This is a genomic window from Rhizobium sp. P43, from assembly GCF_056730705.1.
Window position 1 is genome coordinate 173731 of record NZ_CM161539.1, and the last position, 55841, is coordinate 229571.

Here is a 55841-nt window from a genome sequence, read left to right on the forward strand (position 1 = left end):
TTCATGCGAAGGCTCCCTCAAGGCGGGCCGCCTTCTCCACATGTTGACGGGTAACTTCGTTGTCTTCGGCCCGGCGCGCCTCGCGCTCCGCCGCCTCGCGCAGCCGTTTGGCCGCCGAAATGCGCACGAGCACAGGCTCGTTGCCGATGAATGTTTCGAGCGATGCCTGGGCATCCGACTGCCAGGCCATTTCGCTGCGCGGACGGGCTGTCGTCGCTTCGATCGCGTCGAGCTCGCCGGCACGCGGCAGGATGTCGAACAGCATGTCGAACAGCGCGTTGCAGACCTCCTGGATCAGCCAGGCCGCACCCGAATAGCCCATGACCGGTGTGCCGGGATGGCGCCGGACGATGGCGCCGGGATAGGAGAGTTGCACGAACTTGCCGCGCGCACCGCGCTCGGCCATGTACATGCGCTCGTTGAACGAGCCGAACATGATCATCGGCGGCTTCTTGGCGGTGAGATCCGCAACCTCGATATTGTCCGTCTTCGAGCCGGCCTTGCGCGGGATCGCGAAGTTGCAGGGCAGGCCCATTTCTTCCTCGAGGAAGTTGCGGATGCCGCGCACATAGGTCTCGTTGGCGACGATCGCGAAGCTTGCGGTCGCGAAGAAATCCTGGGTGACCGAGCGCCAGAGATCCCAGAGCGGTTTCAGCGTCGTGTGTTTTTCCTTGAGGATGAAGGGCTCCGGATCGAGACCCAGCATGCCGCCGAGTTCGCGCAGGAAGGCGGTCGTCGAATGGATGCCGATCGGCGCCTGCAGATAGGGGCGGTCGAGCGTTTCACACAGAAGCCGGCCGAACTCGCGATACAGGCAAATATTGGCATCCGCATCGGCAAGCTTGCGGACGTCTTCGAGATGGCTGCCGAGCGGGAAGACCATGTTGATCTCGGCGCCTAGACCTTCGACGAGACGACGGATCTCGGCGAGGTCAGACGGCATGTTGTAGGTGCCGTAGATCGGGCCGATGATGTTGACGCGGGGCTTGGCACCTTCGGGGCGTCGACGCGGTGCTGGCACCTTGCCGCCCTTTGGACCGAATTCGGTCCAGAGCCATTTCAGCGCGCGATCAGCGCTCTGCCACTGATCTTCGTCGATGGTACGCGGGAGGAAGCGGACGATGTTGGAACCTTCCGGTGTCACGCCACCGCCGATCATCTCGGCGATCGAGCCGGTGACGACAACAGCGGGCAGGTCCGGATCGAGCGCCAGACGGGCCCGCTTCATCGCGCCTTCCGTGCCGTGCTGGCCCAGTTCGTCTTCCGAGAGGCCGGATACGACGATCGGCAGTTCGTGCGGCGGCAGCGCGTCGGTGTAATGGAGGACCGAGGTGACAGGCAGGTTCTCGCAGCCCACCGGGCCGTCGATGATCACCTGGAGACCCTTGATCGCGGTAAAGGCATAGACGCTGCCCCAGTAACCGCCGGCTCTGTCGTGGTCGAGGATCAGCATCCGACACTCTCCCCATTGTCGACGGCGTTGCGCGACTGCTTGACCTTGGCGGCAAACTTCTTGCGATAGGCGCTGCGGTCTTCGGGCACGTTCTCCCAGATCCCCGCGCCATCGCCCGAGCCCACACCCTCGAAGAAGGCGTTCATGGCCAGGAAGCGGTCCTTGTTGCCGATGGCGGCATTGATCACTGCCGGCAGTGAGGCGACACCGGCCGGGCCCATTAGGGGACGGGCAGAGATCAGATTGGTGAAATAGAGGGCGGGTGTGGCGCTCTCCTTCGCCTTCTGCACGACAGGGGTCGTACCGATGGCGAGATCCGGCTTGAATTCCTGGAAGGCGGCGAGGTCCTGCTCCAGCGAGGCCCGGAAGCGCAGTTCGACGCCATGGGCCGCCAGCCAGTCGGCGTCCTCGCTGTTGTAGGGCGTCTTCGGACAGGCCGTCCCGACATAGCGCAGGTCTGCGCCGAGTTCGACCAGAAGGCGGGCAACGAGGAGTTCCGAGCCCTCATAGCCCGAGAGCGTGATGCGGCCGTTGATGCGGTGTTCGGCAAGGGCAGCCTTGATTGCGCCGCGCATGGCATTGCGGCTGATATTGGTTTTCTCCGCGGCGATGCCGCAGCTGTCGCCGATCGCCTTGAGCCAGGCATCCGTTCCGTCGACGCCCACGGGTGCTGAGCCAACGATCGGCCGACCTGCGGCCTGGAACTCACGGATGCTTGCCGTGTAGAAGGGGTGGATTGCTGCGACCACAGCGCAGTCGAGGGCGGAATAGAGTTCGCGCCATTCGCGGACAGGCACTGTCGGACCGGCTGCCAGCCCCATGGGCTCCAGCATGCCGCCGATGACGACCGGGTCAACCGGGAACATTTCGCCGAGCAGGGTGACCGTCGGTCTGTCCTTCAGACCACCACGCGGACGCTGGACCGGGCCTTCGCCGATCTCCTGGCGGGCATAGGCGAGCATGGCGCCCGAGAGCACATCCTTGGCTTCTGCATGGGTGGGGACCCCGAAACCGGGAACATCGATACCGACGATGCGCACGCCGTCGATCTCGCGCGGCAGCATCTTGAGCGGTACACCCGAGGCGGTGGGGACACAGAGATTGGTGACCACGACAGCATCGAACTTTTCCGGGTCCGCCATCTGATGCACTGCCTCGACGATGTCCTCGTAGAGTTTGCCGGTGACCAAGGTCTCCGAGCTGAAGGGCACATAGCCGACCGATCGCTTGGCGCCATAGAAGTGCGAGGTGAAGGTCAGGCCGTAGACGCAGCAGGCCGAGCCCGAGAGGATGGTGCCCACGCGGCGCATGCGAAGCCCGACGCGCAGCGAGCCGAAGGCGGGGCACATGGATTGCGGCTGATCATGCGGGCCCTTTGGATAGTCCGCCTCGAAGCGGTCCATCAATTCGCCCTGGCCGGCGGCGCGGGCCGCAGCCTTGGAGAGCTCGACGCCGCCATGGCAGCCGATGCCGTTTGTGTCCGCGACCGCCGCGTCGCCAAGGACGGCGGCATCGTTGCCGACGGGAGCAGTCCCGCTGGCATCGTCCAGCTCGAATTCCTTGCGCAGGTCATCCATTGTCTTCACCCGATCTCACACGTTGTCGTAGACGACTTCCAGCGATGGCCGTTTCAGCGCGCCGGTGGCGCACATGTCTTCCGGCAAGGCTGGCTGGAGCTTGTAGTCGGCACCTGTTTCGCTCGCATCGAAGAGGCCGAGCAGGCCGTCCTGGTCGAGCGGTCGGGGGAGGACCGGGGGAGCTTCGGCAAGATTGATCGACAGCGCTTCGAAGAGCGGACCCCATTGGCTGTCATGGGTCCCGATGATCTGGTAGTTCGCACTCTTGCGGCGGATGTCTTCATGCTGCGGGATCGAGGCCAGAACCGGGATGCCGACGGCTTCTGCAAAGGCCTGTGCTTCGCCCGTGCCGTCGTCCTTGTTGATGACCAGACCTGCGACGCCGACATTGCCGCCGAGATTGCGGAAGTATTTCACCGCTGAGCAGACATTGTTGGCGACATAGAGCGACTGCAGGTCGTTGGAACCGACAACAACCACCTTCTGACACATGTCGCGAGCGATCGGCAGGCCGAAGCCGCCGCAGACGACGTCGCCGAGGAAGTCTAAGAGGACGTAGTCGAAGTCCCAATCGTGGAAGCCGAGCTTCTCAAGGGTTTCGAAGCCGTGGATGATGCCGCGGCCACCACAGCCGCGGCCGACTTCCGGTCCGCCGAGTTCCATCGCGAAGACGCCGTCGCGCTTGAAACAGACGTCGGAGATCGAGACCTCCTGGCCGGCTTCCTTGCGGCGCGAGGCCGTCTGGATGATGGTCGGGCAGGCGCGCCCGCCGAAGAGCAGCGAGGTCGTGTCGCTCTTCGGATCGCAGCCGATCAGCAGGACTTTTTTGCCGAGCTGGGCCAGCATGTAGGAGAGATTGGCGAGCGTGAAGCTCTTGCCGATGCCGCCCTTGCCGTAGATCGCGATGATCTGCGTTTCCTTGGTGACCTTGCCAGTGGCCGGCGCATCGGGTTCGATGCCGGCTTCTTCGCGAAGGTTCTCCTGCAGGCGCTCCAGTCCGTCTTGTGCGAGGTCGAGGCTCATGCGGCATTCCTCCAGTCGATGATCATTTTCAGGCAGTCGGGATCGTTGAATGCCGTCCGGTAGGCGGAAGCCGCATCGGACGGCTGGGAATGGTGCGTGATCAGGCCACCGAGGGAGAGGCGTCCTGTCTCGACAAGGGCGAGGACCGCCTGAACATCGGCGGGTGTGAACTCGGCGGCGATGATGATCGACGCTTCCTTCATGAAGGCGGCCGGAAAGGCGAAATCGACACGCTCGCCATAGAAGCCGGCCAGAACGAGATCGCCGCGTCGGTTGAGCCGTCCGATTGCCTTGTCGACGACCGTTGCATCGCCGCTGGCATCGATGATGACGTCATGGCGCAGGTCGCGCTCGGCGTCTGGGGATGTGACCACATAGCCCTTTGCGCCGGCGCGGCGTGCGTCACGGGTTTCCCAGACCACGGGCGGCGGATTGCCGGTGGCAAGAATGATGCGGGCGATCAGGCGTCCGAGGACGCCGTGGCCGATGACGAGGGATGCGGCGCGGGCCGAGCGACAGACGGCGTGATGGGCGGTTGCGGCCAGAGCCAGCAGGGCTGCGTCTTCTATCTGGTCAAAATGGGTCTGTACCGTGCGGGCGCCGGGCACCACGAGCAGCGAAGCACTGGCACCGAACAGTCCGGCAGCATCCGTGTAGCAGTTTGCACCGGGGACGAAGACCTGGTCGCCGACCGAGCGGCCAGACGTGGGGCCAGCTTCGACCACGACACCCACGGTCTCGTAGCCCGGGACGAGCGGATAGCGCATGCCCGGAAAGGCCGGCATGGTGCCCTCGTAGAGCATCTTCTCGGTTCCGCTGGACACGCCGCTGAAGCGCGACTCGACCACCACATCCGATGCCTCGGGCGTATTGATCGCCAACTGCCTCACGGCAAGCGTTCCCGGTTTTTCGAAGACGATGGCTGCACTGCGCATTGGCGTGCCCTCCCCGGACACGGGATGCCTTCTGCTCCCAATGTCATCTTAAGATTACGCAACAAAGTGTCAATCTATATTTACACAAAGACGTCTCTAGAACGCGTGCAGTTCACCGTTCTGCCACCACCAGTGTCGCAAAAAGCGGGTTTGTGGTCGCAATTTGCCGAGAATTGCGAAATCCGGAGCGATTCAGCAGGTCGATAATTTCTTGTGCGGAACGACAGCGGCCGGAGCCCATCGCGGCGAAATAACTGGTGAAATAGAGAGACGCGAGATTTGCCCCCGCGCTCTCCCCAGCCATGGCTTCGGCCACCACCAGTCGCGTGCCTGAGGCCAGTGACTTCTGAAGATTGGAGAGGATTTGAAGGACCCGGTCGTCATCGTGGTCGCAGAGAATGCGAATCAGCGTCACACAGTCACTGGTGGCGGGGATCCGATCTGCGGCAAAGTCGCCGCCATGAATTCTGGTGCGACCCAGCAGTCCCTTGCTGTCGAGATGTCTACGCGCCAGTTCGGTGACCACCGGCAGATCAAAAAGTTCGAGCCCGAGGGTCGGATGTTTCTGGCCGACGGCAGAGAGAAACGCTCCTTCGCCGCCTCCGACATCGAGTACGGACCTGAAACGGCCGAAGTCGAAAGAGCCAAGAATGCAATCGGCGAGCATGGCTTGGCTTTCGCGCATCAATGCCGAATAGGGCGCGGCGTCCTCATCTTTGAGGGCAGCCGGATCGCTGTCCCGGACATAGGCCCAGTAGCGGCGCAGTTCCGTGTCACCGCGATCGCCGGACCAGAAGGCGCTGGCGTTGGCCAGATCGCGGTAGAGCATATCATGGTGACGGATCATCTCGCGCAGACCACGGTCGGCGGCTAGAACCGTCCCGGCATCGGTCAGCATCCAGAGGTCCGGGCCGACCGACATCACCAGATCGAGGCGTCGTGCCTGCTCCAGAAGGCGGCGAAGTTCATCCGGAGGAATGCTGCAACGGATCGCAAGTGCCGCACTCGGGAGTGCCCGGCCCGCAAGCGCCTCGAAGAGGCCGAGGCTCACACAGGCGGATAGGATCTGGCTGTGGATGAAGCCGGATGTCAGGCGGAAAAGATGGTTCGCCTTGCGGTTGGAAATGATCCGTATGAGGGGCAGGCGGGAGACAAGAGAGCGAAAGCCTGGCGATGCGATCTGGCGGTTTCGCCAGAGCCGCATCCTGATCTGGAGGCGTAGGAAAAGCCCGCGGTCCTTCCCCGGCTGCTCCGCAGTGCCCGTCAGGCGCGCTCTTGCCGGCAAGCCTTGTCCGCTGCCGGTGTCCATGATGTCACGCTGCGCTGGTTGCGAGCGTCTTCGGCATCAGCCGGGTCGCTTCGTTGCGGATCATCGACCGGAACGCATCGGCGCCGGGGCAATCGGGAACGCTGTCCACCGCCTCGGCCACAAGCCGTTTCAGGCGAACAAGGGCGGCTTCCAGACCGATGCTGGCGACGATGTTCGGTTTCCCGTTGCGCATGTCCTGCCCGGCGGGCTTGCCCGCTTCGGACTGACCAACGGCGTCATAGAGATCATCGGCCACCTGATAGGCGGCGCCCAGCGCGTCAGCGAGAACCAGCCAGTCGCGTGGGTTGCCCCCGGCTGCGATCGCGCCTGTCGAAACGGCACCGCTGAACAGCGAGGCGGTCTTGGCGCGATGATAGGCGGCGATGTTGATTTCCGGTTCGCTCTCCCAGGCCTGACCGGCGACGAGGCCGTAAGGCGTGCCGACGGCGTTGGCGATCGTGGCGATGAGCGGGGCAGTCAGCAGGGGGGTGCTTTGCGTTTCGCGGGCGACCGTCTCGAAGGCGGCGATGATCAAGCCATCGCCGACGAGCAGAGCGATCTCTTCGCCGAACTGCGCATGCACGCTCGGCGCGCCGCGACGGGTCATGGCGTTGTCGAAGCAGGGCATGTCGTCATGCACCAGCGAGGCGCAGTGCAAAAGCTCGATCGCGACGGCGGCGCTGTCGGCAGCAAGGGGTTCGCGGTCGCCACAAGCAGCGGCGACCGCGAGGCAGAGACGAGGCCTTATGCGCGCACCACCGGGGAACACTGCATGCCGCAAGGCTTTCGCCAGGATGGGCGGACATCCGTTGGCGGTCGCATAACGCATTGCACGCTGCATGCCGGCTTCTATGCGCTCGGGGAAATCCATAAGGCTCACCTCCAGAGAATGCGCAGTTGTAAAATGTTCACAACTCAATAATGTGTAAATTCAGATTGACACATTGATCCCGTAAGTCAACTGGCCATAGGAGAGGATCGTGCCCGTTTCGTCCGATGACGCCGTTGTGGTGATCGGTGCCGGCATGGCAGGACTTGCTGCGGCCATCAGGCTGGCCTCGGCAGGCTACCGCGTTGTCGTCTGCGAGGCGCAGGCGGAAGGCGGCGGGAAAATGCGCCGCGTCGAGGTCGCTGGCCAGGACTTCGATGCAGGTCCGACCGTGCTGACGATGAAATGGGTCTTCGAGGCGCTGTTTGCATCCGCCGGACGGCAGCTTGACGATGAGCTGACACTCCTTCCTTCCATGATCATCGCCCGGCATTACTGGCGTGGTGGCGCATGCCTCGATCTCCATGCAGACCAGACGGAAAGCATGCGTGCGATTGCCGATTTCGCCGGCCGACGGGAGGCGGATGGCTATCGGCGGTTTGCCGCTGACAGCCGACGGGTCTATGAGGTGCTCAAGGACAGCTTCATCGATGCGTCGCGCCCCAATCCCGTATCTCTGTCGCGGCGCATCGGTCGGCCTGGCGATCTCTTTGCGATCAAGCCTTTCGCTACGCTCTGGTCGGCGCTCGGAGGCTATTTTGCCGATATCAGGCTGCGCCAGCTCTTTGCACGATATGCGACCTATTGCGGTTCCTCGCCCTATCTGTCCCCGGCCACGCTGATGCTCGTCGCGCATGTCGAACAGGAGGGGGTGTGGACGATCAAGGGCGGCATTCGGGCACTCGCGGCGAGCCTGGAGAAGCTCGCGGTCTCGCTCGGCGTCGAGTTTCGCTATGGCGATGCCGTCACCGATATTGAAGTGGATCCATCCCGGCGGGCTGTCTCTGCGGTCCTGACCCGCTCCGGGCGACAGATCCCGGCCCGTCAGGTCATCTATAACGGTGATGTCGCGGCCCTGCCGCGGCTTTTGGGTCTCGCCTCCGGCAACCAGAAGGGTGAGGGGCAGCGCTCGCTCTCTGCCCTGGTTTCCTGCCGGCTGGCAGAGCCGCAGGGGGTGCCGCTTGCCCATCATAGCGTCTTCTTCTCCGATGATTACCAGGGTGAATTCGACGCGATCTTTTCGCGCGGCCAGCCACCGGCGGACCCGACGGTCTATCTCTGCGCCCAGGATCGCGATTCCGCCGGGCATCTTGGAGCCGAGGGCAATGGTCCGGAGCGGATCTACGCGCTCATGAACATGCCGGCCAATGCCGATCGACACCGTCTCGACGAAAGCGAGGTCAGCACATGTCTGAAGAGCATGGATACGAGGCTCGCGATGAACGGTCTCACCCTGTCGAACCACCCGGAGCCGCCGAACATCACGACGCCGGATCGCTTCGCAGGTCTCTATCCGGGGACGGGCGGGGCGCTTTACGGGGGGGCCTCACACGGGTGGATGGCGTCCTTCGCCCGACCGGGATCGCAGGGGCCGGTTCCGGGGCTTTATCTCGCGGGCGGCAGCGTGCATCCGGGACCGGGCCTGCCGATGGCGGCGATCTCGGGCCGGCTCGCGGCCGAAAGGTTGATGGCGGACCGGCCTTTGACCAGACGGTCCGGCCCGGTGGCTATCACTGGTGGTATGCCGACGGAACAAGCGACTGCGGGCGTTGCGCCTTCACCGTAATCGCCTTCATCGGTTCGGTCTTCTCGCCCTACTACCATTGGTCCGGAAGGCGCGATCCGGCCAATCACGTGGCCTTCAATGTCGCGCTCTACGGGCCGGACGGCCATGCCTGGGCAATGACCGAGCGCGGGCGTGGGGCTCTCAGCCGCGATCGCTCCAGACTGCAGATCGGCCGCTCTTCGATCCGCTTTGACGGCGCGGGTTTTGTCATCGCCTTCGACGAGACCTTTCTGCCGTGGCCGGGACAGCGATTGTGGCCCAAGCGTATGCGCGGGGAGATCAAGCTGACACCGGCGTTTTTGGGGGATCAGAGCTATGCGCTCGATCCGGAGGCGCGGCACATCTGGCAGCCCGTCGCGCCTGCCGGTCGGGTCAGCCTCACCTGTGACGATCTGGCTGGTGGTGGCTGGGTCGGGCAGGGCTATCACGACATGAACTTCGGCAGCCGGCCGCTGGAAGCCGACTTTGCCGGTTGGGACTGGGCGCGCGGCGAGACGACGGATGGCCGGCCGATCCTGCTCTACGATTCCGTTCTTTCCAGCGGCGTAAACAGCTGCTTCGGGCTGACCTATTCGGCGAGCGGAGAAGCTCTGGAGTTCGACCCGCCGAAACGGCAGGTTCTGAAGCGAGGCTTCTGGGGTGTTGGCGGCGGCATTGCCTGTGACGATAAAGCAAAGCCCGTTCTGCGTGCTCCTTACGAGGATACGCCCTTTTATCGCCGGTCGCTGGTCGAGACGGAGATCAGCGGTGACCGGGTAGCGATGATGCATGAGACGCTCGACTGTCGGCGGCTCGCCATGCCGATCGTCAGGCTGATGCTGCCCTTTCGCATGCCACGCAGGGGTTAGCCGGTTTTCACGTCGTCATCTTGTTGCAGCCGCCGGGCTTCCAGCTCCCGGGCTTCGGCCTTTGCCTTTTCCTTCTTCAGGTCGCGCATCTGCCAGACATAGAAGGCAATCGTCAGGCTGAAGACGAAGATCGCTTCGATGATGCCGAAATAGTGCTCAAGCAAGACTCGCCACCTTTTCTCGCGCCGCTTCACGGCGTCTGCGGGTCTCAAGTCGCGCATCGGCATGGAGGCGCAGAAGGATGTCGGTGACCCGCCCGACCGCCGTTTCAGGCTGGATATCGGTCGCGAGTGCGTTTCTTGCAAGACGGCTTTCCAGCCGCATGCCACTCAGCGTCACCAGGTCGCGGGCGGCGGGATCGGTCCCGGCATGCAGATCCCGCACGGATGTTGCCGTCCAGCGGTCGTCGTCCCGCCGGGCACGGATCAGCAGACCGAGCTTCGTGCCAAGCCCGGTCGTCGCCCGAAGGGTCACGCTGTCATAGCTATTGGCGGCAATGCCCGCACCGATCGCCTCATAGACAAGGGCTGCCGTGCGGATCGCGTGGCGGCATGGTTTCGGCAGGCTGCGAATGCCGGCATGGCCGAGCCGGTAATGTCGTGCTGCTTCCTCCAGCAGGCGCTTGACCACAAGGCCGAGTGCTGGAGTATGGCGCGGATCGCGCAGGAAGGCGTCGGCGTCGATGCCCTGTTCGGCGAGCCAGTCGAGCGGCAGATAGAGCCGGCCGTTGCGCGCATCTTCCCCGACATCGCGAGCGATGTTGGTGAGCTGCATGGCAATGCCGAGATCGGCTGCACGGGCGAGCGCCGCACGGTCGCTGACACCCATCACCGATGCCATCATCAGGCCGACACTTGCGGCGACACAGGTCGCGTAGGATTTCACGTCGTCGATCGTCTGGTGGCGGCGCCCCTCAAGGTCCATGGCGAAGCCGTCGAGCAGGGCGTCGACGACCGGCTTCGGTATTGCATGATAATGCACGACGCGGGCAAAGGCCCGGTCGCAGGCAAAAGCGGCGGGATCGCCCTGATAGATGCGGTCGAGGCGTTCGCGCAGGCGCAGCAGCGCCGGCATGCCGCTCTTGGGATCGTCGATCAGATCGTCGGAATGGCGGCAGAAGGCATAGAGCGCGCGGGCCGCCTGTCGGGTCTCGCTGGGCAGGAGAAGCGAGGCGAGATGAAAGGATTTCGAGCCGCGGCGGATGGCGGCCGAACAGGCCTTCTGGTCTTCGAAGTCGCCCGAAAAGCCGTAGTTGACCAGGATCGGCCGGCGGGCCAGCGGACGGGCGAGCAGGCCATCGACTGTTGTGCTGTCGGGAAGGGTCATGGACGCGTCTCCCGTGTCTGGCGATGCCAGGTCTCCGCCAGAACGCTGGCCGGATCCGGCACCAGATCGGCGACGATGCGGGCCGACGAGACGACGCCGGGCAGACCGGCACCCGGATGGGTGCCCGCTCCGCAGAGATAGAGGTTGTCGAGTTCCTCGCTCCTGTTGTGCGGGCGGAACCAGGCGCTCTGGAAGAGCTTGGGTTCCAGCGCAAAGGCGGCCCCCTGCCAGGAGAGCAGGCGATCCCTGAAATCGAGTGGTGTGGCAATGCGCGAGGTGACGATGTGGCGGGAGAGATCCGGCAGGACGGTTTCTTCCAGGCGCGTTTCGACCTTCCGGCGATAGGCTTCGGAGGCTTCTGTCCAGTCGGTTCCACTCTCAAGATTGGGGACGGGGCTCAGCACATAAAAGGCGTCGCAGCCGGGTGGCGCGAGCGATGGGTCGCTTGCCGTGGGGCGATGCAGATAGAGGCTGAAATCCTCGGCCAGCCGATGATTGCGGAAGATGTCGTCGAGCAGGCCGCGATAGCGCGGCCCGAACAGCATGGTGTGGTGCAACACGTCGTCATAGCGTCTGTTGGTGCCGAAGTACCAGACGAAGAGGCTCATGGAATAGTCGCCCCTGGCGAGCTTCGCATCGGTCCAGCGGCGGCGGGGATAGGCCTTCAGAAGCTTGCCATAGGTGCTCGCCGGATCGGCATTGGAGATGACGATGTCGGCGCCGATACGCTCGCCCGTTGCAAGACGCACGCCGGTTGCACGGCGTCCTTCCGTCTCGATCTCGGTCACCGTTTCCTGCAGTCTGATGCGGCCGCCGTTTCGGGTCACAAGCGAGGCGATGCCACGCACCAGGGCGTTGGTTCCGCCGATGGCATGATGCACGCCGTATTTGCCTTCGAGATGCGCAATCAGGCAGTAGAAGGAGGTGGCCGAGAAGGGATTGCCGCCGATCAGCAGCGGGTGAAAGGAAAAGAGCGTCCTCAGCTTGTCGCTTCGGAAGTGCTTTGAGACGACCGAATAGACCGAACGATAGCCGCCGAGCCGAACGAGGCCGGCCAGCGTCTTTGCGGTGAAAAGGAGGCTGTGGAAGGGCTTGTGCGCCAGCTGCTCGAAGGCGACTTCGTAGATGCGGCGGCTTTCGTCGAGGAAGCTGCGGTAGCCCGCGACATCCCGCGGTTCGATGCGATTGATCTGGGCCTCCATGTCGGCCCGGTCGCCGGAATAGTCGAACACGGTGCCATCGTCGAAACGCACGCGGTAGAAAGGCGTGTTCGGCCTCAGGTCCACGTCGTCGCTCAACTCGCTGCCGCAGTCGCGCCAGAGCTTTTCGAAGAGCCAGGGGGCGGTGACGATGGTCGGGCCGGCATCGAAGGTGAAGCCGTCCTGCCGATGCGCATAGGCGCGGCCACCCGGCTTGTCCAGCGGGTCGAGGATCGTGACGCGGTAGCCCTTGGCGCCGAGCAGGGCGCCGGTGGCAAGCCCGCCGACGCCGGCGCCGATAACCACCGCATGGGGTCGGTTGTCAGCGGGTTGTGACCTCTGTTTTGCAAAGCGGCCTGCGATGTTCATGCTGCATCCGCTCCATCGGGTCTCTTCTGTTCGCCGATCGCCTCGTCGAGCCAGCGGGCGACGTCGGCGGCACGGCATTCATGCAGCAGGTGACCGCCGCGTTCTGTCAGCACGAGGCGGCTTCCGGCCGCCTGCCGTGCCGCATGAACAGAGTTTTCAATCGGCACCATCGGATCATCCTTCGCCGCGACCAGCGTCATCGGGAAGGGCAGGCGCTTTAGCGTGGCGTCGAAACGCTGGAGATCCCAGGCCGCCATCATGCCGAGCGCGCCCCGGACATGGGCAGGTGAGGCAAGCAGCATGCGATAGATCGCCCGGCCCTCCGCATCGATATCCGAACCGGTTGCGCTCAGCAGATTACCGCCAAGCGGCGTCACACGCGACATCAGCGAGAACATCGATGCCGAAAAGGGATTGGCGAACAGGGCCTTGGCAAGCGGCGAGAAGAGCGCATTGCCCTTGATCGGCAGGAAGGCACCGTTGATGCCGATCACATGGCGGGGTACGGCGCTCGCATGGCTGGCGGCCAGCGTCACGGCAATCGCAGCACCGGCGGAATGACCCACCACGATGGCCGGGCAACGGTCTAGTTCGCGCAGCAGTTCCGTCAGGCTGCGGACCATGCCAGGCAGGGACAGATCGGATGTTTCCCGTTGGCGGGTAAAGCCATGGCCGGGCAGATCGGGCGCCACCACACGGAAGCGGCTGGCCAAAAGGGGCAGCAAATGTCGCCAGGAGTGGGAGGCGGCGCCCGTGCCATGCAGAAGCAGGATCAGCGGGGCATCCTCGGGTCCCGAAATCTGGACATGCCAGTGGCAGGAGGCCGTCGCGATGAAACGGCTCGCTGCGCGGTTCGGCCAGGTGCGGCCATCCGTTTCCCAATCCAGCCTGTCGCGACCGCTCATCATGCATGGGCCTCCTGCATGGAAAGATCGACCAGATGCGAAACGCGCGCCGAATCGGCCCGGCGCAGGACATGCAGATCGGCGCCCAGCAGACGCGAGAGGTTTGTCACGCTGTCGCGCGGGCGCCGGGCGATGTCGATGCAGATCGTCTTGAACTCGCGCATCCGGCAGTTTGCCGCCAGCCGCTCCAGTTCTTGCCCCGCAACCACGCGATCCGGCGTGCCATCAAGCGCGATATTGCCGCTGCCATCGGTCAGAAGAACGAGGATAGGCGTGCTGCCGCGCCGCTCGACCGAGATTGCCAGCTCGAGGCCGGCCTTGAGCCCGGCCACCAGTGGGGTCGGGCCGCCGCCCGGCAGGGCCGCCAGTTTGCGCTTGGCAGCCGTCAGCGAGCGGGTAGGAGCCAGAAGGAGTTCGGCACCGGTGCCGCGGAAGGCGACGAGCGCCACTTCGTCACGCCGGATATAGCAGCGGGCAAGCAGGCTTTCGATCGCGCCCTTCGTCTCGCCAAGCCGCTCCAGCGCGGTGGAGCCCGAGGCGTCGACGATGAAGATGGCCGTCGAGGGTGCCGCATGGCGCAGCCGGACATAGCGGAAATCATCACGGGTGATGAAGGCGCGCGGAGCGCCTGGCGGCCCGCTTTCGGTAGCGTTCAAGGCCGCGCGCTGGACGGCTCTGATGCGCTGGAAGGGTGCGGCTGCTCGCAACGTCGCGACGATATCGGGCCGTGCCTGCGGGTGCGGGGGGCTAAGGCCAATACCAAAAGGGCGACCGCGACGGGCATTCTTGCGCAGGCTGCCGGATTTGCCCGCCGAACCGGTATGACGCGTCGGGCGCTGCGATATCGTGAGCCAGGGATCGGCAGCCAGCGCACCGGATTGAACGGCTGTCAGCATTTCGGTCAGTGTGTCCAGTTGCGTCGGCTGCGTCTGCTCGGTCACGCTTTCCGGCTCGTTGATGTCGCCGGATGCCGGCTGATTGTCCGGCGCTTCGTCCGGTGACGGCGGAGGCGGTGGGTCGTCGGCATTGTGCTCTGCTGCTTCCGCCTGGGGGGCAAGACGCAGGCCGAGGCAAAGCCGAAGAGCAGTCAGCGCATCGGCTTCATCCACGTTTGCGCGGCCGTCGTGCAAGGCGAGCAGCCGTGCGGTACGCGCCAGATGCGCCAGGATGCGCGGGGAGCGATGGCCTGATAGCTCGGAGAGGGAGGCAAGACCCTTCAGCAGCCGGTCGTCGATGGTGACCTTGCGCCAGTTAGCGTCTTTGGTTGCAATCTGTAGCGGCTGCTTAGAGGCATCTTTCACGTGATGCCAGCCGATGCCGTCGAGATCGACCCGGAGCGCAAGCCGGTCGCCGAGTGTGCTGGAAAGTGCGGCTTCGTCATCGAGGGATTCGTCGATGGCGATCAGTAGGAAGCCGTTCCCCGACGGTTGATCCATGGCGCTTGCGACCATGGCGGCGAGTGCCGGGTCGAGACGCTCGGCCATCGGAACAAGCAGAATGCCGCCTTCCGCCGAGGTCAGCAGACCCTGCTGGCGCTGGAGGCTACCCTTGGCTGCGGTGGCCGCGATGTCGACCCCGCCAATCAGGTTGGCCACAGAGCTTCCGGGCGGCAGCCGTGTCCAGCGGATATCCGGACCGAGCCGGGCCTGAAGCCTTGAGAGGAAGAAGTCCCGCACACCGCCGGATCTCGCCTTCAGCCAGAGGCCGCCGATCGACGGCCCGCCGAGGGCGAGCAGTTCGATGCTGAGCAAGGCATCGGCCCATAATTCCGCGCCCCTCAGATCAAGTGCCTGTTCGAAGGCGTCGTGCGGGCCGAGCTCAGCCATGGCCGAGACCGGCGTCGAGGGTGGCGAGCGCGCGCTCCACCCTCGGTGTCGAGCCCGCATCGTCGAGCGGATCGCGCCGCAGGCGGTGGCAGAGCACCATCGGCGCAATGTCGGATACGTCGTCCCAGGTGACCAGCTTGCGGCCGGCCAGGGCGGCGGCGGCGCGGCTGGCGCGCATCAGGGTCAGTTCGCCGCGCATGCCATCGATGCCAAGCCGTAGACAGAGCTGCGACATGCGCATCACCACGTTGTCGGGGATCTCCACCTGGCGCAGGATCTTGCGGGCGGACACCACACGCCTGCCGATGGCGGCATCGCGCTTGGCCCAGAGCGCACAGAAGGCTGCCGGATCGGTTTCATAGGCATCACGGCGGCGGATGACGTCGATGCGCTGCTCGAGATCCTCGATTGTCCGCACCTCGACCGACAGGCCAAAGCGGTCCAGCAATTGCGGGCGCAGATCGCCCTCCTCGGGATTGCCGCTGCCGACCAGGACGAAACGGGCGGAATGGCGGATGCTCAAGCCTTCCCGCTCGACGACGTTGACGCCGGAGGCTGCCGCATCAAGCAGGAGGTCGACCAGATGATCTTCGAGCAGATTGATCTCGTCGATATAGAGGAAGCCCCTGTTCGCGGCGGCCAGCAGTCCCGGTTCGAAGTGTTTCTCACCGGCGACGAGGGCTTTCTCGATATCGAGCGAACCGCAGACACGGTCCTCTGTCGCGCCAAGCGGCAGGTCGATCATCGGCGCGCGGTGCTTGCCGATCGCCGGCGGCTTATGGCCCGCTGCCGGATTGCAGACAGGGCAGGCGGATTGCGGCTCTGCCGGCAGGCAGTTGTAGCGGCAGCCGACACGGGTCTCTATCGGAGGAAGAAGCTCGGTCAGGGCGCGGACAGCGGTCGATTTTCCCGTGCCGCGGTCGCCAAAGATCAGGACGCCACCCAATAGAGGTTCGACCGCAGCCATCAGGAGGGCCTTCTTCATGTCCTCCTGCGCGACGATGGCGGCGAATGGGAATGGTTGGGCCATGGGTCCCGCCTCAGCTTGAGTGTCAAATTAAGTTTACACTTTTTGATGTCTCTTTGAAGAGGAAAAGTCGAGAATCTTCTGACCAATGAAAATGGCCGCGCTTGCGGCGCGGCCATGTGTCTTCGTGATGTTCGTTCGGTTAGGTCCTAAGCACCCGATAGATGGCGGGAATGACAAGAACCGTCAGCAGGGTTGAGGAGATCAGGCCGAAGAGCAGCGAGATTGCCAGTCCCTGGAAGATCGGGTCGGTCAGGATCACCGCTGCACCGATGATGGCGGCGAGTGCCGTCAGCAGGATCGGTTTGAAGCGGATCGCGCCGGCCTCGATCAGAACGTCGGTCAGGGTCTTGCCGGTGTAATCGGCGTGGCGGATGAAATCCACCAGCAGGATCGAGTTGCGGACGATGATGCCCGCGAGCGCGATGAAACCGATCATCGAGGTCGCCGAGAAGGGCGCACCGAACAGCCAGTGGCCGCCAAGAATGCCGATGAAGGTCAGCGGGACGGGTGTCAGGATCACCAGCGGCACCTTGAACGAGCCGAACTGGGCGACGACAAGGATGTAGATGCCGAGCAGCGCGATCATGAAGGCGGCACCCATGTCACGGAAGGTGACCCAGGTGACTTCCCATTCGCCATCCCAAAGCAGGGTGGCCTGATCCTCATTGGTCGGCTGACCGTTGAGCGCGATCACCGGTTTGGGAAGGCCCGTCCAGTCCTGCGCGTCGATGGCGTCCTGAACGGCGAGCATGCCGTAAAGCGGGGCCTCGAAGTCGCCGGCGAGTTCCGCCGTCACCATTTCGGCGCTGATGCCGTTGTGGCGGAAGATCGGGAGTGACGTTTTTTCGTCGACGACGCGCACGACGTCGCCGAGTTCGACGACACCCTTGTCGCCGGGTAAGACATTGGCCGGCATCGGTGTCGAGAGGAAGCGCTCGTCGATCACCTTCTCGCCCTTGGCACGCTCCAGCCGGATCGGGATCGGCGGACGCCCTTCGCCGCGGTGGGAATAGCCGATCGTCTTGCCGTTCGACAGGATCGCGATCGTGTCGAAGACATCGCCTTCCTCGACCCGGTAGAATTCCGCGTCGTCGGTGGAGATCACCAGCCGCTTGCGCGGGGCTTCAACGCCATAGGAATTGTCGACGTCGACGATGAAGGGCACCGAGCGGAAGGCTGCTTCGACCTTGGCAGCGACGGCGCGGCGGATTTCCGGCGTCGGACCGTAGATTTCAGCCAGCAGGGTTGCCATGACCGGCGGGCCCGGCGGGGGCTCGACGACCTTGAGGCTGGTCCCCTCGGGCATCGCGATATCGGCGATCTGCTTGCGAATATCGAGCGCAATATCGTGGCTCGTGCGGTCGCGATCAGCCTTTGGCGTCAGGTTGATCGCGACGTCGCCCTGATGAGTTGCCGCGCGCATATAGGCGTGGCGGACCAGGCCGTTGAAGTTGAAGGGCGCTGCGGTGCCGGCATGGGTCTGGACGGAAACCACTTCCGGCATGTCGAGGACCTTGCGTCCCACGGCCTGGGCGACGGCATCGGTCGTCTCGACGGACGAGCCTTCGGGCAAGTCGATCGTGACCTGCAGCTCCGACTTGTTGTCGAAGGGCAGGAGCTTCACCGTGACATGCTTGGTATAGAACAGGCTCAGCGATCCGAGCGTCAGGATGCCGACGAGGATCAGGAAGACCCAGCTGCGGGTCTTCGTGGCAAGGATGGGGCGGGCGGTTGCCGCATACATCCGGCCCAGCATGCCGCCGGTCTCGTGATCTGCATGGGCATGCACGGGTGCATTGCCCGCAACCTTCAGCATCAGCCAGGGGGTGACCATGACAGCGACGAAGAAGGAGAAGATCATCGCGGCGGATGCATTGGCCGGGATCGGGCTCATATAGGGGCCCATCATGCCGGAGACGAAGAGCATCGGCAGGAGGGCCGCGACGACGGTCAGGGTTGCAACGATCGTCGGATTGCCGACTTCGGCGACGGCCTCAATGGCACTGCGGCGGCGCGAGCGCTTGTCGCCCATGCCCCAGTGGCGGGCGATGTTCTCGATGACGACGATGGCGTCATCGACGAGGATGCCGATCGAGAAGATGAGCGCAAAGAGCGAGACGCGGTTCAGCGTGTAGCCCATCAGACGCGAGGCAAAGAGCGTCAGCAGGATTGTCACGGGGATGACGATGGCAACGACCAGGGCTTCGCGGCGGCCGATCGAGACCCAGACCAGCGCGATGATCGAGACGGTCGCAAGTGCGAGGTGATAGAGGAGTTCATTCGCCTTTTCGTTGGCGGTCTCCCCGTAGTTGCGGGTCACCTCAACATGGATGTCCTCGGGGATCAGCTTGCCTTCGAGGGCTTCGACACGCTGAAGGATTGTGTCGGCAACCACGACCGCGTTCGAGCCAGCGCGCTTGGCGATGGCAAGCGTGACCGACGGAACGCGCTCGATGGCGTCACCATCCTTTCGCAAGGTGGAAACCCGCGCTTCGGTGGTGTCGGTGGCAAAGTCGATCGCTGCGACGTCGCGGACATAGACGGGACGACCATCGCGGGCGGTGAGCAGCAGATTGCCGATCTCGGCGGGCGTGGACAGCGTCTCGCCGGCGATCACATCGATCTGGCGACCGCCTTCGCGCACTTGCGAGGCGGGCATGGCAGTGTTGGCCCCACCGACCTTGCCGGCCAGCTGCTGCAGGGTGATGCCATAGAGGGCCAGCTTTTCCGGCTGAGGCGAGATGCGGATGATCTCGTTGGTTTCGCCGACGACATAGGTCAGGCCGACGTCTTCGACCTTGGCGATCTCGTTACGGACTTCGCGGACGATGCGGGTGAGGTCGTTAGCGCCCACATGGCCGCTTGCGTCCTTTGTCGGGGAGAAGGTGAGGGTGACGATCGCGACGTCGTCGATGCCGCGTCCGACCACCTTGGGTTCGGCGATGCCGACCGGGATGCGGTCGATATTGGCGCGCACCTTGTCATGGACGCGCAGCACGGCGGCATCCGAGGAGGTGCCGACCAGGAAGCGGGCGGTGACCATGACCATGTTGTCCATGGACTGGGAGTAGATGTGCTCGACGCCGTTGATGCTCTTGACGATCGTCTCCAGCGGTTCGGTGATCAGCTTCTGCGCATCATCGGCGCGCAGGCCCGGCGCCTGGACGATGATGTCGACCATGGGAACGGAGATCTGCGGTTCTTCTTCACGCGGCAGGGTGAGGAGTGCCACGAGCCCGAAGGCGAAGGCGGCGATCAGGAAAAGCGGTGTCAGCGGCGACTTGATGAAGGCGCGGGTGAGATTGCCGGCAATGCCCAGATTGGTCATCGGGGTATCGTCGTCGGGCTCGCCAGCCCCTGGGGTGTTGTGATTGGGGTTCGTCATTTCGTCACCACGACATCACCGGCTGCAAGGCCGGACAGGATCTCGATCTTGGGCGCGCCCTCGAACTCGATTGTTTCGCCGGCGACCACGGCGCGCTCGACAACGGCTTCACCTTCCCGGACCGCAACGAAGTCGATGCCGGCGCGGTTGGTCAGGCTTGTGGCAGGGACCAGCAGCGCCTGGCGCGCGCCGACCGGCAGTTCGACCAGAACGCGGGCTGCGACGAAATCGGTGTCGAGACCCTCGACCTCGACATCTGCCGTCACACGACCGCCTTCGATCTGCGGATAGATCTTCACCAGTTCGCCTTGCAGCTTTTCGCCTACGGCCTCGATGCGGATCGGTGTGCCTTGGGTGAGTTCATGGGCGTGGCGTTCCGGGATTGCTAGCCGCAGGAAGAAGCCGCCGCCGGCGATGGTGGCAACTGTTTCTCCGGCCATCACGACTGCGTCGCGCGTCACGGGAACGGCAATGACACGGCCGTCGGAGGGTGCGATCACGGCACCTTCGGAGGCCTGCTGGACCAGAACCGAGCGCTGGGCTTCGGCCTGGCGGACCTGGTTGGTGATGACGTCGAGCTGGGTTTTGAGCTGATCGAGGCGCTGGGTGCTTGCCGCACCGCTGCGAACCAGGCGATCGGCACGGTCGAGCTCGACCTCGGCATCCTTCATCGAGGCCTTCAGGCCCTGAAGTTGCGCATCGACGGCCTTGATCTGAAAGTCGATCTTGTCGTCCTTGACCTCGGCGATCACGTCGCCGGCCTTGACGATGTCACCCTCGGTGACGGCAAGCCGGACAAGGGTGCCGCCCAGCCGGGCGCGAGCGAGGATGCTGTTGCGCGGCTGGATCTGGCCATAGACCGCCTTCATCTCCGGAATGCTGACCGTCGCGAGCTTCAGATCCGTCGCATGAGCGGCCGTCAGTCCGGCGGTCGTCATGGCGGCGAACAGGGCGATGAAGGCGGATGTCTGCATGGTGAGGTTCCTCAGAATGCCGTGCCGGGACGCAGGCCCAGCTTGCGGAAAATCATGGCTGCCGGGCAGAAGCCGGTGAAGGCCGACTGTATCATGTTCACGCCGATAAAAGCCGTGAACCAGACGAAGCCCGGATGCACGAGATGGGTGAGCAGCAGGGACAAGAGGACCATGAAGCCGGCGAAGAGAAGAACGGCGCGATCGATCGACATGTTTATCTCCTTAATTTACATATCTACGATTATACGTATATATTGGGTAAGCGAATGTCAAGCCGTGGAGGCTGGCTTGGGCGCGGTCGAGGACTACGCTTTCAGACGACGCAGTCGGATGTCTTGCAGAAGCTGTTGTAGAGCGTGCCGATCACGGCGCGCGCAGGCTCACTTTCGATGCGGTACCAGATGGTCTGGCCGTCGCGTCGTCCGGCGATGATCTTTTCCCGCCGCAGAAGTGCCAGGTGCTGGGAGACCGTGCTGTCGCGAATGCCGAGGAATTCTGCGAGCTGTCCGACGGAATGCTCACCATCCGCGAGGCGGCAGAGGATCAACAGCCGGTATCGGTTCGATAGCGACTTCAGGAGTTCGCTGGCCATGTCGGCACCAGCCTTCATCTGTTCTGGGTCAATCTTCATAGATACGAATATATAGCAGAATTCGATGCTGGCAAGTGTTGACATCGTGTAGCATGTTCAAAATATATGTAAATCAATATGTGTTCGGGCGGCCAGCTTGGTCGCCCTCTGAGACAGGAGAATTCATGAGCATTCGCAGCATCGACCCCAGTTTTCATGTCACCGGCCAGGTCAAGCCGTCGCAAATGCAGGATATTGCCGATCTTGGCTTCAAGACCTTGATCTGCATGCGTCCCAACGGTGAAGGCTTCGGGCAGCCGACGTTTGATGAAATCGCTGGCGCTGCGCGACGCGCTGGCCTCGAAGCACATTATCTGCCGGTGGTGCCAGGATCTCTGTCCTATGAGCAGGCGCGCCAGTTGAAGTCCTTGCTCGACCAGCAGTCCGGGCCGATCCTGGCCTATTGCGCATCCGGCCAACGTTGCGCTGCGGCCTACGACCTTGCGAAGCGGGCACCTTGAAGCGCCTGCATTGATTCGGGTTCGATCTTATTCTGTTCCGGCATATCGAACGCTGATAAAGAAGCGCCGGTCAGATGGCGCATGTCGATTTATGCTGCGCAAGGCCATAGGGAACGCCGGATTCTCTCAACTCGTTTAGATGTTCTTTAATTACTGGTGAGCTAACTTGATGCGGAGTGCAGAGCGCCCCTCTGTCGCCGGCGGCGCCGGTGAAACAATATCGTGACGAAATGGCGGCCGACGCAGGCCTGCAGCAGGAGGAATCGCAGATGAATACGACGTCGAATGCAGCCGATGCCCTCGAAATCATCGCCTTTCGGCTTCACCAGCAGGAATTCTGTGTCAAGACGACGTCGATTCGCGAAATCCGCGGTTGGGCTCCCGTCACGCCGATCCCGCATTCTCCGTATGAAGTCCTTGGCGTCATGAACCTGCGCGGGACCGTTATCCCGATCGTCGATCTGGCCGTGAAGCTCGGCATGCCGGCCGCCCAGGCGACCGAGCGCAGCGCTGTTGTCGTCACCGAAGTGAACGGTATGACCGTAGGTCTGCTGGTCGATGGTGTCTCGGACATTCTGACGGTGTCCGGTAGCACGCTCCAGCCGCTCCCGGCTGCAACGGGCCCAAGTGCCGCCTTCTCGGATGGTATCATCGCTCATGACAAGAGCATGATCTGCTTCCTCAGCCTTGAGCGCATGTTCGGTGAGGATGATCCGTCCGCATGGGGCATGGCTGCCTGACCCAGCGAATTCCGGCGCGATCTGCTCCGGCCTTCTGATCAATTCAGCGGCTCTTCGTTGGCTTGTCAGCGAAGAGCCGTTTTGCGTTTTTGCTCCATCGCAGGATCTTATCGCATGCGGTGGGACACTTCCGCAGGGCCTGGACAGATAAATGGTCATAAAGTTGGCGAGGCGGCGGGTCGTTCAACCCGCCGCCTCGTTGTCTTGTCTGCTATGTGTTTGAATTTGCAGCGTCAGGCTGCTGTTTCAAGTTCGGGTCTGCTGCGGGTCGGGGCGTAAGCTGGCGCCAGGTTAGACCTTGTTTCAACGACCTTGAGAATCTCGCTGGTGAAAGCCTCCGCATTCGAAATGGCCTTCTCGCCGCCCAGGCTTTGCAGGCTGTCCAGTTTTCGCAGAGGGCGATTCATGTCGAACATCTCCCTGAAAGCGGCTCGCTCGGCGATCGGTGTTTCCAGAACGTGGATCGCCTGCTCCGAGAGCAAGCGCTTCACGGCCTGCATCGAGCGGGTGGTAATTGCTGGATTCACCCGGGACAGGACGACCGAATGGGGAATGGAGATGCCGGCTTTGCGATCCAGATAGCGCAAAAGGTCCAGAACTTGCGCGCCGCCCTGGGCGTCCATGCTGCTTCCCTGAATGGGGATGATCACGTGATCCGAAAGGCCAACCGCGGAGGCGAGCAGGGGAGACTGCATTCCCGGGAGATCGATGATGACGAAATCCCATTGGCTCCTGCGCTCGTGGACAATCTTCTGAATCGTCGGTGCCGAAACATAGGTCTCGACAGTGAGACGCGGCATCAATGCTGCACCCTCATACCACTTTGAAAACCAGCGCTGTGGGTCTGCATCGACGACACAGACTCGGTAGTTGCGGTGGAGGAGTTCGGTGGTCAACAAGAGCGCCGCAGTCGTCTTGCCTGCGCCACCCTTCGTGTTTGCAAAGGTGATCACTGCCATTGGGTATTCCTGTCTCGGATGACGGGAGCCGGAATCGCTCTGCGGAGGCACAGGCATCGTGCGAGATCAAATATAAACAAAATTGGTTAACAGAAAATTACGAAAATTAGGGGGGTAGGGCGAAAACTCCCGCGTTTCAGGGGTTTTTACTCGACGCACATCGCTTATGCTTGAGCCTTGAAGTCGCTGTCCGTTAACCTTTGGTCTCTCCGCTCTACGGCAGTGCAGCAAGAAGCAGCCGATCGCGTTATGCTGCAGTGCACAACATATAATAGTACTTTTGGTCTTTACAGCCTCAAATCCTTTGCCTATGCATAATGCCAGACACCGTGGAGGCGGTGTCTTTTCAAGGGAGGACATCATGACATTTCTTCGCAAGCTTGCGCTCAGCGCAAGCGTGATCGCACTCGGCTGCTCTTCGGCTCTCGCTGCAGATCTCACCGTCGGCTTCTCGCAGATCGGTTCCGAATCGGGCTGGCGTGCGGCTGAAACATCCGTCACCAAGCTCGAAGCTGAGAAGCGCGGCATCGAACTGAAGTTCGCCGACGCTCAGCAGAAGCAGGAAAACCAGATCAAGGCTATCCGCGGCTTCATCGCCCAGGGCGTTGACGCCATCCTCGTTGCTCCCGTCGTCGCAACCGGCTGGGAAGACGTTCTGACCGAAGCCAAGGAAGCCGAGATCCCGGTTATCCTGCTCGACCGTGGCGTTGATGCGCCGCAGGATCTCTACCTGACCTCGGTCGCGTCCGACCAGGTGAAGGAAGGCCGCGTTGCCGGCGAATGGCTGGTCAACACCGTCGGCGACAAGCCGTGCAAGGTCGTCGAACTGCAGGGCACCGTTGGTTCGACACCGGCCATCAACCGCAAAAAGGGCTTCGAAGAAGCCATTGCCGGCAAGGCGAACATCACCATCGCCCGCAGCCAGACCGGTGACTTCACCCGTGCCAAGGGTAAGGAAGTCATGGAAGGCTTCCTGAAGGCCGAAAACGGCGGCAAGGACATCTGCGCGATGTATGCCCACAATGACGACATGGCGGTCGGCGCCATCCAGGCGATCAAGGATGCCGGCCTGAAGCCGGGCACCGACATCCTCGTCGTCTCGATCGACGCTGTTCCGGATATCTTCGCCGCCATGGTGGCCGGCGAAGCCAATGCGACCGTGGAACTGACCCCGAACATGGCCGGTCCGGCCTTCGACGCGCTCGACGCCTTCCTGAAGGACGGCAAACAGCCGGAGAAGTTCATCATCACGGAATCCAAGCTCTACACGCCTGCGGACAATCCGCAGGGCGAGTATGACAACCGCAAGGGCCTCGGTTACTAAGGTAACCCTCCCGGCCGAGACCCCGCCCTACCCTGGTGGCGGGGTCTCTGTCGCTTTCCCCCGGCTCAATCAGGGGATAGCTTCGTGGGAGAGGGGGAAGAGGCACATGACCGAGCATTCATCGATCGTGCTTGCGGCGGCGGGCATCACCAAGACATTCGGCAATCATACGGCGCTCGACGGCGTCGATATCGCGTTTCATCGCGGCGAAGTGCATGCACTTCTCGGCGAAAACGGTGCCGGCAAATCCACGCTGATCAAGATCCTGACGGGCGCCTATATTCCGGATGGCGGGACGATCACACTTGACGGCGAGGCCGTGAATTTCACCACGCCGCAGCAGGCCCAGACACTCGGCATCGGCACGGTCTATCAGGAGGTCAACCTCCTGCCGAACATGACCGTGATCGACAATCTCTTCATCGGTCGCCAGCCGACCAATCGCTTCGGTCTCGTCGACAAGCGGCGGATGGAGCGGGAAGCCCGGGACATTCTCAATACCTACGGCCTCGATATCGATGTGAAGGCCGAGCTTTCCACGTTCTCGGTCGCCGTCCAGCAGATCATTGCGATTGCGCGTGCCGTCGAACTCTCCGGCAAGGTGCTGATCCTCGACGAGCCGACGGCCAGTCTCGATCGCTCCGAAGTCGAAAAGCTGTTCGGCATTGTCCGGCAGCTGCGCGATCGCGGTCTTGCGATCGTCTTCATTACCCACTTCCTCGATCAGGTCTTCGAACTCTCGGACCGCGTGACGGTTCTGCGCAACGGCAAGCTCGTCGGTACCCAGGTGATCGCCACGCTCGACCGCACCAGCCTTGTGCGCATGATGCTCGGCAAGGACCTCGCCTTCCATCATCCTGATGTCCTCGGCGAAGAGGGCGAAGTGGGCGAGACGCTGATGGAGTTCGAGAATTTCGGCCTGTCCAACAGCGTGCAGCCGTTTGATCTCAAGATCCATCGCGGCGAAGTCGTCGGCGTTGCGGGCCTGCTCGGCTCTGGGCGAACCGAGATGGCGCGGCTGATGTTCGGCATCGATCAGGCCGACACCGGCGCCTTGAAGATTGACGGTGCAACGCGTCAGGTGCGCAATCCGCGTGAAGCGGTCGAACTCGGCTTCGGTTTCTGCCCCGAGGATCGCAAGATCGACGGCATCTTCGGCGACCTCTCGGTGCGCGAAAACATCGTGATTGCCATGCAGGCGCGGCTCGGCTGGTTCAAGGCGCTCAACCGCGACGAACAGCTGGAGATCGCCGGCAATTTCATCGAGGCGCTCGACATCCGCACGGCCTCTGCCGAGCTGCCGGTCAAGCTTCTCTCCGGCGGCAACCAGCAGAAGGTGATCCTCGCCCGCTGGCTTGCCACCGATCCGCGTTTCCTCATTCTCGACGAGCCGACGCGCGGCATCGATGTCGGTGCCCATGCCGAGATCGTGCGGATGATCAGCCGGCTGCGGGAAGACGGGCTGGCACTGGTCGTCATCTCATCCGAGCTCGACGAGATCGTCAGCTATTCCTCGCGTGTCGTCGTCATGCGCGACCGCAAGATGGTCGCCGAACTGCATGGCGCTGACATCACCCCCGGCGTCATCGTCCAGACCATTGCCGCCCAGCCGGCGGAGGTCGAGGCATGAAAAGGCTTGCCATGTCCCGTATCGTTTCCCCGCAGCTCTTGGCGCTTGCCGGGGTGCTGTTCTTCAACTGGCTGGTCTTTCCCGGCTTCTTCAACATCACCTGGCAGGATGGCCGGTTGTTCGGCAGCCTGATCGACGTCATCAATCGCGGCGCGCCCGTGGCGATCCTCGCGATCGGCATGACGGCGATCATCGCGACGAAGGGCGTGGATTTGTCCGTCGGTGCCGTGATGGCCGTTGCCGGAGCCGTTGCCGCGACCTGCGCGGTTGCCGGCCAGCCGCTGGTCGTGACGCTGGTGGCTGCCCTTTCCGTCGGTATTCTCTGCGGCATCTGGAACGGCATCCTCGTTGCCTATCTCGGCATCCAGCCCTTTGTTGCCACGCTGGTGCTGATGGTGGCCGGGCGAGGGGTAGCGCAGCTGATCACCGAAGGCTCGATTGTCACTTTCTCCGATCAAGCGCTGATTTTCGTCGGAACGGGCAATGTCTTCGGTCTGCCGATGCCGGCTGTCATCGCGATTGTGCTGATGCTTGCCGCGCATTTCGTCATGCGGCGAACCGCGATCGGTCTGTTCATCGAGGCGATCGGCACCAATCTTTCTGCCGCCAATTACACCGGTCTGCGCAGCAAGGTCGTGATCCTCGCGATCTACGCCTTCGGCGGCTTCTGCGCGGCCACAGCAGGCATCATCGCCGCTGCCGACATTCGTGGGGCCGATGCCAACAATGCCGGGCTCTGGCTGGAGCTCGATGCGATCCTCGCGGTCGTCATCGGCGGCACATCGCTGCTCGGCGGGCGCTTCTCGATCCCGATGTCGGTGCTCGGCGCCATCATCATCCAGGCGATGAACACGGGTGTTCTGGTCTCGGGCTTTCCGCCGGAGTTCAACCTGATCGTCAAGGCCGGCATGATCATCATCATCCTGGTCCTGCAGTCGGCCCGGATCGCCCAGGTGCTCGGCCGCAAGTTCGGACCACGCCAGATGCCGGCTGCGACACCGCCCCAGACCAAGACCCAAACTTCGGGACAGGCACGATGAATCCGCGTTACCGCCCTCTTGCCGCGACCACTCTGATTTTCGTGATCGCCTATGCCATCTGCATCTTCCAGTATCCGGGCATGTGGTCGACGCGCGTCTTCGGCAATTTTCTGACCGACAATGCCTTTCTCGGCATTGCCGCCGTCGGCGCCACGTTCGTCATCATCTCCGGCGGGATTGATCTTTCCGTCGGTGCCGTGATCGGATTGACGGGGGTGATCACCGCGATCCTGATTTCCTGGGTCGGCATCCATCCGCTGGCGGTGTTTGCGATCGTGCTGACACTCGCTGCTGCCTTCGGTGCGGCGATGGGCGCCGTCATTCACTTTCTCCAGGTGCCCCCCTTCATCGTGACCCTTGCCGGCATGTTTCTGGCGCGCGGCCTCGCTTCGGTGCTCAGCCAGGATTCGATCCCGATCGACCACGAATTCTACAGGACGATCTCGAGCCTCTACTACCGGCTGCCCGGAGGCGGGCGTCTCAGTGCCATCGGTCTCTTGATGCTGGCGACCTTCGTGGTCTGCGGCTTCATCGCCCACAAGACCCGCTTCGGATCCTATGTCTATGCGATCGGCGGCAACCCGACTTCGGCCTCGCTGATGGGCGTGCCGACGGGACGGGTGACGGTTGGCATCTATGCACTCTCGTCCTTCCTCGGCGGCCTCGCGGGCATCGTCTATTCGCTCTATACCTCGGCGGGCTACCCGCTTGCGGCTGTTGGCATCGAACTTGACTCAATTGCAGCCGTGGTGATAGGCGGAACGCTATTGACGGGCGGTTACGGTTTCATCTTCGGGACCCTGATCGGGGTCATGCTGCAGGGCCTCGTCCAGACCTACATCGTCTTTGATGGAACGCTCTCCAGCTGGTGGACTAAAATCGCCATCGGGTTCCTGCTGTTCATGTTCATCTTGCTTCAAAAGCTGGTGTTTACCGCGCAGACCGGGCGTACGCGCCTGAAGAAGGCCCCTGCATGAGTGAGCCGGGGAGCCTTCTTCGCTCCCTTTCAGGGCGGTCGACGGCGCGCAACTACCATTCGCATGTGATCAACGAGATCGGGGCCGGGGTCATCTCCGGCCGTTATGCCATTGGGACGACGCTGCCGAACGATGCCGAGCTCATGGAAGAATTCGAGGTGTCGCGCACGGTGCTGCGCGAGGCATTGAAGACGCTCGAGGCCAAGGGGCTGCTCGAAGCGCGTCCCAAGGTCGGCACCAAGGTCGCCAAGAAGAGCCGCTGGAACCTCTATGATCCGCAGGTGCTTGCCTGGCATCTCGACGCGCCGCTTGATCCGGAGTTTCTCGCGGGGCTTCACGAGGTTCGACGGTCCTTGGAACCGCAGGCCGCGGGCGAAGTTGCGAGGCGCCGCACGGCCGACCAGATCCGCCTGATGCTCTATTGGGTGCATCAGATGGAGACGTCGCTCGGTTCGCTGCAGAACTTTGCGCTGGCCGATTTCGAGCTGCATCGCATCATCTCGGACGCGGCGCATAATCCCTTCGTGCGTGCGCTTTACGGAGTGATCGAGCTGGCGCATGCGCTCGCCTATAAGAGGCTCGTCAACACGCCGGATCCCTGCATCATGGATACCGTGCTGGAGAAGCACCGCCGGCTCGTCAACCGGATCGAATATGGCGACGAGGCGGGAGCGCGTGAGGCGATGCTCGACACCATCGAGCATGACCGGATGGTTGCGCTCAGACAGAGCTAGGGTTCGACCTGTGCCTAGCTCCGAGGGATTGGAAGCATGCCCTGGTAAATCCCGGGCGACGAGTTCGGAATGGCGATTGCACCGATGCTCTTTTCGTAAAAGCCCATCGGGCCAGCGCCGCCGATGATGGCATAGGCGTAGCCCTGGTCGCGCATGTCGATGAGCGTTCGGATCAGCAAGGCATGACCGATGCCGCGGCCGCGGGCCGCTTCGTCTACGCCGGTCGGACCGAAAAAGCCCTTCATCGTGGCATCATGGCAGGCAAAGCCGAAGAGCATCTCTCCCTCATGGGCGATCCAGCAGGTAACAGGCTGGCGCATGATTGCAGCGGTCGCTTCCGCCACCCAGCCTTTGCCGAAACGGGGCTCGATCCAGGCAGCGATTGTGGGAAGTTCGGGGACCAGCGCGCGCCGGATGGTAATGCCTTCGGCCTTCATGCGCCCGATGAGATTGGGATCGGCCTCAAGTTCGTAAAGCTTCACCAGCATGTCTGCGGCCATGTCAGGCTCCGTTGTGGTCTTTGGCGAAGTCTAGGCCGAGGATGGCAGCGCCCACAAGGCCGGGCTCGACGCGGCAGGCGGCTGGTACGACGATCGGCTCCTTGAACTTGCGCAGGATGCGTGACCTCAGGGCCGTGTCGATCCGCGTCAACAGTTCCGGAACGTTGGAGAGACCGCCGCCCACCGGCAGGATGGTCGTGCCGGTGACGTTGACCACGATTGACAGGGCATCGGTGAGGATGTCGACATAGACGTCGATGGTGCGTTCGGCCTTGGCGTCGCCCTTCTGCCAGTCGGCGATGATCTCCTCGCTGGTCAGCTGTTCCGCGTGAATATGCCTGTGCAGCTTTTCCAGGCCCCGCGCGCTGCAGATCGCGTCGATGCAGCCGACCTGGCCGCAGCCGCACTGGAAACGCGGCACGTGCATCGGAGGCGTGCCGGCTTCGGTCGGCTGGATCGGCCCATGGCCCCACTCGCCGGCGAAACCACTCTCGTTGATCAGCTTGCCGTCGATGACGAGACCGCCGCCCACGCCGGTGCCGAGGATGACGCCGAAGACGACGCGGTGCCCGCGCGCAGCACCTATGCCGGCTTCGGCCAGCACGAAACAGTCGGCATCATTGGCGACGATAACCGGAAGGCCGAGGGCGGCTTCGAGTTCGGCCTGGAGCGGGCGGCCGTGGATGCATGGGATGTTGGCAACGACGGCGTTCGCCGTATCGGGATCGATGACACCGGCGATCGAGATCGCGATGCAGGCCGCTCGCTCACCGGCGATGGCTTCGGCCTCGGTTATGACGGATGCGAGCGTTGCGACGAAAGCGTCGAAATCGTGGATCGGGGTCGGTTGGCGCGGGAAGGGGCGGATGTCTTCCGGGCTCGTTGCGAGCGCGCCCTTGATCGCGGTGCCGCCAATGTCGAAGCAGACGATCATGCAAAGGCCCTGCTGGCTTCTGTGTCCTCCGCGAAGACGCAAGTGCCTGCGATCCAGGTTGAGTGGATGTCGAGATCCGGGCCAAGCACGACGAAATCGGCATCCTGGCCGGCGGCGAGGCTCCCCTTGTTTGGCGCGCCGATGGCCTCGGCGGGATAGCGCGATGCCATGCGCAGGGCCTCTTCCAGGGACTGACCGAGTTTTTCGTGCACGTAGCGAACACAGGAGAGCATGTCGATATCGGCGCCAGCCAGCGTTCCATCGGCAAGGGTCAGGCGGCCATCGCGGCGGTAGACGGCGCGGCCGTTGAGATCAAAGCCCGTCTGGTCCGTGCCGATGGTCGACATGGCGTCGGTCACGAGAAAGATGTGGGCCGGACCGGTCTTGGCGGCGAGCGCGATCTTCATGGTCACCGGATCGACATGGAAACCGTCGGCGATCAGGCCGCAATGCAGGGTGGGCGAGGTGATGGCCGCGCCGACGAGGCCGGGCTCCCGGTTGCCGAGCGGGCTCATGGCGTTGAAGAGATGGGTAACCAGCGTCGCTCCGGCTTCGACATAGGCCTCGACGCCGGCACAAGTTGTGTCGGTATGGCCAAGGCTGACGCGGTAGCCGGCCTCTACCAGGCGCTTGACCTGTTCCGGGGTGACGCTTTCCGGTGCCACCGTGATCATCGGGATGCCGAAACGCGATGCCTGCGCGACGAGATAGTCGAGATCGGTCTTGGTCATCGGGCGGATCAGGGCCGGATCATGGGTGCCCTTGCGGGCAATCGAGAGATGCGGTCCCTCCAGATGCAGGCCGAGATAACCCGGCTCGCCAGCCCTGGCGGCGGCCTCGCCGGCGGTGATCGCCTCGCGCTTGATCTCGGGCGCATCGGTGATCAGCGTGACCATGAGGGCTGTCGTGCCATAACGCGCATGGGCCTCGCAGATCGTGCGGATGCCGGTCACAGTCGGGTCGTTGTTGAATAGCACGCCGCCGCCGCCATTCACCTGCAGGTCGATGAAGCCAGGGGCAATCAACGCATCGCCCATATCCTGCCGTGGGACACCGGTCGGCAGGTCGGTCTTGCGCAGGATGGCCTTGACCCGGCCGCTCTCGACCAGGAGCGCCGCGTCCTCGTGGAACCGGTGTCCGTCGAAGATGCGGCTTGCTGTGATGGCGAAGGCTTGGCTCATTGGGTCTCGGTAACTTTCTTCAGTGCGACCGGCTTGTCGGGATTGAAGCCACGGGCACGGGAGAGGGATTCGATGAAGCCATAATAGGGAACGATCAGCGCCAGTGCATCCGTGATCGGATGTCCTGTTGCGATGAAAGGCAGTTTGTGACCGGCCGTTGCCTGATCCGAGGTGATGAAGCAGGTCGCGTTGCTCGCCGCGAGCTTTGAGACGGTGCCAGCAATCGAGGCTTCCGCCTTGTCGCGGGCGGCAAAGGCGACGACGGGGAAGTCACGACCGACGATCGAGACGGGACCATGCAGGACTTCGGCGGAGGAATAGGCTTCCGCATGCAGTTCGCAGGTTTCCTTGCATTTCAGAGCGGCTTCGGCGGCGATGGCAAGAGCCGGGCCGCGACCCAGCATGTAGAGCGACTCGGCCGACTTCAGCGGTTCAAGCAAGGCGCTCCAGTCTAGCGCAAGCGCCTTGTCGAAGTGTTCGGGCAGGGCGTCGACGGCGCGGGTCAGCGCCTCCTCGCGGCTCCAGCTTGCGAGGATGGCAAGGCCCGCGACGATCGAGTTGACGAAGGACTTGGTGGCGGCAACCGCAATTTCCGGGCCTGCCTTGATGTCTATGGCGAAGGTCGCCGCCTCGGCGAGCGGCGAGGGCAGGGTGTTGACCAGGCTCACCGTGGTTGCGCCGCCATCGCGGGCACCTTTGGCCATCGCAACGATGTCTGGGCTGGCGCCCGACTGTGACACCGCAAAGGCCGCAGCTTTGCCGAGCTTCATCGGGGTCTCGTAGATCGAGGCGAGCGAGGGGCCGAGCGAGGCGACCGGCAGGCCCATCTGCAGCTCGATCGCATATTTCAGGAAGTGCGCCGCATGATCGGACGAGCCTCGGGCAATGGTGACCACGACACCTGGATCCTTGTCACGCAAGGCGTTTGCCGCCTCGGCGATCACGGTTCTGGATGTGTCCAGCAATCGGGCGGCGGCTGCGGGGATCTCGTTGATCTCCTCACGCATCTTCGTGGTCATAGGCCAAACTTTCAGTCTTGAGGCTTCATGGGCGAACCGATGCCGAGTTCGGCGACCAGGTCATAGGCGTCGCTGCGGTACAGCGCGCGCGACATTTCCATCACGCGGCCGGTTTCGAGATAGGCAATCCGCTGCACCGAGAGCGCTGCCGAGCCGGGCGCAACGCCGAGCAGTTTGGTTTCCTCGTCCTTCAGGAGGACGGCGGAGATGCGCTGGTTGGCGCGCACCGGCCGGATGCCGGCGTCCAGCAGGCAGAGATAGAGGGAGTCCTCGATCTTATCCGGGTCCGGCAGCAGATCGTCCGGCAGACTGGTCCGTTCCAGCGCGATCGGCATGTCGTTGGCGGTTCTCAGACGATCCAGTCGGGCGACACGTGCACCGCTGACGAGGCCGAGCATCATGGTTTCCTCTGCCGTCGGGTAAAACAGGCCGCGGCCGAGCCAGCGGGAACCTGCAACCATACCACGCCGACGCATGTCCTCGGTGAAGGAGGTGAGCTGACTCAGCGGCTGCTGCATGCGCTGAACGGGTTTGACAACGAAGGTGCCAGATCCACGCCGACGGACGAGGAGGCCCTCTGCGACCAGTTCGTCGATCGCCTTGCGAACGGTTACCCGGCTGATATCGGCCGCATCGGCGATGTCGCGCTCGGCCGGCAATGCCTCGCCATGCTTGAGGCGCCCGGACGCCACCGCATCCTCGATCATCTTTCGGAGTTTGACGTAAAGCGGTCCGCCGCGGACGGACTGCACCTGTTCGAGGGGAAGAGATGTGCTCATGCGCTTCCTCTGCCCCAGTGTCGGGCGCATCGCAAGCGGATCGCGGTGGCGCTTTCCGTTCTCTCTCTCCGCATGGATCCATCCCCTTAGTGGTCTTTGCGAAAACAATACCAACCAGAAACCTATTTCGCAAATGGTTTTGATGTAGGCTCTTCTAATCCTGTGCAGATTAAGAAATTTCATCATGAAAACAGGATTTTGCGCGTTTTTTGCCCGATTTGGACATAACCAGCTTTACGATTGGACTAGTTTTGGTATCTTAAATTAACGATTGGAAAGAAGCCCAATTTACATCCCCGTCGCCAAGGCTTGTGTCGAGACTGGTGGTGCCGGGTTTGGTGGGTGGGGTGCTCATTTTCCAATCTTGCGGATGGATCGTGAAAACCATTTTCATCAATACGGGGAATTTCGCTTCCCGTGTTGACGATCTCGGAAATTTGACGCAGTCTGCGAAAAATAATTACGAAAGCAGGGGAATGCATCATGAAGGTCGCGATTATCGGGCTCGGATTCCGTCTCGGATATCTGGGTCGGGTGTTCAAGGAGATCGACCCGAGTTTCGAGATCGTCGGTTATGTCGATCCGGCTCCGGCCGGCATGGCGACACTCAATGAGCATGGCATCTCCCCGGGCAAGGTCTATGAGACGCCTGAAGCCCTGATCGCAGGTGAGGCTTTCGACCTTCTGATGATCGGGTCGCCCAACCATCTGCATCTCGATCATATCCGCATCGGTCTCGAGGCCGGTCTGACCGTGTTCACCGAAAAGCCGATCGTCACCAGCATTGAGGAAAGCTACGCGCTCGCCTCCCTGCTCAATACCTACGGCCATGACCGCCTGCTGGTAGGCTTGGTGCTGCGTTATTCCCCGCTCTATCGCGACCTGCGCAAGGCGCAGGAAGAGGGGCGGCTTGGCAATGTCGTCTCCATCGAGGCCTCCGAGCACATCCAGCCCTATCACGGTGCCTTCTTCATGCGCGACTGGCGCCGCTACGGCCGTTATGCCGGTGGTTTCATGCTGGAAAAGTGCTGCCACGATCTCGACCTCTATAATGGTGTGGTCGGCGCCCGTCCGCGTTTCGTCGCGAGCTTCGGCGGTCGCAAGAGTTTCGTGCCGGAAAATGCGCCGGAAGCCGAAGGCATCAACGATCTCAACGTCTATCACCGCAAGCCGAGCGGCTGGCAGGGCTCCGACAAGGTGTTCGACAGCGATGGCGATATCATCGACTACCAGACCGCGATCGTCGAATACGAGAACGGTGTGTCGATGACCTTCCACACCAATCTCAACGTGCCGGATGAGTTCCGCCGCTTCTGCGTGATCGGCTCCAAGGGCATGGCGGAAGGCGACTTCGTGCGCGGCTTCATGGATGTGCATGACGCCCGCACCAATGAGAAGGTCATTGCCAATACCTACAAGGCGCCGTCAGCGCTTTCGCAGCATTACGGTGCTGACGAGCAGATGGCCGAAGACGTGATCGCCTTCGTTCAGACGGGTGCCAAGCAGCCGGTCTCCGCCATCGATGCATTGGAAGCTGGCATCCTGGCGCTTGCCATGGACGAGGCGCGGCTTGCCCGCAAGGTTGTTGATCTGAAGCCGGTCTGGGAAAAGTTCGATGCCTGCCTGCATGGCAGCGCCGGTGCGCCCGCTCGCGCCCGGTCGGCGTAAGGGAGCGGTCGGATGCAAGCTCGCCGAAGCGCTATCCTGTTTGCCTGGCTGCTGATCGCGCCGGCCCTTGTCTATATCGCCGTCATTGTCGCCTATCCGCTGGTCGATACGTTCATCCTGTCCTTCACGGATGCGTCGCTCAGGAAGACGACGAACTGGGTCGGCTGGGCCAACTACGAGAAGATCTTCAACGACACCTTCGGCGAAGTCATCATCAGGACCTTCGTATGGACCTTCTTCTCGGTGTCCATCAAGATGATCATCGGTACCTTCGGCGCAGCCATGCTGAACGCCGCCGTTCCCGGACGTACGCTGTTTCGCGTGCTGACCATGCCGCCATGGATCGTGCCTATGGCGATCGGCATCTTCATGTGGGGCTGGATGTATAACGGCCAGTTCGGGATGATCTCCGGCGTCCTGCAGCGCATGGGCGTGGTCGATGGCCCCGTTGCCTTCCTCGCCTATGGTTCGACGGCCTTCTGGGCCACGATCTTCACCGATGTGTGGATCGGCGTGCCGATGGTGACGCTATACATGCTCGCTGCCATGCAGGCGATCCCGCAGGATCTCTATGAGGCCGCCTGGACGGATGGCGCCGGTCGCTTATACCGCTTCCGCCGCATCACCCTGCCGCTGATCCTGCCCGCCATGATCACCATGTCGATGCTGTCTCTGATCGCGACCTTCAACTCCTTCGACATCATCTGGATCCTGACGCGCGGCGGTCCGAGCGGCGAGACCACGACGATGATCATCGACACCTATCACACCGCGATCGGCTCGAAGAAATACGGTGAGGGCGCGGCCCGTGCGGTACTGATCTGCATCTTCCTCTCGATCTTCTGTGTTGCCTATTTCCGCGTGACCAGCCGTCTCTCGCAGGAGCCTGCCCGATGAGCTACGACAAGACAGCCTTGATCAACCGCTACAAATGGTATGAGCTGGTCGGCATCTATACTGGGATCGCGGTCTTCCTGACCTTCGTTCTGGCACCCTTCGTCGAAGGCTTCCTGGTCAGCCTCAAGCCGCTCAGCCAGCTCTTCTCCTCGCCCTATCGCTTCTGGCCGGAAAACGGCTCATTCGACGCCTACATCACCATGTGGGACAGCGTTCCGGGCTTTGCGCGCTACATCTTCAACTCCTTCCTGATCTCGACGATTGCGACTGTCGTCGTCCTGCTGCTCGTGGTGCCGGCATCCTATGCCTTTGCCCGTTTCGAATTTCGCGGTCGCGGTCAGCTGCTGGCTGCCTTTCTCGCGGTCAACATGTTCTCGGGTGCCGTGTTGCTCATCCCGCTCTTCCGGCTGATGCGGTCGCTCGGCGTGCTGAACACTTACTTTGCGATGATCGTGCCGGGTGTCGCCTTCCTCATCCCCTCGGCCATCTGGCTCTTGCGCACCTACATGATGCGCATCCCGGGCGAACTGGAAGAGGCGGCCTATGTCGATGGCGCCGGCTACTTCTACACCTTCCGCCGGGTCATCCTGCCGCTTGCCACACCCGGCATCGCCGTCGTCGCCATCACGACCTTCATCGGCGCCTATGCCCAGCAGTTCATCTTCGCCCTCACCTTCAATTCCAAGACCGAATACATGCCGCTGCCGATCGGGTTGTTTGCCTATTTCGGTCGCCAGGAGGTCATCTGGAACGAGCTGATGGCGGCAAGCTTCGTCGGCATTACTCCGGCGATGATCGTGATCTTCTTCCTGCAGCGCTACCTCGTCAGCGGACTGACCGCCGGCGCGGTGAAGTAAGGGCTGCCAACCAAAATTCGGGCCAACCGGACGCTTTCAACCTGTCAACAAAGGGGAACTACCGATGACAAGAAAACTGACCATGCTCGCAGGCTCATTCGCCCTGCTCGCAAGCTCGGCGCTCACCACGCTAGCTGCTGACCAGGAGATCAGCTGGATCTATTGCGGCGACAAGATCGATCCGATCCACGAGAAGTATATCGCCGAGTGGGAAGGCAAGAATGCCGGCTGGAAGGTAAAGCCCGAAGTCGTCGGCTGGGAACAGTGCCAGGACAAGGCCACCACGCTCGCCGTCGCCGGCACGCCCGTTGCCATGGCCTATGTCGGCTCGCGCACGCTGAAAGAATTCGCCCAGAACGACCTCATCGTCGAAGTCCCGATGACCGACGAGGAAAAGGCGTCCTACTATCCGAACATCGTCGACACCGTGACCTTCGAGGGCACGCAGTGGGGCGTTCCGATCGCGTTTTCGACCAAGGCGCTCTACTGGAACAAGGACCTGTTCAAGGCCGCCGGTCTGGACCCGGAAAGCCCGCCGAAGACCTGGGCTGACACGATCGCTGCTGCCAAGCAGATCAAGGAGAAGACCGGCACTGCCGGTTACGGTCTGCCGGCCAAGACCTTCGACAACACCATGCACCAGTTCATGCACTGGGTTTACACCAACAACGGCAAGGTCATCGACGGCGACAAGATCGTCATCGACAGCCCGGAAGTTCTGGCCGCCCTGCAGGCTTACAAGGACATCACGCCTTACTCCGTCGAAGGTGCGACCGCCTACGAGCAAAACGAAATCCGCGCCATCTTCCTCGACGGCAAGGTCGGCATGATCCAGGCCGGTTCGGGCGCCGCTTATCGTCTCAAGGATACCAAGATCAACTGGGGTGTTGCCCCGCTGCCGCTCGGCCCTGCAGCCAAGGGTGAAGGCACGCTGCTGATCACCGACAGCCTTGCCATCTTCAAGGGCTCGGGCGTCGAGGAGAAGGCGACGGAATTCGCCAAGTACATCACCTCGACCGACATCCAGCATGAATACGAGCTGCAGGGAGGCGCCGGCCTTACCCCGCTGCGTCCGGGCGCTGTCGTTGACCAGTTCGTTGCCAACGAGCCCTTCTGGAAGCCGTTCATCGACGGCATCGCCTATGGTGGTCCGGAGCCCCTCTTCACCGACTACAAGGGCTTCCAGAACGTCATGATCGAGATGGTCCAGTCGGTCGTTACCGGCAAGGCCGAGCCGGCCGACGCCCTGAAGAAGGCTGCCGGCGAACTCGAGCAGTACAAGTAATCTCGGGCAACCGAGGCTCCGCGGGCCGGTTTCGGCCCGCGGATTTCATCAAGCGGGTTTGGCCGACTGTTGAGGTCGGCAATGGAGACTGAGGGTCGTGGGTCAGCTATTTCTGAAAAAGGTGCGCAAGTCGTACGGACATTTCGAGGTCATCAAGGGTGTCGATCTCGAGGTGAAGGACGGCGAGTTCGTCGTTTTCGTCGGTCCCTCGGGCTGCGGCAAGTCCACGCTTTTGCGCATGATCGCGGGCCTTGATGACACGACCGACGGTGACATCGTCATCGATGGCGAACGGGTCAATGACAAGCCGCCGGTCGAGCGCGGCATTGCCATGGTCTTCCAGTCCTATGCGCTCTATCCGCATATGTCGGTCTTTGAGAACATCGCCTTTCCGCTGCGCGTCGAGAAGCTGCCAGAGCAGCAGATCCGCGAGAAAGTGGGCGCTGTCGCCAAGATCCTGCAGCTCGACCAGCGCCTGCAGCAGCGCCCGGGCCAGCTTTCCGGCGGCCAGCGCCAGCGTGTCGCCATCGGCCGCGCCATCGTGCGCGAACCGAAGATCTTTCTGTTCGACGAGCCGCTGTCCAACCTCGACGCGGCCCTGCGCGCAGACATGCGCATCGAGCTGACCAAGCTGCATCGCGACCTCGAAGCGACGATGATCTACGTCACCCATGACCAGATCGAGGCGATGACCATGGCCGACCGCATCGTGGTGCTGAATGCCGGGCATATCGCCCAGGTGGGAGCACCGCTCGAGCTCTATCACAAGCCGCAGAACACCTTTGTCGCCGGCTTCATCGGCAATCCGAAGATGAACTTCGTGCCGGTCACCTGTGTCGGCGTCGATGCGATCGGCGTGACGATTTCCTATGAAGGGCAGACGGCGCTGATCCCGGTCGATGCGCGTCCCGATCTCGTTGGCCAGACGCTGACGCTCGGGATCCGGCCTGAGCATACGCGTCTCAGCGAAGGCGATATCAACATCATGGTCACGCCCAGCGTCATCGAGCGTCTCGGCATCAACACGATTGCCTATGCTTCGCTGCCAAACGGCGAGCCCTATTGTGCGCTGCTGCCGGGCTCGGCGCCCATCCGCGTCGAGCAGCCGATGGTAACCGGCATCATGGCCGCCGACTGCCATCTCTTCGACGGCAACGGTCAGGCGCTGGAGCGCCGCATCGACTGGCGCACCCTCGACTTGCCCGCTTCCGTCACGGCTGCCCAATAAGCTCCTCCCGGCCATGCCAAAGGCCAATCCCCTGGTCCGCCTTCGGGCGGACCTTTTTTCGTTTGGGGGCTTGCTGCGCGCTGTCAGTCCGGAAAGCCGTCAAACTGCGGCAGGTCGTCGAGGATCTCGTACCACGGGGCCTTGGAGCCGACGAAGATGTGCATGGAGGGTTTCATCGAGGGCGGATCGATGAGCGTGCCCATGGGGATATGGACTTTCACGCTGCCGTTCTCGGCAATCCAGGAATAGACGAGGGAGCCGCAGGTGCGGCAGTGCATGTCATGGATGCCTTGGGGGTCGCCGTGGCGGAACATCGCGTCGCTGCCCGATGTGATCGTGAAATCTTCGGGTGTCACACCCGCGATCGGCTTAAAAGCCGAGCCCGTCGTGCGGCGGCATTTCGAGCAGTGGCAGTTGATCGCGTAAAGGAAGCGATCGGCGACCTCGTAGGAGACGGCCCCGCACATGCAGCCGCCACGCAGCCGGTGCAGACCCTGCAACTGCTTGTGCTCCGTCATGATGGTCCTTCCGCCTTGAGGTGATGGATTTGGCAATGGCAGCATTATACCGCCGAGCGAATGTCCGTCTCCGCGAAGTCTTTGCCCTTGAAGAGCAGCAGTTCATCAAGATCCTTCGCGAGAGCGTAGGCAAAGCAGTCGCCAAAGTTCAATCCCGCCTTGTGTCTGCCTTTGCCGAAATCGAGGAAGGCTTGTCGGGCGAGATTGCCCTGTTCGACAGTCACTGGCTCGATGCTTATCGCTGCGCGGCGGAAGAAGGCTTCGACCTGCCGCATCCCCTCCGGCCCGAGCTGCTTTTCGATCACCATGGATAGTTCAAGATAGTTTGCCACGCTGATCCGCGTTATCGCCGCGCCGTGGATCAGTCGCGTGAAGGCGGCAGCTTCCGGTTCGCCATAGAAGATCGCCACCATGGCTGATGTGTCGACGATCATTTCGGCAGGCCATCCTCGTCGTAGATAAGCTCCGCGTGATCGGCGTAAGGCTGCGTCAGATGTGCTGCGGCCCGGCTCGCGATCGTCAAAAGTTCGTCGACGGAAGCCTTGCCTTTCTGCTTCTCAATCTGCGCATAGCGCTCGCGGAGAGCCTCGGTGACAACACGGCTCATGCTCTGCCCCGTGGCAAGGGCGATCGCTTGAGCGAGGCGATGCGCTTCGGGGTCCTTGATGTTGAGGCTCATAACGCATTGCTCCATTCTACCAAGGTAGCCAGAATTCTACCATTCTAGCCGACTTCATAGCCGTTTCAAAGCGTCGCCGTGACGGCTTCACATTCCCTGGCGGAAGAACCTGCAGAGTGCGCGTCATTGGCCTGCCTTCGGCAGGAGATCCATCGCTTAGGACTGGTTACCAGACCAAACCACGCGCCGCGACCTCTTCCACCCGGGTGACGATCCCGTCTCGGTGGAAGGTCATGATGTCGAAGAGGTTCGAGACGACGCAGGTGTGGTTCGGGATGATCCGAACCTTCTCGCCGATTGCGGGACGGCGCCCCTGGACTTTCGATAGATCGACCGTGCCGTGCTCCTCGGAGAGGCCGGAGATGACGGCGTTCGGGTACTCGACGATGACGCCATAGTCGGAGAAGCCGAGGAGGTCCGAGGTCAGCGCTTTTGAACCCGCGTCGAGGATGGCGCGATCCTCGGTCGGGCGGGAGACGACGGTCGCCAGAATGTGCATGGCGCAGTCATCGAGGCTGCAGTGGCCGGAGCGGGCCATCGCGCGGTCGTTGTAGACATAGGTGCCGGCCCGGTGCTCGGTGGCCGAGGTCACCTTGTGCGCCGAGAAGAGGCTGGGCGTGCCGCCATTGGAGACGATGGGGCAGGCGATGTTGCGGGCGGCAAGGCCGGCGAGTGTCGCGGCGAAGAAGGCTTCGACAGCTTCTTCGGTATCGGCTTTCGGGTAAGTCAGGATGCCGCCGAAGGTCAGGCCGGGGGCAGCCGTGATCGTCTCGGCCAGTGCAATCGCCGCCTCCGGGCTCTGGACGCCGCAGCGTCCGCCGCCCGTGTCGCATTCAACGAGAACGGTCAGCGGTCGGATCTCAGAGAAGGCCGAAGAGAGGCCGCGCACCGTCGTTTCGCTGTCTGCGACGACCTTCAGGCCGGAGATGCGGGCGTTCAGCGCCGCGAGTCGCGCAAGCTTTTCTACGCCCAGGATGTTGAAGGTGATCAACAGGTCCTCGAAGCCGGCATCGGCGAAGATTTCGGCCTCGGTGATCTTCTGGCAGTTGATGCCCTTCGCGCCGGCCTTCACCTGTTGGCTCGCGATGGCCGGGATCTTGTGGGTCTTGATGTGTGGGCGGAAGGCGAGGCCGTAGCTGTCCATATAGGTCTGCACACGGGCGATGTTGGCGGCGAGCTTCTCTTCGTCGATGAGGGGCAGCGGTGTCGAGAGTTCTGCAATCCTCTGGCCGGGTTTGGGGCGGGGGAGTTCCATCATGCGGCCTCGCTGCCTTCGGGTGTGTCATGCGGATTGGCCATGATCGGCCAGATATCGCGGCGCACATGGCGATAGGCTGTTTTGGCCGGATTGTTCGGATAGGGCGTGCCCGCAGCGCAGTAGAGGATTTCCGAGGCGATCTGCGAGAAGGCCGCATAGAAATGGTTGGTCGACTTGATGACGAGCAGATGCTTGGCTGTCGGGTCGATACCGAGTGCGGTAAAGAGCGAGGGATCATAGCTCTGGACGCGGACCGAGCTCAGGATGATGTCGATGCCCTCAAGCCGGATATGGGCCGCATCGCCAAACGGCGCGATGCTGTCGCCGAAGCGCATCTCTGCACTCGGGACCACTTTGACCACCTTCACCAGACCGTCGATCGGATGGCCTGTGCCGGGGGCTGATTTTGCGCCGAAGCGCAGCGGTATCTCGGCGCCTTCGCCGGCGGCCATGCAGATCTGAACGGCAATCGGATCCCATATCATGCCGACCGCCGCGTTGGTGACGCCACGCGCCAGCATTTCCGCAAGGATCACGGTCGCGTCGCCCGCCGTGCCGCCGCCCGGATTGTCCCACATATCGGCGATGACGACGGGGCCTTTGGGATAGGCCAGTGCCTGGTCGAGGGCCGTCTTCTCGTCGATCTGCGGCATCATGAAGGTGCCGCGCTTGGAGAAAAGCTCAAGGCCGAGATCGCGCGCCAACATCGTGCCCTTGTCGGCATTGCCGTTGGTCACCACGATCGTCTTGGTGCCCATCTCCGGTACGTCGCCGGCCATGAAACCATGGATGACGGAAAGCGACAGCACCTCCGAATCCGTCTTCTCGATGGCCATAAGTCTGTCAACAAAGCTGCGCATGGGTTCGCGCGAGGTCGGAAAGACATCGATCATGCGGCAGTCGAAGACCGACATGACCGGCTTTACCCGACCTTCCAGGGTGTCGACGGCGATCCGCCAGAGATCTTCGGCGCGATCGACGAAATCGGTGTGCGGAAATTCCTTGAAGACGACGAAGAAATCGGCGGCGGCGACGCGTTTTGCCGTCAGGTGGCTGTGCGGATCGAGCTCGGCGCAAAGAAGGATGTCCGGGCCGATGATCTCGCGGATGCGGGTCAGCAGATCGCCTTCCGGGTCGAGATAACCGTCGGCGACCATGGCGCCATGCAGGCCGAGCACAACGGCATCGACAGGCATGGCTGCGCGCAGTTGATCCAGGATCTCGTCGCGCAGGCTCTCATAGGTCTGGCGGTTGACGAGGCCCGCCGGGTCCGCCCAGGTCGCCGTGCCCTCGATCAGCGTCCAGCCCTTGTCCGTGCAGACCTTGCGACCGACCGTGATCGGCGCGGTGCAGAGCGTCGGGGTCGCGGGATGCTTGCCCGGAGGCGCATAAAGCGAATCCTCGAAGGCGCGCCGGTCGATGCAGATCGGGGAGAAGGTGTTGGTTTCCGTTGCAAGCGCGGCGGTGAAGATGCGCAAGGGCCGACCTCCAGGTCTCAGGGGTTGAGGGCGGGTTCAGCGCTGGCCCATCGGATTGGGCAGATAACCGGTAAAGCCGGAGATTTTCCAGCGGCCTTCATGCAGGCGGCAGTAATAGAGCGTCTGCCAGCGCATGACGTCGAGGCTCCCATCCGCTTTCTTGATGCCGCCGTCGAACTTCTTGCGCACGAGCGCGGTTTCACCTGAGATCTCGATATCTTCCAGCGTCGTCGTGGTGAAGATCGCGGTGCGCGGATCCTCGCCGTAAGCTTGGCCGGCGAAGTCATGCGCCTGCTTCAGCCATTCGTCGCGGTAAGCCGCGAGATTGGGGAAGGCCAGCGTCCACTTGTCCGGATTGTCCTCGCGATTGCCGCTGATGCCGATGAAGCCATCCTCGACGAAGTCATGGGCGACCATCCCCCAGTCGGCGGCGAGGAAGGCATCGATGTCGCGGGGGACGAGCATCTCCCAGATGGCGTGGCGGGCTTCGTCCGTTGCCGGAAACGGATTGTGGAATGGGTTGCGCATTTCTTCCCCGTTTTTAAATTCTTTTCATGAATGTCGATTTTATCTGGTCAAAATCCGTTTTTTGTGGTCGCTTGTCAACGATCGAAGAAAATAATTTGCATGAGGGGTGTCCATGACGATCAAGCGTTACGGGGCCGAGAAGGCGGGTGCGGGTGGCCAGCGGCTGCCGTTTGCCCGGGCTGTCGAGGCCGATGGCTGGCTCTATGTCTCCGGCCAGGTGGCCATGGAAGATGGCGAGATCATTCCGGGCGGCATCATCGAGCAGACCCACAAGACCATCGCCAATGTTATCGCCATTCTGGAAGAGGCGGGCTACGGGCTTGAGCATGTCGTGCGCTGCGGCGTATGGCTGGATGACCCACGCGACTTTTGGACCTTCAACAAGATCTATCAGCAGTATTTCGGTGAGCACCCACCAGCGCGCGCCTGCGTCCAGGCCTCGATGATGGTCGATTGCAAGGTCGAGATCGACTGCGTAGCCTTCAAGCCTTCGAAATAAGAGAGAGGGCAGGGCATTGGATATCTTCGCGCGCATTCAGGAAGAGGCAGGGCAGTTTTCGGCCTCCGAGCAACGCATTGCGGATATCCTGCTCAATTCCTTCGATTTCGCCGTCAATGCCTCGATCATCGAGCTGGCCGAGAAGGCGGAAGTCTCGCCGCCAACGGTGACGCGCTTCTGCCGTCGTCTCGGCTGCAACAGCTTTGCCGACTTCAAGGTCAATCTCGCCCGCACGGCCTATGTCGGGGTGCGCTATCTCAACCCGGAGGCCCAGAGCACGGAGCCGGCTGATGTTGCGAGTGATGTGATCACCAAGGCACAAAATGCCATGTTCATGGTGCATCGGGCGCTCGACCCCGCCATCCTCGACAAAGTCGCGGACCGGCTGGCGCGGGCGGAGATGGTCTACGCCTTCGGCTCCGGCGGCAATTCCTCGATGATTGCGGGCGAGATCCAGAATCGCCTCTTCCGTCTGGGCTCGCGGGTCACGGCCTCGGCCGACCACAACATGCAGCTGATGCTGACGGCGGCCGCACGTTCGAACGACGTTTTGATCGGCTCTTCGTTTTCGGGGCGCAATGCCGAGCTGGTCAAATGCTTCAAGCTCGCCCGCGAAAATGGCATCACCACGATTGCGCTCACCCAGAGCCAGAGCCTGGTGGCCGAGGCATCCGAACTCGTCATCGGCATCGATCTGCCGGAAGGCGAAAACATCTTCCGGCCGACCTCGACACGTTTTGCCTATCTCGCGGTCGTCGACGTGATTGCGAGCCTGGTTGCCTATCGCAATCGCAAGCAGTCGCAGGTGACGCTGCGCCATATCAAACAACAGCTGGTCGAACACCGCGATGGTGACGACCGGCAACTTCTCGGAGACTGATTCCATGCCCGTATCGATATCGGAGACCTGCCGTGACGCATAAGGTTGCCGTCGTGACCGGTGCTGCCGGCGATATCGGGCGGGCAATCGCCAAGCGTCTGGCCGATAGCCATGACGTCGTGGTGCTTCTGGATCTCGACGGTCAGGCGCTGGGCAAGGCCATGGTCGAGCTGAATGATGACAAGCGTTTTGCCTCGCTGGTCTGCGATGTGACGAACGAGCAGGATCTCGCCGAGACGGCCGCGCGCATTTCCACGCTGGGCCTCGTTCATACGCTCGTTAACAATGCCGGTGCCGCGCGGGCCGTGAGCCTCGGCGATACCGATGGCGACATTTGGCGCAAGGACAATGCGCTTAATCTCGAAGCGCCGTTCCTCTGCTTCCGCGCTTTTGAGGAGGCGCTGAAGGCGTCCAAAGGCGCGCTGGTCAACATTTCCTCGGTCAATGGCATGGCCGTCTTCGGTCACCCGGCCTATAGCGCGGCCAAGGCGGGGCTTATTCACCTCACCAAGCTGATTGCCGTCGAATACGGCAAATACGGTATCCGCTCGAATGCGGTGGCACCCGGCACCGTGCGCACCCAGGCCTGGGAGGCGCGTGCTGCCGCCAACCCGCAAGTCTTCGAGGAAGCCAAGCGCTGGTATGCGCTGCGCCGGATCGCGACGGCGGAAGACATCGCCAATGCCGTATTCTTCCTGTCGAGCGACCAGGCGGCTGCCATCACCGGTGTGTGCCTTCCCGTCGATTGCGGGCTGACAGCGGGCCAGGCCGAACTCGCGCGAACCTTCTCGCAATCCGACAATTATTGATACCGACAAGCCCGGAGCATTCCCCATGGCTACAAAAGTTCAGTTCCGCCTCGAAAACGCGTGGCATCCGGTGGAGGGCGACGACTGCGGCGCCTTTGTCTTCACGCTGATCAATCTCTCCGATGTGGCGCTTTCCGATTTCAAGCTTGCCTATACGTCGCTCACGCGCGTCAAGGACACGCAGGAGCCGATCCTCGAAAACGCCGTCTTCCTGAAGCGGAATGCCAACTTCCATCAGTTCGCGCCGCCTGCCGGCTTCGTGCTGCAGCCGGGTGCCTCCTGGACATTCCGCGTCGGTGGTCTCTGGCGCGCGGCCAAACACCGGACGGATGGGGCGAAGTCCGCCTATATCACGCTCGCGACCGGTCAGCATGCCGCCGTTGCGGTGGCCGACCTGATGCTCGGAGGTGGTGACAGCGCGCCGCCGCCGCCGCTTCTGCCAGAGGGGCAGGTCACGCAGCCTTTCGCCATGCTGCCCTGGCCGGTCTCCGCCGAGCTTGTGGCGGGCGAAGGCTTGCCCGTCGCGCTCTTTCCGGCCAGCGGTTCTTCTCTCGTCGAGCTGCGGGAAGTCGAAAACGTGTTGCGGCTCTTCTGCCGCCTGTTTTCCGTTGGCCATGCGCCTCTGTCGCTTGCGCCTGTGCACCAGGGGCGGTCGATCACGTTCCGTGCCGACGAGGCCCTGGGCGCTTCCGCTTACACGCTCACCTTTGCCGCTGACGGCATCACGCTGACCTATGGCGATGTCGCGGGCCTGCAATATGCGCTGACCCTGCTTGCCCAGATGCTGCATGGCGCCCGCACAAAGCCCGAGACGTTCCGCTTCCCCGTGTCAGGCACGATCACCGACAAGCCGCGATACGGCTGGCGCGGTTGCCATCTGGATGTCTCCCGCCAGTTCTACCCGGTCGCTGACGTCAAGCGACTGATCGACATCATGGCCTGGTTCCGGATGAACACCTTCCACTGGCATTTGTCCGACGACGAAGCCTGGCGCCTGGAAATCAAGGCCTTCCAGCAGCTCACCACGATTGGCGTGTTGCGCGGACCGGACGAACCGCTCCTTCCGCAGCTCGGCAATGGCGCTGAGCCGGTCGGTGGTTTCTATGCCCAGGACGAGGTGCGTGACATCGTCGCCCATGCGGCCGCTCTTCAGGTCGAGGTGGTGCCGGAGATCGACATCCCCGGCCACAGCACGGCGATGCTGGTGGCGCTGCCGGAACTGGTCGACGGTCAGGAAGCGCCCGATAGCTATCGCTCGGTGCAGGGCTATCCGAACAATGCGCTGAACCCGGCGATCGAATATACCTACGAGGTGCTGGGCAAGGTCTTCGACGAGATGGTCGAGCTCTTCCCGTCGAAGCTCATCCATATCGGTGGTGATGAAGTGGCGGCCAATACCTGGATGGCTTCGCCGCTTGCGCGCAAGCTGATGGAGCAGGAGGGTGTCGAGGGGACCTTCGGGCTGCAGAGCTATTTCATGAAGCGCATCCAGAAGATGCTGGCCGAGCGCGGCCGCAAGCTCGCCGGCTGGGACGAAGTCAGCCACGGCGGCGGCGTCGATCCCGAGGGCACGCTGCTGATGGCCTGGCAGAAGCCGGAGGTCGGGCTGGAACTGGCGCGTCAGGGCTACGACGTCGTGATGACCCCGGGACAGGCCTATTATCTCGACATGGTGCAGGACGAGTCCTTCCAAGAGCCGGGTGGCAGCTGGGCCGGGACCGTTCCGCCCAAGCATACCTATACCTATGAGGCGGTCGCCGAGTTTCCGGTTGAACTCGCGCCGCGCATGCGGGGTGTCCAGGCCTGCATCTGGTCGGAGCATTTCCTTACCCGCGACTATTTCAACCACCTCGTCTTCCCGCGTCTTCCGGCCATTGCCGAGGCCGCCTGGACGCCGAAGGAGAACAAGGACTGGCTGCGCTTTGCGGCCATCGTCCGCCTGAGCCCGCGTTACTGAGGATTTGAGGCCTATGAGTTTCCGCATCGCCGTCGGCGGTATCCATACCGAATGCTCGACCTCGTCTCCCGTCCTGATGCAGCCGGAGGATTTTCGCGTGCTGCGCGGGCCGGATTTGCTGGCACACGAATACTTCGACTTCCTCGACGCCGAGGGCGTCGAGCATTTGCCGCTCTTGCATGCGCGTGCCGTTCCCGGTGGTCCGCTGGCACGCGCCACCTATGAGGGGTTCAAGGCGGAGTTTCTCGACCGGCTGAAGGCCACATTGCCGATCGACGGGCTCTATCTCGCCATGCATGGCGCGATGAATGTCGAGGGCATGGATGATGCCGAGGGCGACTGGATTTCGGCGGCCCGCGCAGTCGTCGGGCCCGATGTGCCGGTGGCCGCGAGCTATGACCTGCATGGCAATGTCACCCAGAAGATCGTCGACCAACTGGATATCTTCGCCGGGTATCGCACCGCCCCGCATATCGATGTGCGGGAGACCATGGTGCGGGCCTGGTCTATGCTCGTGCGGGCGCTCAAAACCGGCGAGAAACCGGGCGTTGCCTGGGCGCCGGTGCCGGTTCTCCTACCCGGCGAGCGGACCTCGACCGAGGACGAGCCGGCAAAGAGCCTCTATCTGAAGCTGCCGGAGCATGACGCCGTGTCGGGCATCTGGGATGCCAACCTGATGGTCGGCTATGTCTGGGCTGACGAGCCGCGCGGCACGGCTTGCGCGGTTGTCACGGCAGTGGACAAGGCGGCGGCGGAAAAGGTTGCCGCTGCCATTGCCCAATCCTATTGGGACGCGCGCGAAGACTTCCGCTTCGGCCCGGTCACAGGTCCGCTTCAGAACATGCTCGACATTGCCGAGCGCACCGAGACACGGCCGATCATCCTTGCCGATTCCGGCGACAACCCGACTGGGGGTGGGGTAGGAGATCGGGCGGATGTGTTGAAGGCGCTTCTCGCGCGGTCGATCGATGACGTCCTGATTGCCGGCATCACCGATCGTCCCGCCGTCGAACGCTGTTTCTCAGCGGGTGCCGGCGCGCGGGTTTCGCTCAAGGTCGGCGGTTCGCTCGATCCGGCAAGCCCTTCCGTCGAGGTGGAGGCGGATGTCGTCTTCCTCGATGATCCCGGCTCGGCTGCCGAGCAACAGGCGGTCGTCAGGATCGGCGGCATCACGCTGGTACTCGCCGCCCGGCGTCGACCCTATCACAACATTGCGGATTTCACCCGGCTTGGGCTGGATCCGAGCAAGGTGCGGTTGCTCGTCGTCAAATCCGGCTATCTCTCGCCGGAACTTTCGCCTATCGCCAATCCCAACCTGATGGCGCTGACGGATGGCGTGATCAATCAGGACATCGAGAACCTGCCCAGCCACCGCCGCCATCAGCCCAGCTATCCCTTCGTCAAGGATTTCAGCTATACGGCGAAGGTGTTCTTCTCGACGCGATTCCCTTGAGACATTGATGTCGGTGCCGCCCTTTCGGCGGCGCGATCCCCAACCCGATTGTACCCCTGATGTTGTCCTCCTTTTCGGTGGTCTATCGCCACAAGCCGATCCGGGTCAGTGCGGCCGCGATCTTCTTCTTCGGCTTCTCAGGCGCCGCGACGTCGCCCTACATGTCGCTGATCGGCATCCGTGAACTCGGACTGTCGGACGCCGTCTATTCCCTGCTGATCTTCCTGGCGGCCGTGGTGAATGTGACGGCCAGCGTCACCGCCGGCATCGTCGCTGACAGGCTTGGCCATTTCCGGTCGCCGATGATCCTGGCGGCGATCTTCGGCATCATCGGCTTCGGGCTGGTCTATGTGGTGCCGACGCCTGTCATGTTCGCCATCGCGACGCTGGTGTTGATCCCGGTGTTCGGTACGATCAACTCGCTGATCTTCGCCAACATCCGCGCGTTCTCGTCTGGCATGGCCGTACGCGAGCTGATGGCGGTGAATTCTGCCGTTCGTGCCATTCTCTCAGCCTCCTGGGTGCTTGTGCCCGGCATCGTCGGGGCCCTGCTCGTCGGCCAACCCAGCATGCTGCCGGCCTTCCTGCTCGCGAGCCTTGCCTGCCTCGTCTGCCTCCTGCTGTTCATCTTCGGGCTCGATCGCCTGCCGCCAGTGCAGGAGGGGGAACGGCAGCACTATTCCTTCTTCCGTTCCATCCGGCAGATCGGCTCGGCGAGCGTCCTGCCAAGGCTTCTGGCGATTTCGCTGATCTCGGCCATGCTGCATGCCAATGGTACCGTGCTTCCGCTGATCGTCACCGGCAAGGCCGGCGGAACACCGGCGGATGTCGGCGTGATCGTCGGCATCGTTGCGTTTCTCGAGATCATCTTCATCCTCTTCTGGGGATGGGTCGAAGCGCGCACCTCCATCCTCTTTGCCATGGTCACGGCCGCGCTGATCTATTGCAGCTATCTCGTCTTCCTCGGCCTCGCCGACCGACCGATGGATGTCTATCTGTTGACTGTCGTGGCAGGACTCGGAGCCGCGGGCATCATCGCGATCCCGATCACCTATCTCCAGAACCTGATCGCCGACCGGGCCGGTCTCGGCAGCTCGCTGATTGCGGTCAACATTTTCTTAAGCGGTGGAATGGCCTCGCTGATGTTTGCGCTCGGCACCAGCATCAGCGACTATGCGGGAACGGCGATCATCGCCTCGATCGCCGGCTTTTCGGGCGTATGCCTGCTGTGGCTTTTGGATCGAAAGCCAAAACTGAATGCAAGAGGATGAGGATCAGGTGGTCGCAACGTCTGTCAGCAAAGCTACGGAGCCGCTGCTCGAAATCTGCGTCGATGACGTTGCCGGCCTCGAAGCCGCGATTGCGGGCGGTGCCGATCGCATCGAGCTTTGTTCGGCTCTCGGCGCCGGTGGCCTGACCCCGTCGCGCGGCTTCATGGCTGTCGCGGCCAAGGCATCGATTCCGGTTTATGCCCTGATCCGCCCCCGCGCCGGAGACTTCACCTATTCCGAAGCTGAAATCGCGGTCATGGAGACCGATATCGCTGCGGCTCGCGAGGCAGGCCTTGCCGGTGTGGTGATCGGTGCGACCGCCGCCCAAGCGACGCTTGACGTCGATGTCATCCGTCGGCTTGTCAGAGCCGCAGAAGGGCTTGACCTCACTCTACACCGTGCGATCGATGTCGTTCGCGATATGGACGCGGCGCTCGATCTTGCCATTGCGCTCGGCTTTTCCCGCATCCTGACCTCAGGTGGCGCTCGCCATGCGGAGGAGGGGCTCGAAACATTAGCGCGTCTCGCGAAGCGAAGTGCGGGGCGCATCTTTGTCATGCCTGGTGGTGGCGTGCGGCCGGAGAATGTTGCGCGTCTGCTCGCGATCCCCGGCATTCGTGAACTTCACGCGTCCTGCAGTCAGGTGGCGCAGAGCGAGACCAGGCTTGCCGAACTCGGGTTTTCACCAGAGACAACGCGGCGAACGGATGCTGCAACCGTGCGCGCCCTCAAGGTGCAGATGCTTGGAATGAAAGCTTGATCCTTAAGATGCGAGCGCCTGGGCATCCTGTAGCGCGAGCCGCTTGATTGTGTCCTCTGCTGTCATCGGCTTGCCGAAGTAATAGCCCTGGACCGCGCGCACGCCGAGGTTTTCAAGGATGCGAAGCTCTTCTTCCGTTTCGACGCCTTCGACGATCGCTTCAAGCTCCATCTCGCTGCAGAGTGCCAGAACTGATTTGACAATATTGAAGCTCGTCCTGCGCGTATGGATATTGCGCACGAAGCTGCCATCGATCTTGATCTTGGTCAGCGGCAGTTTGTGGACGTGGTTCAAGCTCGAGTAACCGGTGCCGAAGTCGTCGAGCGAGATACCGGCGCCCAGTTCGCGCAGCATCTGGATCGAGGCGCTCGCCTGCTCGAAGTCGTGCATGACGGCGGTTTCGGTGATCTCGAAATTGATGCGGTGCGGGTCGAAGCCGCTTTTGAGGACGATCGACACGATCTTCAGTGTGTTTTCCGGCGAGGCAAGATCGTGCGGGGACAGATTGAAGGAAAGGTAGATATCCTGGGGCCACAGCGCGGCGGTCTTCAGCGCGCGTTCCAGCAGCATACGGGTCATCAGCGTTATACGACCATTATGCTCGGCAACCGGAATGAATTCTGCTGGCGATACCTGGCCAATTCGCGGGCTTTCCCAGCGGGCGAGCGCCTCGAAACCGATGCAGATACGTCGGTCGACGCAGGTGATGGGCTGGAAAACGAGCGACAATTCCTTGTCGAGATCGGCCGCAACAAGCGCTTCCTCGACGATCTTCTGCCGGTTGAGCTCATTCGCCTGGACGGCGTTGAAGATCACCGTTCCGGCACGGTGACGTCGCTTGGCCGTGTAGAGGGCGTAGTCTGCCAGTTCATAGATTTCCTGGCCGGTATGTCCGACATCGGGGTAGAGGGCAAAGCCGACAGACCCGGTTACCTGCACCATGCCGCTGCCGATATTGATGCGCTCAGCGATTAGTTCGCACACCCTGTCGCCTAGAGCCATAGCGTCGCCCTCGGCGATATCGCCTTGAAGCAGAAGGCCGAATTCGTCGCCGCCAAGGCGATAAACGGAAAGGCGCTCATCGGCGATCGTCGAGAGCCGATTGCTGATCTCGATCAGTACCTTGTCGCCGGCCGAGTGACCGTAGAGATCGTTGACCGGCTTGAAGCCGTCGAGGTCGATCACGCCGACGGCAAGTTTGCCGTCGGTGGTGCTTGCCCGGTTGAAAGCCATTTCCAGCATCTGGAAAAAGCTGCGGCGATTGGCGAGCAGCGTGAGGCTGTCAAGGTTTGCGAGCCGTAGGTTTTCATCCGAGAGCGCCTGCATCGCCTTATTCTGTTCCTGCAGTGCCTGTTGCTGCAGCATCAGGACGTTGCGGGACTCGTGAAGCTGGCGGAAATCGCGGTAGTGCGAGATCAGGATCATGATCATCGCCATCGTCACCAGGATGACGTTGACGCCGGTTGCAATGAAGGTCGGTTCTCCGCTCAGGCACATCACCACGAAGAACGGAAGATTGACGGTAACCGTGACGATCAGCGCTGCGGAGCGCAGATGCATCAGGCAGAAGATGCAGCCGATAACGGTGATGGCCATGAAGAAGGCGACGTGGGCGTTCTGATAGGCATCGCCATAGGGCAAGAGAGACACCGACCAGGCTGTGCAGACGACCGCGATCGGGAAGGACAGGATATTGGTGGCCCGGAGCTGCCGATAGGCCTGTTCCGGTGTCCGCTGCCGCTTGCGCCCCCGCAGCCAGATGAGCGATCTCAGCGCGAACAGTGTCGTCATGACTGCCGGCAGATAGACGACGAGATAATCGGGGGCCGCGCCCTGATGGGTCCAGGACAGCGAGATCATGTTGGTGGCGAGGATGAAGTAGAGCAGGGGGACCTGCCTCGAAAAAGCTTCGAACTGCGCAGCCGTCAGCGCCGGGTTGCCGTTCGGAACCTTGAGCAAATCGAGCCACTGCCCAAGACGTGTCCGGAGATCCTGCTGTGTCCCTTTTGTGTCCACGCCTGTCTGCTTTCCTCGTCATTCCCTCCATGGCTTCTATATCAGATTCCGTTAAAATTACGGTAAGCGCAGGTTATCAAAATCCGGCGAATGGCTCACGACTTGGTCACATCTTCGTTGCGGTTGAGCCTTTGCACAGATATCACGAAGCCCGATCCAAGGAGCACTTCGTGACTGTGATACCAAAACTGCCCCTGCTTTCCGGCTTTCTGATTGCTCTCAGCGCAGCAGTGCCCGCTGCCGCCCAGGAATGGCAGCCGACCGAGAGGATCGAGCATTACACGATCAATGGCACATCGCCGATGGCGCTCTACCAGTCGATCGGCGAGCGTGGCCCCAAGCTCAGCCTTGGTCGGGTGATTGCCCATACGACGTTCAAGCTTACCTGGCAGCGCGACTATCAGCAGAAGGGGCAAGCCTGCGTGCTCGCGTCCGCAAAGCCGAAGCTGATCATCACCTATACCCTGCCGAAACCGGCGCAGACGCTGTCGCCCGATGTCGCTGCCAGGTGGCAGGCTTTTTACGACGGTATCGTCTCCCACGAGAAACTGCATGGGCAGTTCATGAAGGACCTGACCCAGCAGATACAGGACGTGTCGATCGGCCTGCGCGATGAAAACGATCCAGGCTGCAAGAAGGTGCGGGCAGCACTCCAGGCGCAGCTCAAGCCTATTTCGGATGCGCATGTGGCGCGTCACAGCGAATATGATCAGGTCGAGATGTCACCGGGAGGTGCTGTGCACCAGCTGATCCTCGCCTTTCTCACTCCCTGAACTCAAAAAGGCGCCCGCATGGGGCGCCTTCAAACCTGTGTCAGACCCGTTCCAGGCCAATCGCAATGCCTTGGCCGACGCCGATGCACATGGTGGAGAGCGCATAGCGCCCGCCTGTTTCCTTGAGTTCCAAGGCTGCCGTTCCGGCGATGCGGGCGCCCGACATGCCGAGCGGGTGGCCAAGTGCGATGGCACCGCCGTTGCCGTTGACGCGCGGGTCGTCGTCGGCAATGCCGAGATCGCGGAGTGTGGCGATGCCCTGGGATGCAAAGGCCTCGTTGAGTTCGATCACATCCAGCTGGTCCTGCGTCAGGCCTAAACGGGCGAGCAGCTTCTTCGAAGCCGGGGCCGGGCCGAAGCCCATGATGCGCGGCGGAACGCCTGCCGTGGCGCCACCCAGGATGCGGGCGATGGGGTTGAGGCCGTATTTCTTCACGGCGGCTTCCGAAGCGATGATCAGGGCAGCGGCCCCGTCATTGACGCCGGAGGCATTGCCGGCGGTGACGCTGGCGCCTTCCATCTTGTTGACCGGCTTCAATTTGGCCAGCGCCTCGACCGAGGTTGCGCGCGGGTGCTCGTCGCGGTCGACTATGACGGGATCGCCCTTGCGCTGGGGTACGGTGACGGCCACAATCTCCTTCGCCAGTCGGCCATTGGCTTGGGCTTCCGCCGCTTTGGCCTGGCTGCGCACGGCAAAGGCATCCTGGTCCTCGCGGGAGACCTTGAAGTCGATCGCGACATTGTCGCCGGTCTCCGGCATGGAATCGACGCCGTATTGCTTCTTCATCAGCGGGTTGACGAAGCGCCAGCCGATTGTGGTGTCGTAGATCTCGGCATTGCGGGAGAAGGCGGTGTCGGCCTTCGGCATAACGAAAGGCGCGCGGCTCATGCTTTCGACGCCGCCGGCGATCATCAGTTCTGCCTCACCGGATTTGACCGCACGAGCGGCCGTGATCACGGCATCCATGCCGGAGCCGCAGAGACGGTTGATCGTGGTGCCGGTCACGGAGACGGGCAGTCCAGCGAGCAGGGCCGACATGCGAGCGACATTGCGGTTGTCTTCGCCGGCCTGGTTGGCGCAGCCGAAGATCACGTCCTCGACGGCTTCCCAGTCTATGCCGGCATGGCGCTCCATCAGCGCCTTCAGCGGCACGGCGCCGAGATCATCGGCGCGCACGGAGGAGAGCGAGCCGCCGAAACGGCCGATGGGCGTGCGGATGTAATCGCAGATAAAGGCTTCGGTCATGGCTTGTACTCCTTACAGCGCGGGCACGACGAGGTCGGCGACCGGACCGTCGGTATGCAGCTTGGCGCCGGTCATGGCCTGCAGCTCGTCCATGGACATGGCGGCGAGCTTTTCACGCACGACGAACTTGCCATCGACGATGTCGATCACGGCATGGC

The 55841-nt window shown here is 62.5% G+C and carries 53 protein-coding genes (1 of these 53 running past the window's edge); 22 read left to right on the forward strand and 31 right to left on the reverse strand.

The window, feature by feature from the left end; genetic code table 11:
* Window position 1: 1 nt before the first annotated feature.
* The 6 genes from bchZ to AC1PUL_RS00835 all read right to left on the reverse strand — a co-directional run bounded on the left by bchZ (window position 2) and on the right by AC1PUL_RS00835 (window position 7168).
* Window positions 2-1453: a chlorophyllide a reductase subunit Z gene (gene bchZ, locus AC1PUL_RS00810; protein WP_480466162.1), complete on the reverse strand. Its 1452-nt coding sequence runs from the start codon at window positions 1451-1453 to the stop codon at window positions 2-4.
* Complete coding sequence (gene bchY / locus AC1PUL_RS00815) at window positions 1447-3030, reverse strand: chlorophyllide a reductase subunit Y (protein ID WP_480466163.1); 1584 nt, start codon at window positions 3028-3030, stop codon at window positions 1447-1449. Before bchY ends, bchZ begins: the two co-directional genes overlap by 7 nt.
* A gap of 15 nt (window positions 3031-3045) precedes the next feature.
* Entirely contained in the window at window positions 3046-4053 is a 1008-nt protein-coding gene (locus tag AC1PUL_RS00820) for a chlorophyllide a reductase iron protein subunit X (RefSeq protein WP_480466164.1), read from the reverse strand.
* Window positions 4050-4988 (reverse strand): chlorophyll synthesis pathway protein BchC, encoded by a 939-nt coding sequence (gene bchC / locus AC1PUL_RS00825; RefSeq protein WP_480466165.1) that lies wholly within the window; start codon window positions 4986-4988, stop codon window positions 4050-4052. Before bchC ends, AC1PUL_RS00820 begins: the two co-directional genes overlap by 4 nt.
* 112 nt (window positions 4989-5100) lie before the next feature.
* Window positions 5101-6192 carry a methyltransferase gene (locus tag AC1PUL_RS00830; RefSeq protein ID WP_480468445.1) on the reverse strand — a complete coding sequence of 364 codons (1092 nt, stop codon included), beginning with the start codon at window positions 6190-6192 and terminating at the stop codon, window positions 5101-5103.
* A gap of 109 nt (window positions 6193-6301) precedes the next feature.
* Entirely contained in the window at window positions 6302-7168 is an 867-nt protein-coding gene (locus tag AC1PUL_RS00835) for a polyprenyl synthetase family protein (RefSeq protein ID WP_480466166.1), read from the reverse strand.
* Between the two features lie 109 nt (window positions 7169-7277).
* Here AC1PUL_RS00835 and crtD point away from each other — a divergent pair, with 109 nt between their 5' ends.
* Window positions 7278-8852 (forward strand): 1-hydroxycarotenoid 3,4-desaturase CrtD, encoded by a 1575-nt coding sequence (crtD, locus tag AC1PUL_RS00840; RefSeq protein ID WP_480466167.1) that lies wholly within the window; start codon window positions 7278-7280, stop codon window positions 8850-8852.
* Window positions 8853-8920: 68 nt separating this feature from the next.
* A complete protein-coding gene (locus AC1PUL_RS00845) occupies window positions 8921-9700 on the forward strand; it encodes a carotenoid 1,2-hydratase (protein WP_480466168.1) in 780 nt (259 codons plus the stop codon).
* Here AC1PUL_RS00845 and AC1PUL_RS00850 read toward each other — a convergent pair.
* The 10 genes from AC1PUL_RS00850 to AC1PUL_RS00895 form a co-directional block, all read right to left on the reverse strand.
* Window positions 9697-9864 (reverse strand): hypothetical protein, encoded by a 168-nt coding sequence (locus AC1PUL_RS00850; RefSeq protein ID WP_480466169.1) that lies wholly within the window; start codon window positions 9862-9864, stop codon window positions 9697-9699. The two genes, AC1PUL_RS00845 and AC1PUL_RS00850, sit on opposite strands and share 4 nt — an antisense overlap.
* Window positions 9857-11026: a phytoene/squalene synthase family protein gene (locus tag AC1PUL_RS00855; RefSeq protein WP_480466170.1), complete on the reverse strand. Its 1170-nt coding sequence runs from the start codon at window positions 11024-11026 to the stop codon at window positions 9857-9859. Before AC1PUL_RS00855 ends, AC1PUL_RS00850 begins: the two co-directional genes overlap by 8 nt.
* Entirely contained in the window at window positions 11023-12594 is a 1572-nt protein-coding gene (locus AC1PUL_RS00860) for a phytoene desaturase (RefSeq protein ID WP_480466171.1), read from the reverse strand. Before AC1PUL_RS00860 ends, AC1PUL_RS00855 begins: the two co-directional genes overlap by 4 nt.
* A complete protein-coding gene (gene bchO / locus AC1PUL_RS00865; protein ID WP_480466172.1) occupies window positions 12591-13502 on the reverse strand; it encodes an alpha/beta fold hydrolase BchO in 912 nt (303 codons plus the stop codon). Before bchO ends, AC1PUL_RS00860 begins: the two co-directional genes overlap by 4 nt.
* Window positions 13499-15325 (reverse strand): VWA domain-containing protein, encoded by a 1827-nt coding sequence (locus AC1PUL_RS00870; protein WP_480466173.1) that lies wholly within the window; start codon window positions 15323-15325, stop codon window positions 13499-13501. Before AC1PUL_RS00870 ends, bchO begins: the two co-directional genes overlap by 4 nt.
* Window positions 15318-16355: a magnesium chelatase ATPase subunit I gene (gene bchI / locus AC1PUL_RS00875; protein ID WP_480466174.1), complete on the reverse strand. Its 1038-nt coding sequence runs from the start codon at window positions 16353-16355 to the stop codon at window positions 15318-15320. The genes AC1PUL_RS00870 and bchI overlap by 8 nt, the downstream gene beginning before the upstream one ends.
* 139 nt (window positions 16356-16494) lie before the next feature.
* The gene (locus AC1PUL_RS00880; protein WP_480468448.1) at window positions 16495-19683 is read right to left on the reverse strand and encodes an efflux RND transporter permease subunit; all 3189 of its coding nucleotides are present in this window, start codon (window positions 19681-19683) and stop codon (window positions 16495-16497) included.
* Between the two features lie 53 nt (window positions 19684-19736).
* Window positions 19737-20714 (reverse strand): efflux RND transporter periplasmic adaptor subunit, encoded by a 978-nt coding sequence (locus AC1PUL_RS00885; RefSeq protein ID WP_480466175.1) that lies wholly within the window; start codon window positions 20712-20714, stop codon window positions 19737-19739.
* Window positions 20715-20725: 11 nt separating this feature from the next.
* Window positions 20726-20926 (reverse strand): YgaP family membrane protein, encoded by a 201-nt coding sequence (locus AC1PUL_RS00890; protein ID WP_298463381.1) that lies wholly within the window; start codon window positions 20924-20926, stop codon window positions 20726-20728.
* A 101-nt stretch (window positions 20927-21027) separates the two neighbouring features.
* Window positions 21028-21345 (reverse strand): ArsR/SmtB family transcription factor, encoded by a 318-nt coding sequence (locus tag AC1PUL_RS00895; RefSeq protein ID WP_185808577.1) that lies wholly within the window; start codon window positions 21343-21345, stop codon window positions 21028-21030.
* A 125-nt stretch (window positions 21346-21470) separates the two neighbouring features.
* Here AC1PUL_RS00895 and AC1PUL_RS00900 point away from each other — a divergent pair, with 125 nt between their 5' ends.
* Window positions 21471-21806, forward strand: a complete 336-nt coding sequence (locus AC1PUL_RS00900; RefSeq protein ID WP_480466176.1) for a protein tyrosine phosphatase family protein — start codon at window positions 21471-21473, stop codon at window positions 21804-21806.
* 269 nt (window positions 21807-22075) lie between these two features.
* Window positions 22076-22546: a chemotaxis protein CheW gene (locus tag AC1PUL_RS00905; protein ID WP_480466177.1), complete on the forward strand. Its 471-nt coding sequence runs from the start codon at window positions 22076-22078 to the stop codon at window positions 22544-22546.
* A gap of 233 nt (window positions 22547-22779) precedes the next feature.
* Here AC1PUL_RS00905 and AC1PUL_RS00910 read toward each other — a convergent pair whose 3' ends face one another.
* Window positions 22780-23505, reverse strand: a complete 726-nt coding sequence (locus tag AC1PUL_RS00910) for an AAA family ATPase (RefSeq protein ID WP_480466178.1) — start codon at window positions 23503-23505, stop codon at window positions 22780-22782.
* Window positions 23506-23866: 361 nt separating this feature from the next.
* Here AC1PUL_RS00910 and ytfQ point away from each other — a divergent pair, with 361 nt between their 5' ends.
* From ytfQ to AC1PUL_RS00935, 5 genes are all read left to right on the forward strand, one after another.
* Window positions 23867-24829 (forward strand): galactofuranose ABC transporter, galactofuranose-binding protein YtfQ, encoded by a 963-nt coding sequence (ytfQ, locus tag AC1PUL_RS00915; RefSeq protein WP_298463416.1) that lies wholly within the window; start codon window positions 23867-23869, stop codon window positions 24827-24829.
* A 106-nt stretch (window positions 24830-24935) separates the two neighbouring features.
* A complete protein-coding gene (locus AC1PUL_RS00920) occupies window positions 24936-26459 on the forward strand; it encodes a sugar ABC transporter ATP-binding protein (RefSeq protein WP_480466179.1) in 1524 nt (507 codons plus the stop codon).
* Window positions 26456-27499: an ABC transporter permease gene (locus tag AC1PUL_RS00925; protein WP_480466180.1), complete on the forward strand. Its 1044-nt coding sequence runs from the start codon at window positions 26456-26458 to the stop codon at window positions 27497-27499. Before AC1PUL_RS00920 ends, AC1PUL_RS00925 begins: the two co-directional genes overlap by 4 nt.
* Window positions 27496-28476, forward strand: coding sequence for a galactofuranose ABC transporter, permease protein YjfF (gene yjfF / locus AC1PUL_RS00930; protein ID WP_298463422.1), 981 nt, complete (start codon window positions 27496-27498; stop codon window positions 28474-28476). The genes AC1PUL_RS00925 and yjfF overlap by 4 nt, the downstream gene beginning before the upstream one ends.
* On the forward strand, window positions 28473-29210 hold the full coding sequence (locus tag AC1PUL_RS00935; RefSeq protein WP_480466181.1) for a FadR/GntR family transcriptional regulator: 738 nt from the start codon (window positions 28473-28475) through the stop codon (window positions 29208-29210). The genes yjfF and AC1PUL_RS00935 overlap by 4 nt, the downstream gene beginning before the upstream one ends.
* Window positions 29211-29224: 14 nt before the next feature.
* On the opposite strand, the gene AC1PUL_RS00940 is transcribed toward AC1PUL_RS00935, so the two are convergent.
* Genes AC1PUL_RS00940 through AC1PUL_RS00960 form a run of 5 tightly spaced genes read right to left on the reverse strand, consistent with a single transcriptional unit; the run spans window position 29225 to window position 33623 of the window.
* The gene (locus tag AC1PUL_RS00940; protein ID WP_480466182.1) at window positions 29225-29710 is read right to left on the reverse strand and encodes a GNAT family N-acetyltransferase; all 486 of its coding nucleotides are present in this window, start codon (window positions 29708-29710) and stop codon (window positions 29225-29227) included.
* A 1-nt stretch (window position 29711) separates the two neighbouring features.
* Entirely contained in the window at window positions 29712-30644 is a 933-nt protein-coding gene (locus AC1PUL_RS00945) for an ROK family protein (protein WP_480466183.1), read from the reverse strand.
* A complete protein-coding gene (nagA, locus tag AC1PUL_RS00950) occupies window positions 30641-31825 on the reverse strand; it encodes an N-acetylglucosamine-6-phosphate deacetylase (RefSeq protein ID WP_480466184.1) in 1185 nt (394 codons plus the stop codon). Before nagA ends, AC1PUL_RS00945 begins: the two co-directional genes overlap by 4 nt.
* Window positions 31822-32844 carry an SIS domain-containing protein gene (locus tag AC1PUL_RS00955; protein ID WP_480466185.1) on the reverse strand — a complete coding sequence of 341 codons (1023 nt, stop codon included), beginning with the start codon at window positions 32842-32844 and terminating at the stop codon, window positions 31822-31824. The genes nagA and AC1PUL_RS00955 overlap by 4 nt, the downstream gene beginning before the upstream one ends.
* Before the next feature lie 11 nt (window positions 32845-32855).
* Complete coding sequence (locus AC1PUL_RS00960) at window positions 32856-33623, reverse strand: GntR family transcriptional regulator (protein ID WP_480466186.1); 768 nt, start codon at window positions 33621-33623, stop codon at window positions 32856-32858.
* A gap of 483 nt (window positions 33624-34106) precedes the next feature.
* On the opposite strand from AC1PUL_RS00960, the gene AC1PUL_RS00965 reads away from it, so the two are divergent.
* The 5 genes from AC1PUL_RS00965 (at window position 34107) to AC1PUL_RS00985 (ending at window position 39558) form a co-directional block, all read left to right on the forward strand.
* Window positions 34107-35291: a Gfo/Idh/MocA family protein gene (locus tag AC1PUL_RS00965; RefSeq protein WP_480466187.1), complete on the forward strand. Its 1185-nt coding sequence runs from the start codon at window positions 34107-34109 to the stop codon at window positions 35289-35291.
* A 12-nt stretch (window positions 35292-35303) separates the two neighbouring features.
* Window positions 35304-36188, forward strand: coding sequence for a carbohydrate ABC transporter permease (locus AC1PUL_RS00970; RefSeq protein WP_480466188.1), 885 nt, complete (start codon window positions 35304-35306; stop codon window positions 36186-36188).
* Entirely contained in the window at window positions 36185-37045 is an 861-nt protein-coding gene (locus AC1PUL_RS00975; protein WP_480466189.1) for a carbohydrate ABC transporter permease, read from the forward strand. The genes AC1PUL_RS00970 and AC1PUL_RS00975 overlap by 4 nt, the downstream gene beginning before the upstream one ends.
* 64 nt (window positions 37046-37109) lie before the next feature.
* Window positions 37110-38330: an extracellular solute-binding protein gene (locus tag AC1PUL_RS00980; protein ID WP_298463437.1), complete on the forward strand. Its 1221-nt coding sequence runs from the start codon at window positions 37110-37112 to the stop codon at window positions 38328-38330.
* Window positions 38331-38427: 97 nt separating this feature from the next.
* On the forward strand, window positions 38428-39558 hold the full coding sequence (locus AC1PUL_RS00985) for an ABC transporter ATP-binding protein (RefSeq protein WP_480466190.1): 1131 nt from the start codon (window positions 38428-38430) through the stop codon (window positions 39556-39558).
* A gap of 83 nt (window positions 39559-39641) precedes the next feature.
* Here AC1PUL_RS00985 and AC1PUL_RS00990 read toward each other — a convergent pair whose 3' ends face one another.
* The 6 genes from AC1PUL_RS00990 to AC1PUL_RS01015 all read right to left on the reverse strand — a co-directional run bounded on the left by AC1PUL_RS00990 (window position 39642) and on the right by AC1PUL_RS01015 (window position 44019).
* A complete protein-coding gene (locus AC1PUL_RS00990) occupies window positions 39642-40076 on the reverse strand; it encodes a GFA family protein (RefSeq protein WP_480466191.1) in 435 nt (144 codons plus the stop codon).
* A 44-nt stretch (window positions 40077-40120) separates the two neighbouring features.
* Window positions 40121-40510: a type II toxin-antitoxin system VapC family toxin gene (locus AC1PUL_RS00995; RefSeq protein ID WP_480466192.1), complete on the reverse strand. Its 390-nt coding sequence runs from the start codon at window positions 40508-40510 to the stop codon at window positions 40121-40123.
* A complete protein-coding gene (locus AC1PUL_RS01000) occupies window positions 40507-40755 on the reverse strand; it encodes a type II toxin-antitoxin system VapB family antitoxin (RefSeq protein ID WP_480466193.1) in 249 nt (82 codons plus the stop codon). The genes AC1PUL_RS00995 and AC1PUL_RS01000 overlap by 4 nt, the downstream gene beginning before the upstream one ends.
* A gap of 166 nt (window positions 40756-40921) precedes the next feature.
* Window positions 40922-42013: a D-TA family PLP-dependent enzyme gene (locus AC1PUL_RS01005; RefSeq protein WP_480466194.1), complete on the reverse strand. Its 1092-nt coding sequence runs from the start codon at window positions 42011-42013 to the stop codon at window positions 40922-40924.
* The gene (locus AC1PUL_RS01010) at window positions 42010-43491 is read right to left on the reverse strand and encodes a M81 family metallopeptidase (RefSeq protein WP_480466195.1); all 1482 of its coding nucleotides are present in this window, start codon (window positions 43489-43491) and stop codon (window positions 42010-42012) included. The genes AC1PUL_RS01005 and AC1PUL_RS01010 overlap by 4 nt, the downstream gene beginning before the upstream one ends.
* 36 nt (window positions 43492-43527) lie before the next feature.
* The gene (locus tag AC1PUL_RS01015; RefSeq protein WP_480466196.1) at window positions 43528-44019 is read right to left on the reverse strand and encodes a hypothetical protein; all 492 of its coding nucleotides are present in this window, start codon (window positions 44017-44019) and stop codon (window positions 43528-43530) included.
* A 112-nt stretch (window positions 44020-44131) separates the two neighbouring features.
* On the opposite strand from AC1PUL_RS01015, the gene AC1PUL_RS01020 reads away from it, so the two are divergent.
* From AC1PUL_RS01020 to AC1PUL_RS01050, 7 genes are read left to right on the forward strand one after another with little or no spacing between them, the layout of a single operon-like run.
* The gene (locus AC1PUL_RS01020; protein WP_054147861.1) at window positions 44132-44518 is read left to right on the forward strand and encodes a RidA family protein; all 387 of its coding nucleotides are present in this window, start codon (window positions 44132-44134) and stop codon (window positions 44516-44518) included.
* 16 nt (window positions 44519-44534) lie between these two features.
* Window positions 44535-45398: a MurR/RpiR family transcriptional regulator gene (locus AC1PUL_RS01025; RefSeq protein ID WP_138287571.1), complete on the forward strand. Its 864-nt coding sequence runs from the start codon at window positions 44535-44537 to the stop codon at window positions 45396-45398.
* Window positions 45399-45430: 32 nt separating this feature from the next.
* Window positions 45431-46207, forward strand: coding sequence for an SDR family oxidoreductase (locus tag AC1PUL_RS01030; protein ID WP_480466197.1), 777 nt, complete (start codon window positions 45431-45433; stop codon window positions 46205-46207).
* A gap of 25 nt (window positions 46208-46232) precedes the next feature.
* The gene (locus AC1PUL_RS01035) at window positions 46233-48164 is read left to right on the forward strand and encodes a beta-N-acetylhexosaminidase (protein ID WP_480466198.1); all 1932 of its coding nucleotides are present in this window, start codon (window positions 46233-46235) and stop codon (window positions 48162-48164) included.
* Between the two features lie 13 nt (window positions 48165-48177).
* Window positions 48178-49617, forward strand: a complete 1440-nt coding sequence (locus AC1PUL_RS01040; RefSeq protein WP_480466199.1) for a M81 family metallopeptidase — start codon at window positions 48178-48180, stop codon at window positions 49615-49617.
* A gap of 59 nt (window positions 49618-49676) precedes the next feature.
* Entirely contained in the window at window positions 49677-50888 is a 1212-nt protein-coding gene (locus tag AC1PUL_RS01045; protein ID WP_480466200.1) for an MFS transporter, read from the forward strand.
* A gap of 7 nt (window positions 50889-50895) precedes the next feature.
* Window positions 50896-51648: a copper homeostasis protein CutC gene (locus tag AC1PUL_RS01050; RefSeq protein WP_480466201.1), complete on the forward strand. Its 753-nt coding sequence runs from the start codon at window positions 50896-50898 to the stop codon at window positions 51646-51648.
* Between the two features lie 3 nt (window positions 51649-51651).
* Here the strand turns inward: AC1PUL_RS01050 and AC1PUL_RS01055 are convergent, their stop codons facing one another.
* Entirely contained in the window at window positions 51652-53664 is a 2013-nt protein-coding gene (locus AC1PUL_RS01055; protein WP_480466202.1) for a putative bifunctional diguanylate cyclase/phosphodiesterase, read from the reverse strand.
* 170 nt (window positions 53665-53834) lie between these two features.
* Here AC1PUL_RS01055 and AC1PUL_RS01060 point away from each other — a divergent pair, with 170 nt between their 5' ends.
* Window positions 53835-54437 (forward strand): DUF922 domain-containing Zn-dependent protease, encoded by a 603-nt coding sequence (locus tag AC1PUL_RS01060; RefSeq protein WP_480466203.1) that lies wholly within the window; start codon window positions 53835-53837, stop codon window positions 54435-54437.
* A gap of 40 nt (window positions 54438-54477) precedes the next feature.
* On the opposite strand, the gene pcaF is transcribed toward AC1PUL_RS01060, so the two are convergent.
* Complete coding sequence (pcaF, locus tag AC1PUL_RS01065) at window positions 54478-55683, reverse strand: 3-oxoadipyl-CoA thiolase (protein ID WP_480466204.1); 1206 nt, start codon at window positions 55681-55683, stop codon at window positions 54478-54480.
* A 12-nt stretch (window positions 55684-55695) separates the two neighbouring features.
* Window positions 55696-55841, reverse strand: partial view of a 3-oxoacid CoA-transferase subunit B gene (locus AC1PUL_RS01070; protein WP_480466205.1) — the end only. It continues 556 nt past the right edge of the window; the window shows 146 of its 702 coding nt (coding positions 557-702); its start codon lies off the right edge, out of view — the gene reads right to left on this strand; its stop codon occupies window positions 55696-55698.

Excerpts from the sequence above, each read along its gene's own strand:
- AC1PUL_RS00890 (WP_298463381.1), bottom strand. The coding sequence starts at position 20,926 with ATGTCGATCGATCGCGCCGTTCTTCTCTTCGCCGGCTTCATGGTCCTC.
- AC1PUL_RS00940 (WP_480466182.1), bottom strand. The coding sequence starts at position 29,710 with ATGGCCGCAGACATGCTGGTGAAGCTTTACGAACTTGAGGCCGATCCC.
- AC1PUL_RS01040 (WP_480466199.1), top strand. The coding sequence starts at position 48,178 with ATGAGTTTCCGCATCGCCGTCGGCGGTATCCATACCGAATGCTCGACC.
- AC1PUL_RS00910 (WP_480466178.1), bottom strand. The coding sequence starts at position 23,505 with ATGGCAGTGATCACCTTTGCAAACACGAAGGGTGGCGCAGGCAAGACG.
- AC1PUL_RS00905 (WP_480466177.1), top strand. The coding sequence starts at position 22,076 with ATGAATACGACGTCGAATGCAGCCGATGCCCTCGAAATCATCGCCTTT.
- AC1PUL_RS01015 (WP_480466196.1), bottom strand. The coding sequence starts at position 44,019 with ATGCGCAACCCATTCCACAATCCGTTTCCGGCAACGGACGAAGCCCGC.
- AC1PUL_RS00990 (WP_480466191.1), bottom strand. The coding sequence starts at position 40,076 with ATGACGGAGCACAAGCAGTTGCAGGGTCTGCACCGGCTGCGTGGCGGC.
- AC1PUL_RS00820 (WP_480466164.1), bottom strand. The coding sequence starts at position 4,053 with ATGAGCCTCGACCTCGCACAAGACGGACTGGAGCGCCTGCAGGAGAAC.
- AC1PUL_RS00925 (WP_480466180.1), top strand. The coding sequence starts at position 26,456 with ATGAAAAGGCTTGCCATGTCCCGTATCGTTTCCCCGCAGCTCTTGGCG.
- AC1PUL_RS00980 (WP_298463437.1), top strand. The coding sequence starts at position 37,110 with ATGACAAGAAAACTGACCATGCTCGCAGGCTCATTCGCCCTGCTCGCA.
- AC1PUL_RS00920 (WP_480466179.1), top strand. The coding sequence starts at position 24,936 with ATGACCGAGCATTCATCGATCGTGCTTGCGGCGGCGGGCATCACCAAG.
- AC1PUL_RS00970 (WP_480466188.1), top strand. The coding sequence starts at position 35,304 with ATGCAAGCTCGCCGAAGCGCTATCCTGTTTGCCTGGCTGCTGATCGCG.
- AC1PUL_RS00885 (WP_480466175.1), bottom strand. The coding sequence starts at position 20,714 with ATGCAGACATCCGCCTTCATCGCCCTGTTCGCCGCCATGACGACCGCC.
- bchI (WP_480466174.1), bottom strand. The coding sequence starts at position 16,355 with ATGGCCCAACCATTCCCATTCGCCGCCATCGTCGCGCAGGAGGACATG.
- AC1PUL_RS00995 (WP_480466192.1), bottom strand. The coding sequence starts at position 40,510 with ATGATCGTCGACACATCAGCCATGGTGGCGATCTTCTATGGCGAACCG.
- AC1PUL_RS00965 (WP_480466187.1), top strand. The coding sequence starts at position 34,107 with ATGAAGGTCGCGATTATCGGGCTCGGATTCCGTCTCGGATATCTGGGT.
- ytfQ (WP_298463416.1), top strand. The coding sequence starts at position 23,867 with ATGACATTTCTTCGCAAGCTTGCGCTCAGCGCAAGCGTGATCGCACTC.
- bchC (WP_480466165.1), bottom strand. The coding sequence starts at position 4,988 with ATGCGCAGTGCAGCCATCGTCTTCGAAAAACCGGGAACGCTTGCCGTG.
- yjfF (WP_298463422.1), top strand. The coding sequence starts at position 27,496 with ATGAATCCGCGTTACCGCCCTCTTGCCGCGACCACTCTGATTTTCGTG.
- bchY (WP_480466163.1), bottom strand. The coding sequence starts at position 3,030 with ATGGATGACCTGCGCAAGGAATTCGAGCTGGACGATGCCAGCGGGACT.
- pcaF (WP_480466204.1), bottom strand. The coding sequence starts at position 55,683 with ATGACCGAAGCCTTTATCTGCGATTACATCCGCACGCCCATCGGCCGT.
- bchZ (WP_480466162.1), bottom strand. The coding sequence starts at position 1,453 with ATGCTGATCCTCGACCACGACAGAGCCGGCGGTTACTGGGGCAGCGTC.
- AC1PUL_RS00860 (WP_480466171.1), bottom strand. The coding sequence starts at position 12,594 with ATGAACATCGCAGGCCGCTTTGCAAAACAGAGGTCACAACCCGCTGAC.
- AC1PUL_RS00880 (WP_480468448.1), bottom strand. The coding sequence starts at position 19,683 with ATGACCAATCTGGGCATTGCCGGCAATCTCACCCGCGCCTTCATCAAG.
- AC1PUL_RS01045 (WP_480466200.1), top strand. The coding sequence starts at position 49,677 with ATGTTGTCCTCCTTTTCGGTGGTCTATCGCCACAAGCCGATCCGGGTC.
- AC1PUL_RS01035 (WP_480466198.1), top strand. The coding sequence starts at position 46,233 with ATGGCTACAAAAGTTCAGTTCCGCCTCGAAAACGCGTGGCATCCGGTG.
- AC1PUL_RS01000 (WP_480466193.1), bottom strand. The coding sequence starts at position 40,755 with ATGAGCCTCAACATCAAGGACCCCGAAGCGCATCGCCTCGCTCAAGCG.
- AC1PUL_RS00895 (WP_185808577.1), bottom strand. The coding sequence starts at position 21,345 with ATGAAGATTGACCCAGAACAGATGAAGGCTGGTGCCGACATGGCCAGC.
- AC1PUL_RS00830 (WP_480468445.1), bottom strand. The coding sequence starts at position 6,192 with ATGCGGCTCTGGCGAAACCGCCAGATCGCATCGCCAGGCTTTCGCTCT.
- nagA (WP_480466184.1), bottom strand. The coding sequence starts at position 31,825 with ATGAGCCAAGCCTTCGCCATCACAGCAAGCCGCATCTTCGACGGACAC.
- AC1PUL_RS00945 (WP_480466183.1), bottom strand. The coding sequence starts at position 30,644 with ATGATCGTCTGCTTCGACATTGGCGGCACCGCGATCAAGGGCGCGCTC.
- AC1PUL_RS00975 (WP_480466189.1), top strand. The coding sequence starts at position 36,185 with ATGAGCTACGACAAGACAGCCTTGATCAACCGCTACAAATGGTATGAG.
- AC1PUL_RS00900 (WP_480466176.1), top strand. The coding sequence starts at position 21,471 with ATGAGCATTCGCAGCATCGACCCCAGTTTTCATGTCACCGGCCAGGTC.
- AC1PUL_RS01005 (WP_480466194.1), bottom strand. The coding sequence starts at position 42,013 with ATGATGGAACTCCCCCGCCCCAAACCCGGCCAGAGGATTGCAGAACTC.
- AC1PUL_RS00855 (WP_480466170.1), bottom strand. The coding sequence starts at position 11,026 with ATGACCCTTCCCGACAGCACAACAGTCGATGGCCTGCTCGCCCGTCCG.
- AC1PUL_RS00835 (WP_480466166.1), bottom strand. The coding sequence starts at position 7,168 with ATGGATTTCCCCGAGCGCATAGAAGCCGGCATGCAGCGTGCAATGCGT.
- bchO (WP_480466172.1), bottom strand. The coding sequence starts at position 13,502 with ATGATGAGCGGTCGCGACAGGCTGGATTGGGAAACGGATGGCCGCACC.
- AC1PUL_RS00870 (WP_480466173.1), bottom strand. The coding sequence starts at position 15,325 with ATGGCTGAGCTCGGCCCGCACGACGCCTTCGAACAGGCACTTGATCTG.
- AC1PUL_RS00955 (WP_480466185.1), bottom strand. The coding sequence starts at position 32,844 with ATGACCACGAAGATGCGTGAGGAGATCAACGAGATCCCCGCAGCCGCC.
- AC1PUL_RS00935 (WP_480466181.1), top strand. The coding sequence starts at position 28,473 with ATGAGTGAGCCGGGGAGCCTTCTTCGCTCCCTTTCAGGGCGGTCGACG.
- AC1PUL_RS01020 (WP_054147861.1), top strand. The coding sequence starts at position 44,132 with ATGACGATCAAGCGTTACGGGGCCGAGAAGGCGGGTGCGGGTGGCCAG.
- AC1PUL_RS00960 (WP_480466186.1), bottom strand. The coding sequence starts at position 33,623 with ATGAGCACATCTCTTCCCCTCGAACAGGTGCAGTCCGTCCGCGGCGGA.